This window comes from Streptomyces sp. NPDC032940, assembly GCF_040636935.1.
Lineage (GTDB): Bacteria > Actinomycetota > Actinomycetes > Streptomycetales > Streptomycetaceae > Streptomyces.
Genome location: NZ_JBEZVJ010000003.1, coordinates 253,899 through 311,114, shown reverse-complemented (window position 1 = coordinate 311,114; position 57,216 = coordinate 253,899). Strand labels below are relative to the sequence as shown.

46 protein-coding genes, 1 tRNA gene and 4 pseudogenes (2 of these 51 running past the window's edge) are annotated in these 57,216 nt (G+C 72.9%); 22 read left to right on the top strand and 29 right to left on the bottom strand.

What is annotated here, in order from left to right:
• Nucleotides 1–124, top strand: partial view of a DUF6227 family protein gene (locus AB0E77_RS06400; RefSeq protein WP_361566343.1) — the final stretch only. 623 nt of this gene lie to the left of the window's left edge; only the last 124 of its 747 coding nucleotides appear in the window; its start codon lies beyond the left edge, outside the window; its stop codon occupies nt 122–124.
• Between the two features lie 77 nt (nt 125–201).
• Here the strand turns inward: AB0E77_RS06400 and AB0E77_RS06395 are convergent, their stop codons facing one another.
• From AB0E77_RS06395 to AB0E77_RS06380, 4 genes are all read right to left on the bottom strand, one after another.
• On the bottom strand, nt 202–2,274 hold the full coding sequence (locus tag AB0E77_RS06395) for a fructose-specific PTS transporter subunit EIIC (protein WP_361566340.1): 2,073 nt from the start codon (nt 2,272–2,274) through the stop codon (nt 202–204).
• A gap of 109 nt (nt 2,275–2,383) precedes the next feature.
• Nucleotides 2,384–3,331: a 1-phosphofructokinase gene (gene pfkB, locus AB0E77_RS06390; protein WP_361566337.1), complete on the bottom strand. Its 948-nt coding sequence runs from the start codon at nt 3,329–3,331 to the stop codon at nt 2,384–2,386.
• Nucleotides 3,328–4,089 (bottom strand): DeoR/GlpR family DNA-binding transcription regulator, encoded by a 762-nt coding sequence (locus AB0E77_RS06385; protein ID WP_361566334.1) that lies wholly within the window; start codon nt 4,087–4,089, stop codon nt 3,328–3,330. Before AB0E77_RS06385 ends, pfkB begins: the two co-directional genes overlap by 4 nt.
• Before the next feature lie 198 nt (nt 4,090–4,287).
• Nucleotides 4,288–5,820, bottom strand: a complete 1,533-nt coding sequence (locus AB0E77_RS06380) for an MFS transporter (RefSeq protein WP_361566332.1) — start codon at nt 5,818–5,820, stop codon at nt 4,288–4,290.
• 61 nt (nt 5,821–5,881) lie between these two features.
• On the opposite strand from AB0E77_RS06380, the gene AB0E77_RS06375 reads away from it, so the two are divergent.
• Nucleotides 5,882–6,853 carry a YafY family protein gene (locus AB0E77_RS06375; protein WP_361566329.1) on the top strand — a complete coding sequence of 324 codons (972 nt, stop codon included), beginning with the start codon at nt 5,882–5,884 and terminating at the stop codon, nt 6,851–6,853.
• A gap of 236 nt (nt 6,854–7,089) precedes the next feature.
• Here AB0E77_RS06375 and AB0E77_RS06370 read toward each other — a convergent pair whose 3' ends face one another.
• Entirely contained in the window at nt 7,090–7,704 is a 615-nt protein-coding gene (locus AB0E77_RS06370) for a helix-turn-helix domain-containing protein (RefSeq protein ID WP_361566681.1), read from the bottom strand.
• Nucleotides 7,705–8,174: 470 nt separating this feature from the next.
• Complete coding sequence (locus tag AB0E77_RS06365; protein WP_359395871.1) at nt 8,175–9,173, bottom strand: sigma-70 family RNA polymerase sigma factor; 999 nt, start codon at nt 9,171–9,173, stop codon at nt 8,175–8,177.
• 236 nt (nt 9,174–9,409) lie between these two features.
• On the opposite strand from AB0E77_RS06365, the gene AB0E77_RS06360 reads away from it, so the two are divergent.
• Entirely contained in the window at nt 9,410–9,940 is a 531-nt protein-coding gene (locus AB0E77_RS06360; protein WP_361566326.1) for an N-acetyltransferase family protein, read from the top strand.
• A 6-nt stretch (nt 9,941–9,946) separates the two neighbouring features.
• On the opposite strand, the gene AB0E77_RS06355 is transcribed toward AB0E77_RS06360, so the two are convergent.
• The gene (locus AB0E77_RS06355) at nt 9,947–10,732 is read right to left on the bottom strand and encodes a class III extradiol ring-cleavage dioxygenase (RefSeq protein WP_361566323.1); all 786 of its coding nucleotides are present in this window, start codon (nt 10,730–10,732) and stop codon (nt 9,947–9,949) included.
• 123 nt (nt 10,733–10,855) lie between these two features.
• On the opposite strand from AB0E77_RS06355, the gene AB0E77_RS06350 reads away from it, so the two are divergent.
• Complete coding sequence (locus tag AB0E77_RS06350; protein WP_361566320.1) at nt 10,856–11,371, top strand: MarR family transcriptional regulator; 516 nt, start codon at nt 10,856–10,858, stop codon at nt 11,369–11,371.
• 59 nt (nt 11,372–11,430) lie between these two features.
• Here the strand turns inward: AB0E77_RS06350 and AB0E77_RS06345 are convergent, their stop codons facing one another.
• Together AB0E77_RS06345 and AB0E77_RS06340 are read right to left on the bottom strand one after the other, a co-directional pair.
• Nucleotides 11,431–12,972, bottom strand: a complete 1,542-nt coding sequence (locus tag AB0E77_RS06345) for an MFS transporter (RefSeq protein WP_361566317.1) — start codon at nt 12,970–12,972, stop codon at nt 11,431–11,433.
• A 136-nt stretch (nt 12,973–13,108) separates the two neighbouring features.
• Nucleotides 13,109–13,762, bottom strand: coding sequence for a TetR/AcrR family transcriptional regulator (locus tag AB0E77_RS06340; protein WP_361566315.1), 654 nt, complete (start codon nt 13,760–13,762; stop codon nt 13,109–13,111).
• A 407-nt stretch (nt 13,763–14,169) separates the two neighbouring features.
• Between AB0E77_RS06340 and AB0E77_RS06335 the strand changes: the two genes are divergently transcribed.
• Together AB0E77_RS06335 and AB0E77_RS06330 are read left to right on the top strand one after the other, a co-directional pair.
• A complete protein-coding gene (locus AB0E77_RS06335; RefSeq protein WP_361566312.1) occupies nt 14,170–15,468 on the top strand; it encodes a M6 family metalloprotease domain-containing protein in 1,299 nt (432 codons plus the stop codon).
• Between the two features lie 93 nt (nt 15,469–15,561).
• Nucleotides 15,562–17,226: an IclR family transcriptional regulator C-terminal domain-containing protein gene (locus AB0E77_RS06330; RefSeq protein WP_361566310.1), complete on the top strand. Its 1,665-nt coding sequence runs from the start codon at nt 15,562–15,564 to the stop codon at nt 17,224–17,226.
• 48 nt (nt 17,227–17,274) lie between these two features.
• On the opposite strand, the gene AB0E77_RS06325 is transcribed toward AB0E77_RS06330, so the two are convergent.
• The 3 genes from AB0E77_RS06325 to AB0E77_RS06315 form a co-directional block, all read right to left on the bottom strand.
• A complete protein-coding gene (locus AB0E77_RS06325; RefSeq protein ID WP_361566307.1) occupies nt 17,275–17,697 on the bottom strand; it encodes a hypothetical protein in 423 nt (140 codons plus the stop codon).
• 87 nt (nt 17,698–17,784) lie between these two features.
• A complete protein-coding gene (locus AB0E77_RS06320; protein ID WP_361566305.1) occupies nt 17,785–19,131 on the bottom strand; it encodes a cytochrome P450 in 1,347 nt (448 codons plus the stop codon).
• A 128-nt stretch (nt 19,132–19,259) separates the two neighbouring features.
• Nucleotides 19,260–20,534 (bottom strand): cytochrome P450, encoded by a 1,275-nt coding sequence (locus AB0E77_RS06315; protein ID WP_361566302.1) that lies wholly within the window; start codon nt 20,532–20,534, stop codon nt 19,260–19,262.
• Nucleotides 20,535–20,969: 435 nt separating this feature from the next.
• On the opposite strand from AB0E77_RS06315, the gene AB0E77_RS06310 reads away from it, so the two are divergent.
• Nucleotides 20,970–21,045: transfer RNA gene (locus AB0E77_RS06310), tRNA-Arg, on the top strand.
• Nucleotides 21,046–21,383: 338 nt separating this feature from the next.
• Here AB0E77_RS06310 and AB0E77_RS06305 read toward each other — a convergent pair.
• Nucleotides 21,384–21,818, bottom strand: coding sequence for a hypothetical protein (locus AB0E77_RS06305; RefSeq protein ID WP_361566300.1), 435 nt, complete (start codon nt 21,816–21,818; stop codon nt 21,384–21,386).
• Between the two features lie 126 nt (nt 21,819–21,944).
• Nucleotides 21,945–22,300, bottom strand: a pseudogene (locus AB0E77_RS06300) (hypothetical protein); the annotation flags it as partial.
• A gap of 1 nt (nt 22,301) precedes the next feature.
• On the opposite strand from AB0E77_RS06300, the pseudogene AB0E77_RS06295 reads away from it, so the two are divergent.
• Nucleotides 22,302–22,493, top strand: a pseudogene (locus AB0E77_RS06295) (LysR family transcriptional regulator); the annotation flags it as partial.
• On the opposite strand, the pseudogene AB0E77_RS06290 reads toward AB0E77_RS06295, so the two are convergent.
• The 8 genes and pseudogenes from AB0E77_RS06290 to AB0E77_RS06255 form a co-directional block, all read right to left on the bottom strand.
• Nucleotides 22,468–23,139: pseudogene (locus AB0E77_RS06290) on the bottom strand (potassium-transporting ATPase subunit C). The pseudogenes AB0E77_RS06295 and AB0E77_RS06290 sit on opposite strands and share 26 nt — an antisense overlap.
• 5 nt (nt 23,140–23,144) lie before the next feature.
• The gene (gene kdpB, locus AB0E77_RS06285; RefSeq protein ID WP_361566297.1) at nt 23,145–25,271 is read right to left on the bottom strand and encodes a potassium-transporting ATPase subunit KdpB; all 2,127 of its coding nucleotides are present in this window, start codon (nt 25,269–25,271) and stop codon (nt 23,145–23,147) included.
• Nucleotides 25,268–26,947, bottom strand: a complete 1,680-nt coding sequence (kdpA, locus tag AB0E77_RS06280; protein WP_361566294.1) for a potassium-transporting ATPase subunit KdpA — start codon at nt 26,945–26,947, stop codon at nt 25,268–25,270. Before kdpA ends, kdpB begins: the two co-directional genes overlap by 4 nt.
• Nucleotides 26,948–26,954: 7 nt before the next feature.
• On the bottom strand, nt 26,955–27,044 hold the full coding sequence (gene kdpF, locus AB0E77_RS06275) for a K(+)-transporting ATPase subunit F (protein WP_007451765.1): 90 nt from the start codon (nt 27,042–27,044) through the stop codon (nt 26,955–26,957).
• A 290-nt stretch (nt 27,045–27,334) separates the two neighbouring features.
• Complete coding sequence (locus AB0E77_RS06270; RefSeq protein WP_361566291.1) at nt 27,335–28,162, bottom strand: ABC transporter permease; 828 nt, start codon at nt 28,160–28,162, stop codon at nt 27,335–27,337.
• The gene (locus tag AB0E77_RS06265) at nt 28,159–29,136 is read right to left on the bottom strand and encodes an ATP-binding cassette domain-containing protein (RefSeq protein WP_361566679.1); all 978 of its coding nucleotides are present in this window, start codon (nt 29,134–29,136) and stop codon (nt 28,159–28,161) included. The genes AB0E77_RS06270 and AB0E77_RS06265 overlap by 4 nt, the downstream gene beginning before the upstream one ends.
• A gap of 109 nt (nt 29,137–29,245) precedes the next feature.
• On the bottom strand, nt 29,246–30,088 hold the full coding sequence (locus AB0E77_RS06260; RefSeq protein WP_361566289.1) for a DUF4097 family beta strand repeat-containing protein: 843 nt from the start codon (nt 30,086–30,088) through the stop codon (nt 29,246–29,248).
• A gap of 177 nt (nt 30,089–30,265) precedes the next feature.
• The gene (locus AB0E77_RS06255) at nt 30,266–30,787 is read right to left on the bottom strand and encodes a hypothetical protein (RefSeq protein ID WP_361566287.1); all 522 of its coding nucleotides are present in this window, start codon (nt 30,785–30,787) and stop codon (nt 30,266–30,268) included.
• A 255-nt stretch (nt 30,788–31,042) separates the two neighbouring features.
• Here AB0E77_RS06255 and AB0E77_RS06250 point away from each other — a divergent pair, with 255 nt between their 5' ends.
• The gene (locus AB0E77_RS06250) at nt 31,043–31,408 is read left to right on the top strand and encodes a hypothetical protein (protein ID WP_361566284.1); all 366 of its coding nucleotides are present in this window, start codon (nt 31,043–31,045) and stop codon (nt 31,406–31,408) included.
• 26 nt (nt 31,409–31,434) lie between these two features.
• Here the strand turns inward: AB0E77_RS06250 and AB0E77_RS06245 are convergent.
• Nucleotides 31,435–32,487 (bottom strand): annotated as a pseudogene (locus AB0E77_RS06245) (PP2C family protein-serine/threonine phosphatase); the annotation flags it as partial.
• Between the two features lie 158 nt (nt 32,488–32,645).
• Between AB0E77_RS06245 and AB0E77_RS06240 the strand changes: the two are divergent.
• Nucleotides 32,646–33,167 (top strand): glutathione peroxidase, encoded by a 522-nt coding sequence (locus AB0E77_RS06240; protein WP_361566282.1) that lies wholly within the window; start codon nt 32,646–32,648, stop codon nt 33,165–33,167.
• 86 nt (nt 33,168–33,253) lie between these two features.
• Nucleotides 33,254–34,114, top strand: coding sequence for a MerR family transcriptional regulator (locus tag AB0E77_RS06235; protein ID WP_361566279.1), 861 nt, complete (start codon nt 33,254–33,256; stop codon nt 34,112–34,114).
• 96 nt (nt 34,115–34,210) lie between these two features.
• Here AB0E77_RS06235 and AB0E77_RS06230 read toward each other — a convergent pair whose 3' ends face one another.
• The 3 genes from AB0E77_RS06230 to AB0E77_RS06220 all read right to left on the bottom strand — a co-directional run bounded on the left by AB0E77_RS06230 (nt 34,211) and on the right by AB0E77_RS06220 (nt 36,533).
• Nucleotides 34,211–34,402 carry a DUF397 domain-containing protein gene (locus AB0E77_RS06230; protein ID WP_361566277.1) on the bottom strand — a complete coding sequence of 64 codons (192 nt, stop codon included), beginning with the start codon at nt 34,400–34,402 and terminating at the stop codon, nt 34,211–34,213.
• Nucleotides 34,403–34,573: 171 nt separating this feature from the next.
• The gene (locus AB0E77_RS06225) at nt 34,574–35,431 is read right to left on the bottom strand and encodes a helix-turn-helix transcriptional regulator (RefSeq protein WP_361566274.1); all 858 of its coding nucleotides are present in this window, start codon (nt 35,429–35,431) and stop codon (nt 34,574–34,576) included.
• Between the two features lie 343 nt (nt 35,432–35,774).
• Nucleotides 35,775–36,533, bottom strand: a complete 759-nt coding sequence (locus AB0E77_RS06220; protein WP_189233184.1) for a GPP34 family phosphoprotein — start codon at nt 36,531–36,533, stop codon at nt 35,775–35,777.
• A gap of 177 nt (nt 36,534–36,710) precedes the next feature.
• Between AB0E77_RS06220 and AB0E77_RS06215 the strand changes: the two genes are divergently transcribed.
• From AB0E77_RS06215 to AB0E77_RS06205, 3 genes are all read left to right on the top strand, one after another.
• Entirely contained in the window at nt 36,711–39,191 is a 2,481-nt protein-coding gene (locus AB0E77_RS06215; RefSeq protein ID WP_361566271.1) for a D-alanyl-D-alanine carboxypeptidase, read from the top strand.
• Nucleotides 39,192–39,418: 227 nt separating this feature from the next.
• Nucleotides 39,419–41,398: an MFS transporter gene (locus AB0E77_RS06210; protein WP_361566268.1), complete on the top strand. Its 1,980-nt coding sequence runs from the start codon at nt 39,419–39,421 to the stop codon at nt 41,396–41,398.
• 264 nt (nt 41,399–41,662) lie between these two features.
• The gene (locus AB0E77_RS06205; protein ID WP_361566266.1) at nt 41,663–43,240 is read left to right on the top strand and encodes a sodium:solute symporter family protein; all 1,578 of its coding nucleotides are present in this window, start codon (nt 41,663–41,665) and stop codon (nt 43,238–43,240) included.
• Between the two features lie 25 nt (nt 43,241–43,265).
• Here AB0E77_RS06205 and AB0E77_RS06200 read toward each other — a convergent pair whose 3' ends face one another.
• The gene (locus AB0E77_RS06200; RefSeq protein ID WP_361566264.1) at nt 43,266–44,384 is read right to left on the bottom strand and encodes an ADP-ribosylglycohydrolase family protein; all 1,119 of its coding nucleotides are present in this window, start codon (nt 44,382–44,384) and stop codon (nt 43,266–43,268) included.
• Nucleotides 44,385–44,472: 88 nt separating this feature from the next.
• On the opposite strand from AB0E77_RS06200, the gene AB0E77_RS06195 reads away from it, so the two are divergent.
• On the top strand, nt 44,473–44,982 hold the full coding sequence (locus AB0E77_RS06195; protein WP_361566261.1) for a DUF2165 domain-containing protein: 510 nt from the start codon (nt 44,473–44,475) through the stop codon (nt 44,980–44,982).
• Here the strand turns inward: AB0E77_RS06195 and AB0E77_RS06190 are convergent.
• Complete coding sequence (locus AB0E77_RS06190) at nt 44,966–45,526, bottom strand: hypothetical protein (RefSeq protein WP_361566258.1); 561 nt, start codon at nt 45,524–45,526, stop codon at nt 44,966–44,968. The genes AB0E77_RS06195 and AB0E77_RS06190 overlap by 17 nt on opposite strands.
• Nucleotides 45,527–45,608: 82 nt before the next feature.
• Nucleotides 45,609–48,230, bottom strand: coding sequence for a bifunctional FO biosynthesis protein CofGH (locus AB0E77_RS06185; RefSeq protein ID WP_361566255.1), 2,622 nt, complete (start codon nt 48,228–48,230; stop codon nt 45,609–45,611).
• Nucleotides 48,231–48,416: 186 nt separating this feature from the next.
• On the opposite strand from AB0E77_RS06185, the gene AB0E77_RS06180 reads away from it, so the two are divergent.
• The 7 genes from AB0E77_RS06180 to AB0E77_RS06150 all read left to right on the top strand — a co-directional run.
• Nucleotides 48,417–49,949 (top strand): CehA/McbA family metallohydrolase, encoded by a 1,533-nt coding sequence (locus AB0E77_RS06180; RefSeq protein WP_361566252.1) that lies wholly within the window; start codon nt 48,417–48,419, stop codon nt 49,947–49,949.
• 83 nt (nt 49,950–50,032) lie between these two features.
• Nucleotides 50,033–50,443 carry a nitroreductase family deazaflavin-dependent oxidoreductase gene (locus tag AB0E77_RS06175; RefSeq protein WP_361566249.1) on the top strand — a complete coding sequence of 137 codons (411 nt, stop codon included), beginning with the start codon at nt 50,033–50,035 and terminating at the stop codon, nt 50,441–50,443.
• Between the two features lie 90 nt (nt 50,444–50,533).
• Nucleotides 50,534–53,500: a BTAD domain-containing putative transcriptional regulator gene (locus AB0E77_RS06170; RefSeq protein WP_361566247.1), complete on the top strand. Its 2,967-nt coding sequence runs from the start codon at nt 50,534–50,536 to the stop codon at nt 53,498–53,500.
• A gap of 190 nt (nt 53,501–53,690) precedes the next feature.
• Nucleotides 53,691–53,882: a hypothetical protein gene (locus tag AB0E77_RS06165; protein ID WP_361566244.1), complete on the top strand. Its 192-nt coding sequence runs from the start codon at nt 53,691–53,693 to the stop codon at nt 53,880–53,882.
• A gap of 200 nt (nt 53,883–54,082) precedes the next feature.
• Nucleotides 54,083–54,697: a toxin gene (locus AB0E77_RS06160; protein ID WP_361566242.1), complete on the top strand. Its 615-nt coding sequence runs from the start codon at nt 54,083–54,085 to the stop codon at nt 54,695–54,697.
• A complete protein-coding gene (locus AB0E77_RS06155; protein WP_361566239.1) occupies nt 54,697–55,890 on the top strand; it encodes an MAB_1171c family putative transporter in 1,194 nt (397 codons plus the stop codon). The genes AB0E77_RS06160 and AB0E77_RS06155 overlap by 1 nt, the downstream gene beginning before the upstream one ends.
• A protein-coding gene (locus AB0E77_RS06150) for an FAD-dependent monooxygenase (protein WP_361566236.1) crosses the window boundary here: on the top strand, nt 55,883–57,216 show its 5' portion. The gene runs 70 nt beyond the window's last position; only the first 1,334 of its 1,404 coding nucleotides appear in the window; the start codon lies at nt 55,883–55,885; its stop codon lies off the right edge, out of view. The genes AB0E77_RS06155 and AB0E77_RS06150 overlap by 8 nt, the downstream gene beginning before the upstream one ends.

The window sequence follows — 57,216 nt, the reverse complement described above, 5'->3', positions numbered from 1 at the left end:
CGAGGTCTCCCTGTGGGAGGTCGAGCACACGGCCACGCCCGACGGGCGGCACATGTGCGAGGTGTACGTCAGCGAGGACGCGGCCCGCCGGGCCATGGAGCGGCGCGCGGCGCAGCTGTCCTGAGCCGCCGTCACGGGCCGGACCTACGGCGCCGGGCCGGGCCCGCGTCGGAGCCGGCCCGGCCGACGGGCCGCGCCGCCTCAGGCCGCCACCGGCTGCTTCGTGCCGGTCGTCGAGGCCGACGGGTCCGTGTCGCCCGCTCCCGGTGCCGCCGCCGCGGGCGCCTGCTTGCGCAGGCCCTTGAGGACGATCACCAGGGCCGCGGTGACGCAGACACCGGCCGCGACGGCGACCAGGTAGAGCAGCGGGTTGCCGATCAGCGGGACCACGAAGATGCCGCCGTGCGGGGCGCGCAGCGTCGCACCGAAGGCCATCGACAGGGCTCCGGTGAGCGCGCCGCCCGCCATCGACGCGGGGATGACCCGCAGCGGGTCGGCCGCGGCGAACGGGATCGCGCCCTCGGAGATGAAGGAGGCGCCCAGCACCCAGGCGGCCTTGCCGTTCTCGCGCTCGGCGGCGTTGAACAGCCGGCCGCGCACGGCCGTGGCCAGGGCCATCGCCAGCGGCGGGACCATGCCGGCCGCCATGACCGCCGCCATGATCTTCATCGCCGAGTCGCTGGGGTCGCTGACCGCGATACCGGCGGTGGCGAAGGCGTAGGCGACCTTGTTGACCGGGCCGCCGAGGTCGAAGCACATCATCAGGCCGAGCAGCGCGCCCAGCAGGACGGCGTTGGCGCCGGACAGTCCGCTCAGCCAGTCGGTCATCGCCTTCTGCGCGGACGCGATGGGCTTGCCGATCACCACGAACATCAGGAAGCCGACCACCGCCGAGGAGATCAGCGGGATCACCACCACCGGCATGATGCCGCGCAGCGCCGCCGGGATCCGCACCCGCTGGATCGCCAGCACCACGGCGCCGGAGATCAGACCGGCCGCCAGACCGCCGAGGAAGCCCGCGTTGACGGTCAGGGCGATCGAGCCGCCGACGAAGCCGGGGACGAGGCCGGGCCGGTCGGCCATGCCGTAGGCGATGTAGCCGGCCAGGACCGGGACGAGGAAGGCGAAGGCCACGCCGCCGATCTGGAACAGCAGCGCCGCCCAGCTGTCGGCCTGCGTCCACACGAAGTGGTCCGTCACCGACGGCGCCTTGTTGATCTCGTAGCCGCCGATCGCGAAGCCGAGGGCGATCAGCAGACCGCCCGCCGCGACGAACGGGACCATGTAACTGACGCCGGACATGAGCCACTTGCGCAGCTTGGTGCCGTAGCCCTCGCCGGGTTCGCCGCCGCGCTCGACGGGCGTCGCGCCCGTGGCCGCGGCGGTGACCTCGCCGCGGGCCGCCTTCCCGCGGACCTCGGCGATCAGCTCGCCGGGGCGGTTGACGGCCGCCTTGACGCCGGTGTCGACGGTGGCCTTCCCGGCGAAGCGGTCCTTGTCGCGCACGGGCACGTCATGGGCGAAGATCACGCCGTCCGCCGCCTCGATCACCGCCGGGTCGAGCCGGGTGAATCCCGCCGAGCCCTGGGTCTCGACGGCGATCTCGACGCCCGCCTCGCGGCCCGCGTTCTCCAGCGACTCGGCCGCCATGTAGGTGTGTGCGATACCGGTGGGGCAGGAGGTGACGGCGACGATCCGGAAGGGCCGCGCGGGTCCGCCGGACTCCCCGCCGGATCCCTCGGCGGGCTCCTCGCCGGTGCTGCCCGTGGCGGGCTCGGCGGAGGCCGCCGCCGAGTCCGCCACGGAGTCCTCGTGGCCGTCGGCCGCGGCCGGTTCCTCCCCGCGGATCAGCGCCGCGGCGCCCGCAGCGTCGCCCACCGCGCGCAGCGCGGCCGTGAACTCGGCGTTCATCAGCTGCCGGGCCAGGGCGGAGAGGATCGTCAGGTGGGCGTCGTCGGCGCCCGCCGGAGCGGCGATCAGGAAGATCAGGTCGGCCGGGCCGTCCGCCGCGCCGAAGTCGACACCGAGCGCGCTGCGGCCGAAGGCGAGGGTCGGCTCGGTGACGTGCTCGCTGCGGCAGTGCGGGATGCCGATGCCGCCGTCGAGGCCGGTCGGCATCTGTGCCTCGCGGGCGGCCACGTCGGCGAGGAAGCGCTCCAGGTCGGTCACCCGGCCCTGGGCCGCCATGCGCTCGGCGAGGGCGCGCGCCGCCGCTTCCTTGGTGTCGGCGGACAGGTCGAGGTCGACCAGGTCCGCGGTGATCATGTCGCTCATCGCGGGCTCCTTCGCTCGCGTATCGCCCGGAACACGGTGTGGTGGGCGTGGGTGGGGACGGGGGTACTGCGGGGAGGCCCGGGGAGAGGCCGTGGGTGGGGCCGGCCGGTCATGACACCGGCTCCGTCAGCGCGCGGTCCGCCGGCACCCGGTCGGAGACGGACACCGCGGCCGGGTCCAGGTCGGCCGGGGTCGGCATGACGCTGCCGGGGAGCCGGACGGCCGCGGCGCCGTGGGCGACGGCGGAGGCGAGGGCCTGCGGTCCGGCGCCGCCGGCGATGAGGAATCCGGCGAGTGAGGAGTCACCGGCGCCGACGTTGCTGCGTACGGCGTCCACGCGGGCGCTGCCGAACCAGGCGCCCGCGTCGTCCACGAGGAGCTGCCCGTCGGCGCCCAGGCTGGCGAGCACGGCACGCGCGCCCAGCTCCCGTAGCTCCTCGGCGGCCTTCAGGGCGTCGCCGACGGTGGCCAGGGGGCGCCCGACGACCTCGGCGAGCTCCTCGGCGTTGGGCTTGACCACGTCGGGCCGCTCGCGCAGCGCCTCGCGCAGGGCGGGCCCGGAGGTGTCGAGGGCGATGCGGACGCCGGCGGCGTGCGCGCGGGCGACCAGGGCGGCGTACCAGGACGGCGCGAGCCCGCGGGGCAGGCTGCCGCAGCAGGCGATCCAGTCGGCGTCGCGGGACTGGCGCCTTACGGTCTCCAGGAGCAGTTCCCGTTCGGCCGCCGACAGTTCGGGGCCCGGTGCGTTGATCTTCGTCAGGACGCCGTCGGCCTCGGCGAGCGCGATGTTGGAGCGGGTGGCCCCGGCGACGGGCACCGGTGCGACCTCGATGCCCTGGGCGTCGAGCAGGTCGGCGACGAGCGCGCCGGGCGCGCCGCCGAGGGGCAGTACGGCGACGGTGCGCCGCCCGGCCGCCGTGACCGCACGCGAGACGTTCACGCCCTTGCCGCCGGGGTCGACCCGCTCGCCGGTGGCGCGGACGACCTCTCCGCGGTCCAGGGAGGGCACCTCGTAGGTGCGGTCGAGCGACGGGTTGGGAGTGACGGTGAGGATCATGCGCGTACTACTTCCGTGCCGTCGCGCTCGATGGCGGCGGCGTCGTCGGGGCTCAGCCCGCTGTCGGTGATCAGCAGGTCCACGTCGCTCAGGGCGCCGAAGCGGGCGAAGTGCTCCTGACCGTGCTTGGAGGAGTCGGCGAGCAGCACCACGCGCCGCGCCGCGGCGACGGCGGCCCGCTTGACCGCGGCCTCGGCGAGGTCGGGGGTGGTCAGACCGTGCTCGGCGGAGAAGCCGTTGGCCGCCACCACGGCCACGTCGGCGCGGATCTCGCCGTACGCGCGCAGCGCCCAGGCGTCCACGGCGGCACGCGTACGGTGCCGCACCCGCCCGCCGACCAGGTGGAGCTGGATGCCGGGGTGGTCGGCGAGGCGGGCGGCGATGGGCAGGCTGTGGGTGACGACGGTGAGCCGGGCCTCGGGCGGGAAGGCGGCGGCCAGGCCGGCCACCGTCGAACCGGCGTCGAGGACGACCGTGCCCTCGGCGGGCAGTTCCGCGAGGGCCGCCTTGGCGATGCGCTCCTTCTCGCCGGCCGCCGTGGACTCGCGCTCGGCGAGATCGGGCTCGAAGTCGAGGCGCCCGGCGGGGATGGCGCCGCCGTGCACCCGGCGGAGCAGCCCGGCGCGGTCGAGGGCCTTCAGGTCGCGGCGGATCGTCTCCGCCGTCACCTGGAACTCGTCGGCCAACGACACGACGTCCACCCGGCCGCCGTCCCGGGCGAGCCGGAGGATCTCCTGCTGCCGCTCCGGTGCGTACATGCCTGTTCACCTCCACCTTGTGCCCGAACGTGTGGTTTCACCGGAGGCTACGCCCGGTTTTCCGGAATGTAAACGGGCTACCGGAAACGATCAGACACAACCGGGCACGTACGGGCATAGTCGGGGGTGTGGAGGACGAGACGCGGGCGGGCCCGGCACGCCACCGTGCCGGGCCCGCCCGCGTGTCCGTCCCCGCCGTCAGACCAGCGCGGCCTTCTGCGCCGTCTCCCCCTCCGCGGCGTCCTTCGGCCCCTCGGCGCCCTCCACGTGCTGGGCCGGGCGCTTGGGCAGGGCGAACATCAGCAGGAAGATGACGCCCATCACCGCGGCCACCCAGATCAGCGCGTTCTGGAAGGCGTCCGCATAGGCGGGGCCGAGGGCGGCCCTGGTCAGGTGGTCGTCCATCGTGCCGAAGAAGGCCACCGACACCAGGCCGAGGCCGAGCGCGTTGCCCATCTGCTGCACGGTGTTGATCAGCCCGGACGCGGCGCCGGCGTGCTCGCGCGGCACCTGGGACAGCACCGCGTCGGTGAGCGGGGCGACGATCAGGCCCATGCCGAGCCCCATGACGACGAGCGGCAACGCCATCTGCCAGGACGTGATGCCGGAGCCGTACCGACCGGCCTCCCAGATGTAGACGAGCACTCCGGCCGCCATCACCAGCGCGCCCGCCTGGAGCACCTTGCGCCCGAAGCGCGGCACCAGCTTCTGCACCGACAGGCCCGCGGCCGTCGAGACCGCGATCGAGAACGGCACGCCCGTCAGACCCGACCGCAACGCCGACCAGCCCAGGCCCACCTGCATGTAGAGGGTCCACACCAGGAAGAAGATGCCGAGTCCGACCCCGAAGACGGTCTGCACGGCGATGCCCGCCGCGAAGCTCTTCACCTTGAACAGCGACAGCTCGACCAGCGGGGACCCGTCCCGCGCGCTCTTGCGCCGCTCGTACGCCACCAGCACCGCGAGGACGACGAACGCGCCGCCCATCGACACGTACCCCCACAGCGGCCAGCCCAGGTCCTCGCCCCGGGTCAGCGGGTAGATCAGCATCAGCAGGCCGAGGGTGACCAGGGCGACGCCGACCAGGTCCAGCTTGAGGGCGCGCGGTGCCTTGGACTCGGTGATGAAGCGGCTGCCGAGGATCAGGCCGGCGATGCCGACCGGCAGGTTGATGAGGAAGATGGGCCGCCACTCCAGCCCGAAGAGGTTCCACTCGGTGAGCAGCGCGCCGAGCAGCGGCCCGGAGACGGCCCCGAGGCCGACGATCGCGCCGAACAGGCCGAACACCTTGCCGCGTTCGTGCGCCGGGAAGGTCGCGTGCACGATCGACAGCACCTGCGGCACCATCAGCGCGGCCATGGCGCCCTGGAGGATGCGGGAGGCGACCAGCATCTCGGGGTTGGCCGCGAAGCCGCACAGCGCGGACGCCAGCGTGAAGCCGGCGATGCCCACGAGGAACAGCCGCTTGCGGCCGTGGATGTCGCCGAGCCGCCCGCCGGTGATCAGGCCGGCGGCGAAGGCCAGGGCGTATCCGGCGGTGATCCACTGGATCTGGCTGAAGGTGGCGCCCTCGTTCCGCTGGATCGACGGGATCGCGATGTTGACGATCGTGACGTCGACGAGGTCCATGAACGCCGCCGTCATCACGATCGCGAGGGCGAACCAGCGCCGGCGGTCGCCGCCCGCGGCGGGCTGCTCCTGAGGGGTGTCCGGGGTGTGCGAGAAGGTCATGGGAGCAAGCTATGGCCCCAGTAGGTCAGAGCGCGTCCTATATTTCCGGCATCCTCGGGCCATGACGACGGACACTCCGGCACGGCTCCTGACGCTCCTCTCCCTCCTCCAGACACCCCGTGAGTGGCCCGGCGGCGAGCTCGCCGACCGACTCGGGGTCTCCCGCCGCACGGTCCGGCGCGACATCGACCGGCTGCGCGAACTGGGCTATCCGGTGCAGGCCACCATGGGCTCCGACGGCGGGTACCGGCTGGTCGCCGGCAAGGCGATGCCGCCGCTCGTGCTGGACGACGAGGAGGCGGTGGCGATCGCGGTCGGGCTGCGCGCCGGGGCGGGGCACGCCGTCGAGGGCGTCGACGAGGCGTCGGTGCGGGCGCTGGCCAAGCTGGAGCAGGTGCTGCCGGCCCGGCTGCGGCACCGCGTCGCCACCCTCCAGGCCGCGACGACGCCGCTGACCAGCGGGGACGGGCCGAGCATCGCGCCCGAGACGCTGACCGTCATGGCCTCCACGGTCGCCGGGCGGGAGCGGCTGCGGTTCGCCTACCGCGCCGCCGACGGCACCGAGTCGCGGCGCGTGACGGAGCCGTACCGGCTGGTCTCGACGGGGCGGCGCTGGTACCTGGTCGCCTACGACCTCGACCGCGACGACTGGCGGACCTTCCGGGTCGACCGGGTGAGCGAGCCGTTCGCCACGGGCGCGCGGTTCGCCCCGCGGGAGCTGCCGACGGGGGACGCGGCGGAGTACCTGCGCCGGTCCATGCAGCGCCGCGGCGACTCGTACGAGATCGTCGTCGTCTTCGCCGCGCCGGCGGAGGAGGTCGCCGCACGGCTGCCGGGCTGGCTGGGCGCGCCGGAGCCGCTGGGCGGCGGGACGTCGTGCGTCCTGCGGGCCACGGTCTCGGGCCCGGCGGAGTGGACGGCACTGCGCCTGGCGACGCTCGGCGTGGACTTCCGGGTGGAGGAACCCGCGGAGCTGGTGACGACCGTACAGACCCTGGCCGCCCGCCTGACCCGAGCAACCCCGAACCCCTGACACGCCACCGCGTGATCCGCGCACCTCGAACCCCTGACACGCCACCGCGTGATCCGCGCACCCCGAACCCCTGACACGCCACCGCGTGATCCGCGGGCAATCGTGCCTCCCCCAGTGCCTGAAGCGGGCCTGAACGGGCGTGGGAGGTACCCCCAGGGCGGCACGGGCGGGCGCGGCGGCACCTCGTCAGCGCCGAGCCGCGCAACCCACCCCCGCGCCCGCTCAGCCCAGCCCGGCTACCCGACCGACCCCCGCGCCTCGTCCCACTCAAGCCCTCTCAGCACCTCGAGGTTCCCCAGCGCCAGGTCCAGCGCCCGCACCGGCTCCTCCGCGGAAGCAGCCCAGTACTCCACCGCCACCCGCACAGCCGCCCCCGCCGCCGCAGCCGCAAAACGCGTCCTGGGCCCGACGACCGCCTCCGCCGGCTCCTCGGCAACGTTGTCGTCCCGCCCGTGCACCCGCTCCGCCAGCGCCTCCCCCAGCGCCCGCTCGGTCACATGGCACACCTCCGCCCACACCTTCCGCAGCGCGGGACTCCCCTCGGCCAGGCGGATCAGCGTCCGCGCCCCCTCCCACGAAGCGGCGGACACCCCGGCCCCCGGCGTCAGCACGTGCCGCGTCGCGTGTTCCAGCGCCTGCGGCGGGGACAGTTCGGCCGGCGCTTCGCGCACCGCTTCGACCCAGCGTTCGGCGCCGAGGGCGTAGAGGGGCGCGACGGCCTCCTCCTTGGTGGCGAAATAGCGGTAGAAGGTGCGCGGCGCGATACCGGCGGCGCGCGCGATGTCCTCGGCCCTGGTGGCCCTCAGGCCCTGTTGCGCGAAGAGGCGGGCCGCCGCGCGGGCGATGTCCATGCGGGTCTCGGCCTTGCGCCGCTCGGTCAGCGAGACCGCAGGCCGGCCGGGTGCGGGAGTACGGGTGGTGCTGCTCACTTCGGCAGGCTATGCCGCTGTGGCAGAATCTGCCATCCGGCGGGTCACCCCGGGGTTCAGGTTCGGGGTGGCCCGCCTTTCCACGTCTGCCCACACGGAGAGAGCCGGGCTTCGGCACCCGGGGGGAGGGGCGCCGAGCCCGGCTCGGGAAGTCCCGGCGCCGGGGGGAGTGCGTCGGGACGTGGTCCAAGTGTGCGTCGGATCCGGTGCGGATCGGGGCGCGAACCGCCGGGCCCGGAGTTCTTGTTCCCGGGCCCCCGCCGATTGAAGCAGCGTTACACGCCATGTTTGCGCGGGCTTCGGCCACCGGCGTACGCCCCACGCGTCACCCCACGCCCCCCGCCTCACGAGGGACCGGGGCCGGGGCCGCCCGCGACGACGGCCCCGCGGTCCTAGGCCGCCGCCTCGAAGCCGGTGTCGCGCGCCAGCTTCTTCAGCTCCAGCAGCGCGTGCTTCTCGATCTGCCGGATCCGCTCACGGGTGAGTCCGTGCTCCTTGCCGACCTCGGTCAGCGTGCGCTCGCGGCCGTCGTCGATGCCGTAGCGCATCTTGATGATCGAGGCCGTGCGCGGGTCGAGGCGGCCGATCAGGTCGTCCAGCTCCTCGCTGCGCAGCAGCGTCATCACGGACTGCTCGGGCGACACGGCGGAGGTGTCCTCCAGCAGGTCGCCGAACTGGGTCTCGCCCTCGTCGTCCACCGACATGTTCAGCGAGACCGGGTCGCGGGCCCAGTCGAGCACGTCGGTGACGCGCTCCGGCGTGGAGCCCAGCTCGGCCGCGATCTCCGCGGGCTCCGGCTCGCGGCCGTGCTCGCGGTTGAACTCGCGCTGCACGCGGCGGATCCGGCCCAGCTCCTCCACGAGGTGGACGGGCAGACGGATGGTGCGCGACTGGTCGGCGATCGACCGGGTGATGGCCTGGCGGATCCACCAGGTCGCGTACGTCGAGAACTTGAAGCCCTTGCGGTAGTCGAACTTCTCGACCGCGCGGACCAGGCCGGCGTTGCCCTCCTGGATGAGGTCGAGGAGCGGCAGACCGCTGCGCGGGTAGCGGCGGGCGACCGCGACGACCAGGCGGAGGTTGGAGCGGATGAAGACGTCCTTCGCCCGCTCGCCCTCGGCGATCAGCGCCTCGAGCTCCTCCCGGGTGGCATCCGCCCCGGTCTCCTCGTAGCCTTCGAGGACCTGCCGCGCGAACACACCCGCCTCGATGGTCTGGGACAGCTCGACCTCCTTGGCGGCGTCGAGCAGCGGGGTCCGCGCGATCTCGTCGAGGTACATGCCGACCAGATCGCGGTCGGCGAGCTCGCCGCCGTTGGCGCGGACGCTGGTTGCCGCGTCGGCCGTCTCGCCGGTGGCGGACTTACGACGGGCGACGGCACGGGTTGCCATGCGTGCTCCCTTGCGATGAGTGGTTCAGCGGGCGGTCCTGTGGACGTTCGGCCACCGTGTGGGTCGTCTCCGGTCTCTGCTTGCAGTTACGGAATCCGTCTCCGGACTCCCTCCGGACTCTCCTCGGGTGCCCTGCATCCGATGGAAACAACGACTGGAATCCGGACAGAATTCCCAACCCGCCCCCCGATTTTTCTGATCATGCAGTACCCTGTGCCGCCGCACGAGGAGGACCGATGTCGTCGCAGCGCACGGATGTCCAGGTCAGGCCGGGGGTCGACGGCGACCTCAAGGCGCTCACCGAGCTCTACAACCACTACGTACGTGAGACGCCCATCACGTTCGACACCGCCCCGTTCACCCCGGAAGAGCGCCGCCCTTGGCTGCTCTCCCACCCTGAAGACGGCCCCCACCGGCTGAGGGTTGCCACGGACGCGGACTCACGGGAGATTCTGGGCTACGCCACATCCAGTCCTTATCGCGCCAAGCCCGCCTACGCGACGTCGGTGGAGACCACCGTCTACGTCGCCCCGGGGGCCGGCGGCCGGGGCATCGGCACCCTGCTCTACACCTCGCTCTTCGAGGCGCTGGCCGGCGAGGACCTGCACCGCGCCTACGCGGGCGTCGCGCTGCCCAACGCGGCCTCCGCCCGCCTGCACGAGCGCCTCGGCTTCCGGCACGTGGGCACGTTCCGCGAGGTGGGCCGCAAGTTCGGCCGCTACTGGGACGTGGCCTGGTACGAGAAGCCGCTCCGGAACCGCTCCTGAGCGGACTCAGCCGAACTGCACCGACCGCTTCGCCAGCCCCATCCAGAACCCGTCGATCACCGACTCTCCGAGGTCCAGCTCGCCGGCCGCGTCGGCCGCGCCCATCGTGACGAACAGCGGGGCGAAGTGTTCGGTGCGCGGGTGGGCGAGCCGGCCCGCCGGGGACTTGCGGGTGAAGTCGAGCAGCGCGTCCACGTCACCGGCGTCGAGCGCGCGCCGGCCCCAGTCGTCGAACTCCGCGGACCAGGCGGGCACGCCGCCCTGGCGCAGGGCGGCCAGATTGTGGGTGAAGAACCCGGAGCCGATGATCAGCACGCCCTCGTCGCGCAGGGGCGCGAGCCTGCGGCCGGTCTCCATCAGCCGGACCGGGTCGAGGGTCGGCATGGAGACCTGGAGGACCGGGACGGCGGCGTCGGGATACATCTCCACCAGCGGAACGTACGCGCCGTGGTCGAGGCCGCGGTCGGGCACGTCCTGCACGGGCGTGCCGGGGGCGCGCAGCAGCTTGCGGACGGAGTCGGCGAGTTCGGGGGCACCGGGGGCCGCGTAGCGCACCTGGTAGTAGCGCTCGGGGAAGCCCCAGAAGTCGTGGACGAGCGGCACGGTGCGGGTGGCGCCGAGGGCGAGCGGGGCCTCCTCCCAGTGGGCGGAGACGACGAGGATCGCCTTCGGGCGGGGCAGACCGGCGGCCCAGGCGGCCAGCTGCCCGGGCCAGAGGGGGTCGTCGGCGAGGGGCGGGGCGCCGTGACTCAGGTAGAGGGCGGGCTTGCGCTCCCGCACGTCGGTCGGCATGGCGGCGGCTCCCCATCACATGGCTTGGCTGGAACGGACGAACTACTTGAAGTCTCAACCTCTCTCTCGAAGCTACCTCCATTTTGTTTAATCTTCAAGAAGTGGTCTCGTAGAGTGGGATGCATGAACACGGCACCCATCCCGGCCCCCGCCGACGAGCCCCGCTGGCTCACCGACGAGGAACAGCTCGTGTGGCGCTCCTACATCGAGGCCGCCACCCTCCTGGAGGACCACCTCGACCGCCAGCTCCAGCGCGACGCGGGCATGCCCCACGTCTACTACGGCCTGCTGGTCAAGCTCGCCGAGTCGCCGAGGCGGCGCCTGCGGATGACGGAACTGGCCAAGTACGCGAAGATCACCCGTTCCCGCCTCTCGCACGCGATCGCCCGCCTGGAGAAGAGCGGCTGGGTGCGCCGCGAGGACTGCCCGTCCGACAAACGCGGCCAGTTCGCGGTGCTCACGGACGAGGGGCACGCCGTCCTGCGGCAGACCGCGCCGGGTCACGTCGCCGCCGTACGCCAGGCCCTGTTCGACCGGCTCACCCCGGAACAGCAGAAGTCCCTCGGCGAGATCATGCGGATCGTCGCCGAGGGACTCCAGCCCGCGGAGGCGGGCGCGGACCTGCCCTGGCTGCGCTGAACGCCTCGCTCAGGGAGGGCCGGTGGTGCTCAGGGCCCGAGGGGTGTCACCGGCCGGCGTCAGTGGGCGACGACCGGCACCGGCAGCTCGTCCTCCACACCGTCGCCGGAACCGGCCCCCGTGACGGAGGCGCCGCCCGGACGGCCGGCGTTGACGAAGGTCAGCGCGATCACACCGGCGGCGACCAGGATGCCGACGGCGAACCAGATCGCGCTGGTGTAGCCGTGCACCATGCCCTCCAGCTGGACCAGCTGCTGCTGGGACCGGCCGGCCGCGCCGCCGATGTGGTCGGCGATGTAGGACGTGGTGGCCGAGGCGGCGATCGTGTTCAGCAGCGCCGTACCGATGGCGCCGCCCACCTGCTGGGAGGTGTTGACCATCGCGGAGGCCACACCGGCGTCCCGCGGCTCCACGCCCTGGGTGGCCAGGGACATGGCCGGCATGAACGCCGTACCCATCCCGAGACCGAGCAGCAGCATCGCGGGCAGCAGCAGGGCGGCGTAGGAGGTGTCGACCTCCAGCTGCGTCAGCAGCAGCATGCCGAGCGCGGCGACCAGGAAGCCGGGGCCCATCAGGAGCCGGGCCCGGACGCGGGTCATCAGGCGGGCGCCGATCTGGGTGGAGCCCGTGATCATGCCCGCGACCATGGGCAGGAAGGCGAAGCCGGTCTTCACCGGCGAGTAGCCCTTCACGACCTGCAGGTAGTAGGTCAGGAAGAGGAACAGGCCGAACATGCCGATGATGGCCAGGCCCAGCGAGAGGTAGATACCGCCGCGGCTGCGGTCGGTGACCACGCGCAGCGGCAGCAGCGGCGCCTTGACCCGCTTCTCGACGAGCACGAAGGCGGTCAGCAGCACGGCGGAGCCGACGAACATGCCGATCGTCAGACCGTCGCTCCAGCCGGCCGACTCGGCGCGGGTGAAGCCGTACACGAGCGCGACCAGACCGAGGGTGGAAAGGATCACGCCGGGGATGTCGAGCGAGGAGCGGTTGCGGCTGTCCTCCGGTTCGCGGATGACCAGGTACGCGCCGGCCGCGGCGACGACCGCGAACGGGATGTTGACGAAGAAGGTCCAGCGCCAGTCCAGGTACTCGGTGAGGAAGCCGCCGAGGATCAGACCGACGGCGGCACCGCCACCGGCGATCGCACCGTAGATGCCGAACGCCTTGGCACGCTCCTTGGCGTCCGTGAACATCACGGCGAGCAGGGAGAGCGCGGCGGGCGCGAGCAGCGCGCCGAAGGCACCCTGCAGAGCGCGGGAGCCGAACATCATCGCCTCGTTGGTGGCCGCACCGCCGAGCGCGGAGGCCACGGCGAAGCCGGCCAGACCCGTGACGAAGGTCCGCTTGCGGCCCCACAGGTCGGCGATCCGGCCGCCGAACAGCAGCAGACCGCCGAAGGCGAGGGCGTAGGCCGTGACGACCCACTGCCGGTTGCCGTCGGAGATGCCGAGGTCCTGCTGGGCGGAGGGAAGGGCGATGTTCACGATGGTCGAGTCGAGGACGACCATCAGCTGGGCGAGCGCGATGAAGACGAGCGCCTTCCAGCGTCCGGCGTCGGGGACGCCGGGGGCGGGAGCCTTGACGGCTGCTTGAGACATGGGGATACCCACTTCGGGACTTCGTGACGGAAAAAGGTCGGTAAGAGGGACGGCCGCACCCGGGGCGGCGGCCGCGGGGCCGCCGCCCTCCGGTCGGACGGTCAGCTGTGTGGTGAGGTGACTGCCGGGGGTGGAACTACTGGTCGCAGGGCCGGCGCAGATCCTCCAGAGTCACGGCCGTACCCGGCAGGGCGGAGCGGGCGGGGGCCCGCAGCCCGTCCAGGAACAGCTGAAGATGGCGGTGGACGAACCGGTCGGCGCTCACGCACCCCGTACCGGCCGGGGGCCGGCTGAGCTGGGCCGCGGCGATCATCACGTCGCCCACGCCGACGTCGTCGCGGAGCTGCCCGGCCGCGACGGCCCGTGCCATGACCTCCGCGACGAGCCGCTCGACCCGGTCGCGCGCCGCCTCCAGGTCGGGGTGGTGCTTGTCGAAGGAGCTGGACGCCATCGGGCACAGCGCGCTGATCCGCTCGTCGGCGGCGGCGTGCACGAAGCGCTCCAGCGCCTCGAACGCGTCGCCGGTCTCCGCGAGGGCCAGCTCGGCCGCCCGTGCCGTCCGGTCCATGACCGAGCAGACGACCTCACGGACGAGGGCGTCACGGTCGGGGAAGTTGCGGTACACCGTGGCGTTGCCGACACCGGCCCGGCGGGCGACCTCGTCGAGCGGCACGTCGGCGCCGTGCTCGACGAACATCTCCCGGGCGGCGGTGACGATCCGCTCCCGGTTGCGCAGGGCGTCGGCGCGCGGCCGGGGCGCCTTGCGCTGCACGGGGGTGGCGGTCTGCACGGCGTACTCCTTGGGCTGGGTGACGTGTCGAGTGACGTACGGGGTGGTGCGGTGAAGCCTTGGTCTGTCGTCCTGACCGCGATCCGGGGATCGTTTCCCCGTTTCGCTCGGACACAGGGCTAAACGGGGAAGCGGTCCCCGGTTATTTCCCACCCCGGGAAGCTTTCGCGGTGACCTGTGTCACACACGCCCGGTGCCGCCCGCACGGGCCCGGCGCAGGCCGTCGACGGGGGCCGCGACCAGGGTCTTCGACCGGCGCGGACGCACCGCTCCCGGACCCCGCCGACGGCTACCCGCGAGAAACCCACGATCGGTCCGCTCCAGCGCGCGCCCGCACACCCCTCGGCACAGGGTGAGCGCAAGGGTGCAGTCGGTGACCGGCGGCTGCCGGGGTCCGGGAGGTCTGCATGCAGCCGCAGCCGCAGGTGCGGCCACCGAGCCGACGCATACGCCTGCGCCGTCCGGCCGCGATCGCGACCGTCGCCGTCCTGACGCTCGCCGTCAGCACCTCGGCGGGCACCGGCCGGCTCGCCCCCGGCACCTCCACGTCGGGCCCCGGCCCCGCCACCCTCTCCCGCTCCTCCCCGCACGGCCCCTGCATGATCAGCGGCGGCTCCGAGATCCAGATGTCGGAAGGCGTTCCGACCTCGTCCGGGTACGCCCGCTCCACCGGCACCGTCCGGGCCCTCAACCTGATGATCGACTTCTCGGACGCGCCCGGCGAGGGCAAGGCCATGGACCGGTACGACGAGTTCTTCCCGCAGACCCAGGAGTGGTTCCGCACCAGCTCCTACGGCCGCCTCGACTACCGCCCCGAGAGCCCCGTCCGCGGCTGGCTGCGCATGCCCAAGCCGTTCGCCGAGTACGGCATAGAGCGCGGCGCGCCCTTCGAACCGGGCTACCGCAAGCTGGTGCAGGACCTGGTGTCGGTGGCCGACGCGAAGGTGGACTTCCGCGCGTACGACCTCCTGAACGTGCTGGTGACGCCGAACGCGGGCCCCTCCGCCCTGGACACGGTCCTGTCCGTCACCTTCGCCGGAAACGCCGAGGCCCCGGTCGCCGACGGCGTCCCCGTGGCGAACGCGTCCTTCGTCTACTCCCGCCAGGACGACGGCTCCGGCTCCTACGACAAGACCGGCTACCGCGTGCTCCCCCACGAGAACGGCCACGTCTTCGGCCTGCCCGACCTCTACACCCAGGAGGGCGGGGGCGCGGTCGGCCACTGGGACATCATGAGCGAGGACTGGGGGGCCGACAACGACCTGCTCGGCTGGCACAAGTGGAAGCTGGGCTGGCTGGACCCGTCCCAGGTGCACTGCGCGTCGCAGCCGGGCACGACGGAGTACACGCTGACGCCGCTGGCCCGCAAGGGCGGCGACAAGCTGGTCGTCATACCGCTCGACGGCACGTCCGGATACGCGGTCGAGCTGCGCACCCGCGAGGGCAACGACGAGGCCGTGTGCCGCGAGGGCGTGCTGATCTACAAGGTCGACGCGGACGTGGACACGGGGATGGGCCCGGTGACGGTGTACGACTCCCGCAAGGACAGCGGCGGCTGCACCCGCAGCCCCAACGTCCACGCCGAGCTCTCGGACGCCGCCTTCGCCCCCGGCGAGACCTTCAAGGACCCGCGCCGGGGGATCACCATCGCGGTGTCGGGGGCGGACCTGAAGGGGGACCACCAGGTGCGGGTCACGCGGAGCTGAGGAGGCCGGCCGCCGGTGCCGCACCGGTGCCGCACCGGTGCCACGGTCCCGGCATTACGGTAGGCCTGCCGCGACCGCCGTACCGGAGAGCCGATGCCCGCCCACACCACGAACGACACCGCCGACGCCGCGCCGGAAAACACGGTCGCCGCACCGGCGGAGGCGGTCGCACCGCTCCTGCGCGGCATCGCCGTACTGCGCCGGCTGACCGAGGCGGACGGCGGCGCCCTCAGCCTCAGCGCCCTGGAGAAGGCCACGGGCCTCGCCCGTTCCACGGTCGACCGCGTCACCGTCACCCTGGCCCGCATGGGATACGTCCGCCTGGACGGCCGCGACGTGACCCTCGCCCCCCGCCTGATGGAACTGGGCAACGCCTATCTCTCGGCCCTGCGCCTGCCCGCCCTGCTCTCCCACCGGGCCGACGCCCTCGCCGACGAGCTGGACGAGTCGGTGTCGCTGGCGGTCGGCGACCGGGACGGCATCCGCTTCATCCACCAGGCCACGCGCCGCCGCGCGATGTCCCTGAGCTTCCGCATCGGCGACCTGCTCCCCGCCGAACGCACCGCGCCGGGCCCGCTGTTCGCCACGGAGTGGACACAGGCCGACTGGGACCACTGGCACGCCCGCCGCTCCACCGACCCGGAGGACCGCACGTTCCCCTCCGTACCGCCACGCGGCTCCGTGCCGCCACGCGGCCACGCGGCCCCTCCCGACGCGGACTTCGCGCACCGTACGGCGAGGGCGGCGGCCGACGGCTGGGCCCTGGACGACCAGTTGATCGAACCGGGCCTGGTCGCGGTCTCGGTGCCGGTACGGGATCCGGGCAGCGGCCGGGTGGCGTGCGTGGCGAGCGTGGTGAGCCACACCAGCCGCCACACGGCGCAGGACCTGCGCACCACCCTGCTCCCCCGCCTGCGCGCGGCGGTGGCGCAGATGGAGGACGACCTGCGCCACGCCCCGCCCCCGCCACCTGGCCCGCCGCCCGCGGGACTGGCGGTCTGGACCGGCGCGTCGAAACAGGAACTGGGCCGCGAGTTCGTGGAGTCCCTGGCCCGCGGCCTGACCGTCCTGACGGCCTTCGGCGAGGACCGGCCCGCCCTCTCCCTCACGGAGATCGCGAAGGTGACGGGCCTGGCGCGGGCGACGGTCCGCCGGGCGCTGATCACGCACGAGCACGCGGGCCTGGTGGCACACTCCCCCGGCCGGCGCACCTTCTCCCTCACCCCCCGCGTCCTGTCCCTGGGCTTCCCGCCCCTCTCCCGTCTCTCCCTCCCCGGGATCGCCCAGCCCCACCTGACGGCACTCGCGGCCCGCGTCCAGGAGTCGGCGTCGCTGGCCGTCCTCACGGACCCGGGCGCGGGCGCGGGGGCGGGCTCTTCCGGCCCTGGCTCGGAGGTCCAGTACACGGCGTCGGCCTCCCCGAGCCGCGTGATGAGCGCCCGTCTCACCGTCGGCACCCGCCTCCCGGCCCCCGCGACCGCCCCGGGCCGCGTCCTGCTCGCCGACCTCGACGAGGTCCGGGCGCAGGGCTACGCACTGGTCGACGAGGAGCTGGAGGCCGGCCTGCGCTCGATCGCGGTCCCGGTCCGCGACCGCACGGGCAAGGCGGTGGCGGCCCTGAACGTGGCCATGCACGCCGCCCGCCGCACGGCGGAGGCGTGTGTGACGGACGTCCTTCCGGAGCTGCTCCGCACCGCCGGACACATCGAGACGGACCTCCACACGGCGGCCCGCTTCACCCCGGTCCCCCTGACCTGACGGCCCGCCGCACGGTCCGCCTCCAGCCGTCCGCCTCCAGCGTTTCGCCTACAACTGGGCCGAGGCGAACCCGGTCAGCAGGACGGCCGTACCGCCGATCTCACAGATGACGAGTGCTTCGCGCACCCCGCGCAGGCTGGGTCTCAGGTCGCGCATCTGGTTGTCGGTGCGGGCCTGGATACCGAGCCGCACGTAGTTCGAGATCGTGACGGTGAACATGCCCACGATCGCCGCGGCGGCGGTGACGTTCACCGCCGTCGGCCAGCCGGAGAACTGGACGAGCGGCGCCACGACGGCCGACGTCGCGAAGGAGTACAACAGTCCGGCGTTGTGCGCGACGTTGACGTAGCGGTGTGCCGTTCCGTCCGGGGACGCCATCGACTGCTGCCATTTCCACACCCCGAGCACCAGTGACGCGATGAAGATCAGGCCGGCGACGAAGAGGACCCAGGCGGTTTCCTGGCGGATCACGATTACCTCCGAACGATGCGGGTCGCTGCCCGCCTCCGAGGGCGGGCGGCTACGAGGACAGCGGGTGACGGCGACTCGGTGCGCGCGTCAGCCGGTGAGCCACTTCAGGAACTGGCTCCAGCGCCCGGTGCCCCCGCCCTTGCGCGCGGTGCCGGGCTGTTCGGAGCGCTCGACCGAGGATGCCCGGCCCGGGGCGTCGGCCCGGCCCGGGGCCGCGACCGGGGTGAAGCGGGCCGGGAGCGCGGTGAGGCCGCGGGTGAAGGGCCCGGGGCGCCAGGTCAGGCTGTCCTCGGGAACGGCGGCCTCGATGTCGGGGATCCGGTTGAGGAGGTTCTCGACGGCGGCCATGGTGATCTGCCGGGCGGAGTCCTTCGAGGGGCAGGCGTGCGGGCCCGCGCTCCATGCCAGGTGCGACCGGTTGCTGCCGGACTGCCGGGCGGCGGTCAGTGCCGGGCTGTTGTTCGCGGCGGCGAAACTCACCAGGACCAGTTCGCCCTCCTGGAACTTCTGCCCGGCGAACTCCACGTCCGTGGCGGGATAGTGGGGCGCGAAGTTGGGCACCGGAGGGTTCTCCCAGAGCGTGTCCTCCAGCGCCTCGTCGATCAGTCCGCCCTGGCGGGCGTACTCGTCGTGGACGAGGACGCGGTGCAGGGTGTTGCCGACCAGATTGCGCAGCGGGTCGACGCCTGCGCCGAGGATCAGGGAGAGCTGGTAGACCATCTCCTCGTCGGTCAGACCGGCCTCGTGCGCCATCAGCCAGGAGGTCACGTCGTCACCGCGCCGGGCACGCTTGAGGGCCACCAGCTCACCGACGGCGCCGAAGAGCACCTCTGCGGCCCGTTCGGCGTTGATGCCGTCGAACATGCCGGAGATGCCGAACAGGATGCGGTCGCCGATGTCGGCGGGGCAGCCGAAGAGTTCGTTGAAGACGAACAGCGGCAGCTGTTTGGCGTAGTCGGCCATGAGGTCGGCGGAGCCGCGGGAGGCGAACTGGGAGATGAGGTAGTCCGAGATCTGCTCGGTGCTGCGCGCCAGCCGGGCGGTGTCCACGCGCCCCATGGCATCGGTGATCGCCTGGCGCAGCCGCAGGTGCTCGGCGCCGTCGCTGAACATCGCGTTGGGCCGGTACGCGAGCAGCGGGACGACGGGACTGTCCGGCGGGACCAGCCCTTCGTCGAAGGCCCGCCAGCGCCGGGCGTCCTTGCGGAAGACGGCGTTGTCGTGGAGCAGGCGCAGGGCCGTCGCGTAGTCGGTGACGAGGTGGGCGTCGACGCCGGGGGCGAGTTCGACGGGTGCGGTGGGACCGTACCGCCGGGCGTAGTCGTAGTACGCGTGCGGGTCGGCCGCGAAATCGGGCCCGTACAGGGGTATCCGCCCGGTGGCGTGGGCGGGGCATCCCGGCGGGGGCACCGCGTCGGGGGTGTTGGCGTCCATGGCGGCTTGCTCACTCCTGGTGGCACGGCCCCGGAGGACCGGGGGCTGGGGTGTTCGGGTCAACGCCCGTACGTCGATCGCAGGTTACGACGTACGGGTGGACCGTGACGGCCGCAGGGACCGGGAGATCACTTCCTCAGCCAGGACAGGAACTGGCTCCACTTCCCGGAGCTGACCGTCCGGCGCGCCCCGTCGACGTGCTCGGCCTTCGGGCTCGCCGTGCGCTGGGACGGGATCGGCGTGGGCGGCTGCCCCACGACCCTGGTCGCACGGAAGCGCACGGGAAGCGCGTCGAGAGCCCGATGGAACGGCCCGGGCCGCCAGGTCAGACGATCGGCCGCCACCGCGAGTTCGATGTCCGGCAGCTGGCCGAGCAGGTTGTCGACGGCGGTGACGGTGATGTGCATCGCCGGCCGCTGCGAGGGGCAGGCGTGCGGGCCGGCGCTCCACGCCAGGGAGGCCCGGTTGCCGGTCTGCCCCTCCGCCCGCTCGATGCCGGTGTTGGCGGCCGCGAAACTGACCATCACCAGCTCGCCCGCCTCCACCCGCCGGCCGGCGTACGTCCGGTCGTCCGCCGGATAGTGCGCGGCGAGGTTCGCGACGGGCGGGTTCTGCCACAGCGTGTCGTCGACGGCGTGCCGGACGTCCTGGTAGGCGCCCGGGGCGTGGGTGAGGATGCGGTGCAGGGTGTTGCCGATCAGATTGCGCAACGGATCGGCGCCGGCGCCCAGGAGCAGGGAGAGCTGGTGCAGCATCTCCTCGTCGGACAGGCCGGCCTCGTGCGCCATCAGCCAGGAGGCCACGTCGTCGCCGGGCCGCTCCCGCTTGAGCGCCACCAGCTCACCGACCGCCCCGTGCAGCACGCGGGCCGACTCGGCGGCGTCGATGCCGTCGAACATGCCGGAGATGCCGGACAGCACGCGGTCCCCGATCTCGGCAGGGCACCCGAACAGTTCGTTGAAGACGAACAACGGAAGCTGCCGGGCATAGTCGGCCATCAGATCGGCGGAGCCGCGGGCACTGAACTGGGCTATGAGATACGCCGAGGCCTGCCCGGTGATCTGCGTCAGCCGCCGCGAGTCGATACGCGCCATGCTGTCGGTCACCGCCTGCCGCAGCCGCTGGTGCTCGGTGCCGTCGGCGAACATGCAGTTCGGCCGGTACGCGAGCAGCGGCACGACCGGGCTGTCCTCGGGCACCTCGCCGCTCCGCAGCCCCCGCCACAGCCGCGCGTCCTTGCGGAACCCGGGGTCGCGCAGCAGCTGCAGCGCGGCCGTGTAGTCCGTGACGAGGGTGGCCTCCACGCCCGGCGCGAGCTCCACGGGTGCGGTCGGCCCGTGGTGGCGCAGGTAGTCGTAGTAGGCCTGCGGATCGGCCGCGAAATCCGGACCGTACAGCGGCACCCTGCCTCCGGAGCCGTGAGCGGGGCACCCCGGCGGCGGCACAGGTACGGAATGGGCATCCATGTCGTTGCTCCTTGCTCCCTCTGGCACGGCTTCCAGTACGGCACCTTGCGCCACAGGCGGAACGGGAGTGGCGCCGGCCGTCCCACGTCTCACACAGCTCCCCACCGCTCGGGCACCCGCCCGCAGCATGCAGCGGGACCACGTCGACGGGGCCACCGCAGGCACAACTGTCCCAGATTTCACGCCAGTTACAGCCCTGAAAGGCTCCGAGAAGTTGGCCGCGCGCAACGCTCCGCCACCGGCGAACCCCTGCCACGGCGCCCGCCCGACGCACTCGGCAGCACCGCGCCACCCCCCGACCGACGCCCCCGCCGGCCACCCGCCCGAGCCACGATCCGGTACCCTGTGGACCGGGCGCCCCGGCGGGCGCTTGCCTCCGTAGCTCAGGGGATAGAGCACCGCTCTCCTAAAGCGGGTGTCGCAGGTTCGAATCCTGCCGGGGGCACCACGCATGACGTCGCCGACTTGGGGTTTCTCCCCCGGGGAGGCGCTCTGTTCGGCCTCGGACTCCCGTCCGGGGCCGTTTGCGTGAGCGGGCAGATCGCCAGGCATCACGAGCACCGCAAGGTCCTTGGTCAGGACGCCATGGCCAGACTGCGCGAGCCGGCTGAACGCCTCGAAGGAGAGCACGGCGCCGTGACGGACGACGAGCAGCACTCGCATTCAGGCGAGGCCGCGTGTGCCGCACCACCCGAGCGGAACCGCACCGGCGGTTACGTGCGGTCGATCCGGACCGGCGCCCACCCCGATTGCCAGATGCGGTACACGGCCCCGCCGACGAGGGGGTCAGGTCGCCAGGGGCAGGGCCGCCGCCACCGCGTTGCGGTCCTTGCGGCCGATCAGCGGGAAGATGATCTTCAGGCCCTGCTCGGCGGCCGGTGACGAGACGATGAAGGACGAGTTGAGCACGCGTTCCTTGATGTCCGTGCGCACCAGGCCCGCCCGCGGGATCGTCATCACGTGCTCCTTCGGGCGGGCGAAGGTCGGGTCGGCCCGGAAGATGAGGATGCGGCGGTCGGTCATGGCCAGGTACATGGGCGTGGGTGCCGGGACGACGGCCATCGCGCCCGCGCTCAGGATCGCCGAGGCGGCCGCGAACACCGCGGTGCGGCGTACCGACACCGAGCTCAGGTTCACGATGGTCGCCACCTCGACCCGCTCTCCGGGCTCGAGCATGGGGTGGACCGTCGCCAGCAGCGCTCGGCGGCGCCTTCCGTTCACGTGCGTAACTCCTGCGGGATTCTCGTACGAGCAGGCGGCGGGCCGGTCCCACGTGAGGCGGGGTCGGCGTGAGCCGTCGGCCTACCTTGCCACACGCGGTTCCGCGCGGAAGCCCCGCCGGGTCGTTCACGCCGCCGACAGTCCGCCTTCGCCGCGGTGGGCCACCGTGATGTGGTGGTCGGGGCCCGGCGTCTCCAGTTCGTCGAGCGCCGCGACGGCCAGGTCCTCGGCGCTGATCCACGAGCGCCCGTCGGTGTCCACGGGGAGTGTGTCGGTGCCGCGGCGGTAGTGGCCCGTCCGGGCGCCGGGCTCCAGCAGGGCCGGTGGGCTCAGGTAGGTCCAGTTCGTGCGGTGCGGGACCGGCAGGTGCGTAGTCGGGCGAGTCCGGCCGCCGCTACCGCCTTGTGGGCCGCCGGTACGTCCTGCGGGTCGTCGGCGACCAGCAGACCGTCGGCACCCGGGCTGCGCAGCGCGCCGGCGCCGCTCGGTGTCGCGCTGCTGTCGTCGGCGTTCATCGGGCCCCGGGTCGCCGGCGACGCCGGGCTGAGGCTGATTCCCGTGGCCGACGGGCCCCGCCGGGTCGAGTATCTGGTGTGGAACCGCTTCAACCCCAGCCCGGCCACCCGCGCGATGCTCGACGTCCTCGCCGTCAGCTCTTCTCCACCAGTTCCCTGAGCCCGATGTTCAACTGCAGTACGTTCACCCTCGGTTCGCCGATGAAGCCGAGTGTGCGGGTCTCCGTGTGGGCGGTGACGAGCTTGTCGACCTCCTTCACCGGCAGGCCGTTCCGGGCCGCCACCCGGGGGGCCTGGAGGTGCGCGTACTCCGGGGAGATGTCCGGGTCCAGGCCCGAGCCGGAGGAGGTGACCGCGTCGGCGGGCACGTCCGCGGGGTCGACCGGGTGGCCGGGTACCTAGTTGTCCCGGACCACGGCGGCCTTGGCCTCAGCGATCCACCGGACCAGCTCCGCGTCGTCGGCGGCGCGGTTGGTCGCTCCGGACAGGAGGAGGTCGTAGCGGGTGTTGACGGTGTTGGTGCCCAGGCCCCGTGCCGGGCGGCCCTGGAACCACCTCAGGTCCGGTGCGGGGGTCCGGCCGGCCTTGTCGGACGCCGGCAGCGGGTACGGCCGGCCTATCAGGGACGAGCCGGCCGTTCTGCCGTCCGACGTGATCTCGGAGCCGTTCGCCTGGTGGGGGAAGAGGCTCTGGGCGATGCCGGTGATCAGCAGCGGGTAGGCGATGCCGGTGACCACGGTGAGGACGAGCAGGGCGCGCAGGGCCGCGCCGAGGAGGCGGGCCGTGCGGGTTACGGAGGTGTTCATGTCCTTCAGCCGATCCCGGGGAGGAGCGAGACGATCAGGTCGATGAGCTTGATGCCGATGAACGGGGCGATCAGCCCGCCCAGGCCGTAGACGGCGAGGTTGCGCCGGAGCATCCGGTCCGCGCTCGTCGGCCGGTAGCGCACGCCCCGCAGGGCGAGCGGGACCAGCACGACGATGATCAGCGCGTTGAAGACGACGGCCGACAGGATCGCGGAGTCCGGCGAGGACAGGCGCATGATGTTGAGCCTGTCCAGGCCCGGGTAGACCGTGGCGAACAGGGCCGGGATGATCGCGAAGTACTTGGCGACGTCGTTGGCGAGGGAGAACGTGGTCAGCGCGCCGCGGGTGATGAGGAGCTGTTTGCCGATCCCGACGATCTCGATGAGCTTGGTCGGGTCGGAGTCGAGGTCGACCATGTTGCCGGCCTCCTTGGCGGCCGACGTGCCCGTGTTCATCGCCACGCCGACGTCGGCCTGGGCGAGCGCGGGGGCGTCGTTGGTGCCGTCGCCGGTCATCGCGACCAGCTTGCCGCCCGCCTGCTCCCGTTTGATCAGGGCCATCTTGTCCTCCGGGGTGGCCTCCGCGAGGAAGTCGTCGACGCCCGCCTCGTCCGCGATCGCCTTCGCGGTCAGGGGGTTGTCGCCCGTGATCATGACGGTCCTGATGCCCATGCGGCGCAGCTCCGCGAAGCGTTCGCGCATGCCGTCCTTGACCACGTCCTTGAGGTGGACGGCGCCCAGGACGCGGGCCCCGTGCTCGTCCTCGACCGCGACGAGCAGCGGCGTGCCCCCGGCGGCGGAGATCCGGTCGGCGGTCGTCTGCGCGTCGTCGGCCACCGTGCCGCCCCTCTCCTTCACCCAGGCGATCACCGAGCCCGCCGCGCCCTTGCGCACCGTGCGGCCCTCGACGTCGACGCCGGACATGCGGGTCTGCGCGGTGAAGCCGGTCCAGCGGGCGCCCACGAGTTCCCCTCGGTGGCGTTCGCGCAGCCCGTACCTCTCCTTTGCGAGGACGACGACGGAGCGGCCCTCGGGTGTCTCGTCGGCCAGGGAGGAGAGCTGGGCGGCGTCGGCCAGTTCGGCCTCGGTGGTGCGGCCCGCCGGCACGAACTCGGCGGCCTGCCGGTTGCCGAGCGTGATCGTGCCGGTCTTGTCCAGCAGCAGCGTGGAGACGTCGCCGGCGGCCTCGACCGCGCGGCCCGACTTGGCCAGTACGTTGCGCTGGACCAGGCGGTCCATGCCCGCGATGCCGATCGCGGAGAGCAGGGCGCCGATCGTGGTCGGGATCAGGCAGACCAGCAGCGCCACCAGCACGACCGGGGTGAGGTCGGTGCCGGCGTAGTCGGCGAACGGCGTCAGCGTGGCGCAGGCCAGCAGGAAGACGACGGTCAGCGAGGCGAGGAGGATGGTGAGCGCGGTCTCGTTGGGGGTCTTCTGCCGGGCCGCGCCCTCGACCAGGTTGATCATCCGGTCGATGAAGGTCTCGCCGGACCTGGTCGTGATCCGGACGACGATGCGGTCGGAGAGGACCTTGGTGCCGCCGGTGACGGCGGAGCGGTCACCGCCGGACTCGCGGATGACGGGCGCCGATTCGCCGGTGATGGCCGACTCGTCGACGGACGCGACCCCCTCGACGACGTCGCCGTCGCCGGGGATGACGTCCCCGGCCTCGCAGACGACCAGGTCACCGACGTTCAGCTCGGTGCCGGGCACCACGGTGCCGTCGGTGCGGCGGGCGACGGTGCCGGACTTGGCCCGGCGCAGGGTGTCGGCCTGGGCCTTGCCGCGGCCCTCGGCGACCGCCTCCGCCAGGTTGGCGAAGAGCACGGTGAGCCAGAGCCAGGCGCTGACGGCCCAGCCGAAGCCGTCGCCGGGATCCGTGAAGCAGGAGGCCGTGGTCAGGACGGAACCGACGAGGACGACGAACATGACGGGCGACTTCACCATCACCCGCGGGTCGAGCTTGCGGAACGCGTCGGGCAGCGCGGCGGCCAGTTGCCGGGGGTCGAAGAGGCCCGCGCCGGGGCGTCCGCGGCCGGGCGGGTGGCCCGTGGACGCGTCGTCGTGCGGGGGCCGGGGCTGGGTGGCTGTGGACATCGGGTCCTCGTGCGTGGTGTGCGTGCCGGTGGTCATGCGGTCAGCCCCTCGGCGAGCGGCCCCAGGGCGAGTGCCGGGAAGTAGGTCAGACCGGTCACGATCAGGATCGCGCCGACCAACAGGCCGGTGAACAGCGGTTTTCCGGTGCGCAGGGTGCCCGCGGTGGCCGGGACGGGCTGCTGTCCGGCGAGGGAGCCGGCGAGCGCCAGGACGAACACCATCGGCAGGAAACGGCCGAGCAGCATGGCCAGGCCCAGGGTGGTGTTGAACCACTGCGTGTCGGCGTTCAGACCGGCGAAGGCCGAGCCGTTGTTGTTCGACGCGGAGGTGTACGCGTACAGGATCTCGGAGAAGCCGTGCGCGCCGGAGTTGGTCATCGAGTGGACCGGGGTGGGCAGGGCCAGTGCCGCGGCGGTGAAGGTCAGCACCAGGGCCGGGGTGACGAGGATGTAGCAGGCGGCGAGCTTGATCTCGCGGGTGCCGATCTTCCTGCCCAGGTACTCGGGGGTGCGGCCGACCATCAGACCGGCGATGAAGACCGCGATGACCGCCATGACCAGCATGCCGTAGAGGCCGGATCCGACACCGCCCGGCGCGATCTCGCCCAGCATCATCCCGAGCAGGGTGATGCCGCCGCCGAGGCCCGTGTAGGACGAGTGGAAGGAGTTCACCGCGCCGGTGGAGGTCAGCGTGGTCGACACCGCGAAGAGCGACGAGCCGCCGATGCCGAACCGGACCTCCTTGCCCTCCATCGACGCGCCCGCGAGCTCCGGGGCCGGGCCGTGGTGGGCGAACTCGGTCCACATCATCAGGGCGACGAAGCCGACCCAGAGGGTGGCCATGGCCGCGAGGATCGCGTAGCCCTGGCGCACCGAGCCGGCCATGAGCCCGAAGGTCCGGGTCAGCGCGACCGGGATCAGCAGGATCAGGAAGATCTGGAAGAGGTTGGAGAAGGGGGTCGGGTTCTCGAAGGGGTGGGCGGAGTTGGCGTTGAAGTAGCCGCCGCCGTTGGTGCCCAGCTCCTTGATGGCCTCCTGCGAGGCGACCGCGCCGCCGCCCCACTGCTGTGTGCCGCCCGTGCCGTGCCCGTTCGGGAACTGGCCCACCTCGTGGATGCCGGCGAAGTTCTGGAGGGCGCCGCAGGCCACCAGGACGATCGCGGCGATCACCGAGAGGGGCAGGAGGACGCGGATCACTCCGCGCACCAGGTCGGCCCAGAAGTTGCCCAGTTCACCGGTGCGGGCCCGGGTGAAGCCGCGCACCAGGGCGACGGCGACGGCCATGCCGACCGCGGCGGAGACGAAGTTCTGCACGGCCAGCCCGGCGGTCTGCACGACGTGTCCCATGGCCTGCTCGCCGTAGTACGACTGCCAGTTGGTGTTGGTCACGAAGGACGCGGCGGTGTTGAACGCCTGGTCCGGGTCGATCGAGGCGAAGGCCGGCGAGCCGGGCAGTACGCCCTGGAGCCGCTGGAGGAGGTAGAGGAAGAGGACTCCGGCGAGGGAGAAGGCGAGCACGCCGCGCAGATACGCGGGCCAGCGCATCTGCACGTCGGGGTCGGCGCCGATGCCCCGGTAGATCCACCTCTCCGTCCGCAGGTGCCGGGAGGAGGAGTAGACCCTGGCCAGGTGGGTGCCGAGGGGGAGGTGGGCGAGCGCCAGCGCGGCCATCAGCGCGAGCATCTGGAGCACACCGGCGAGGACGGGACTCATGTGCCGCTCAGAACCTCTCCGGGTGGATCAGGGCGAGGACGAGGTATCCCAGCAGGGCGACGGCCACGATCAGGCCGACGACGTTCTCGGCGGTCACAGCTTCGTCACCCCCTTGGCGGCGAGGGCCACGAGGGCGAACACCGTGAGTGTGGTGACGACGAAGGCCACGTCGGCCATCGCGAGCTCCTAGTGAGGTGCGGAAAGCGTCTGACAGGGCAAGGAAAGCTCGCCCCTGACCGGCTTCGACCGCCGTTGACGGCCTCCTTACGGCGGCCCGGACACCCTTGACGCCTCCCTGACGGCGCACCCACGACGACAGGGGCGGCGCACGCCGACGTGGTGTCGGAGTACGCCGCCCCGGACGGGACGGCCGGCGGCCCGCGCCGGTTACTTCGGGTCGCGGTCGAAGACCGACTTCGACCAGAAGTAGCCGAGCCCCGTGAGGACCAGGCACCAGGCGAGGGCGAGCCAGCCGTTGTGGCCGATCTCGGTGCCGAGGAGGAGGCCGCGCAGGGTCTCGACCGCCGGGGTGAAGGGCTGGTACTCGGCGATCGGCTGGAACCAGCCCGGCATCGCGTCCACCGGCACGAAGGTGCTGGAGATGAGCGGGAGGAAGATCAGCGGCAGCGCGTTGTTGCTGGCCGCCTCGGCGTTCGGGCTGACCAGGCCCATGCCGACCGCGATCCAGGTGAGCGCCACGGTGAAGAGCACCAGCAGCCCGAACGCCGCCAGCCACTCCGGGGCCGTGGCGTCCGTGGACCGGAAGCCGATGGCCACGCCGACCGCGCCCACGAGGAGCACGCTCATCACCGACTGGATCACGCTGCCGACGACGTGCCCGACGAGGACGGAGCCGCGGTGGATGGCCATGGTGCGGAAGCGGGCGATGATGCCCTCGCTCATGTCCATGGAGACGGACACCGCGGTGCCGATCGTGGTGCTGCCGATGGTCATCAGCAGCAGGCCCGGCACGAGGTAGGCGATGTACGCGGAGCGGTCGGCCCCGCCGTCCCCGATCCCGGCGCTCATCACGTCGCCGAAGATGTAGACGAAGAGCAGCAGGAGCATGACCGGCGTGAGCAGCAGGTTCAGGGTGAGCGACGGGTAGCGCCGGGCGTGCAGGAGGTTGCGGCGCAGCATCGTGGACGAGTCGCGCACGGCGAGGGGGAGGCGGGACGGGCGGGCAGGGGCCGGGGCGGTCACGGGGGTGCTCATCGAACGGTCTCCTTGGGCTGGTCGGTGCCGCCGGTCAGGGCGAAGAACACGTCGTCGAGGTCGGGGGTGTGCACGGTCAGCTCGTCCGCCTCGATGCCGGCCGAGTCCAGCCGGTCGAGGACGGCGCGCAGTTCGCGCTGGCTGCCGCCCGAGGGGAGCTGCAGCGTGAGCGCCTCGTCGTCCGCGGTGACCTCCCGCAGTCCGGCGGCGGCGGACCGGTAGGCGGCGGGGTCGGAGAAGCGCAGTCGCACGTGGCCGCCGGGGACCATCCGCTTCAGCTCCTCGGCGCTGCCCTCGGCGGCGATCCTGCCGTCGTGGAGCACCGCGATGCGGTCGGCGAGCTGGTCGGCCTCCTCCAGGTACTGGGTGGTGAGGAAGACGGTCACCCCGCCGGTGACCAGCTCGCGGATGATGCCCCACATGGTGTGCCGGGAGCGGGGGTCGAGGCCGGTGGTCGGCTCGTCGAGGAAGATGATCCGCGGGCTGCCGACCAGGGTCATCGCGATGTCCAGGCGGCGCTTCATGCCGCCGGAGTAGGTGGAGGCGGGCTTCTTCGCCGCGTCCGCCAGGTCGAACCGCTCGAGCAGCTCGGCGGCCACCCGCCGGCCCTCGGCACGGGAGAGGTGGTGCAGGTCCGCCATCAGGAGCATGTTCTCCTCGCCGGTGATCAGACCGTCGACGGCGGAGAACTGGCCGGTGACACCGATCGCCGCCCGCACCCCGTCCGGGGAGGCGGCGAGGTCGTGCCCGGCGACCTGGGCCTGCCCGCCGTCGGCGGAGACGAGCGTGGAGAGGATCTGCACGGTGGTGGTCTTGCCGGCGCCGTTCGGGCCGAGCAGCGCGAAGACGGAGCCGGCCGGGATGTGCAGGTCGATGCCGTCGAGAACGGTCTTCTCGCCGTACGACTTGCGCAGGCCGACGGCGGAGACCGCGGCCGGGGACGGCCGGCCGCCCGAGTTCCTGGGCGTGGGCATGACAGACGAAGGCATGGAGCCCTCCCGTTCGAGGGTGGGGTGACTGAGGAGTGGGGTGACTGGGCGGGGCGGCGTGCGGTTTGCGGTGCTCGGGATGCGGTGCCGGCCGTCAGACCTTGGCGCGGCGGACGTCGATGTTGCCGTAGCGGGTACGGGCACGGATCTTGACGGTGTCCTCGACGTCCCCGGGAGTGTCGGACGCGGTGAGCGCGTTGCGCACCTGCCCGGCGCCCGAGTGGGCGTCGAGCCAGGCGGCCGTGCCCTGGCGGATGCCGACCTCGATGGCGCCGTAGGACGTCTCGAGCTGCACCTCGCCGCGGGCCACCTCGCCCACCCGCAGCGCGCCGTGGGCGGTGGTGGCGGTGAGCGAGCCCTCGACGCGGGTGACGTCGATGTCGCCGTTGGCGTGGCTCACCCGCAGGTCGCCGACGGCGGTGCCGACGGTGGTGTGGCCGTGCGAGTTCTTCAGGACGGCGGAGCCCTCGACCAGGCCGACGCGGACGCTGCCGGAGCTGGTGGTGATCTCCGCCGCGCCCTCGATGCGGTCCACGGTGACCGAACCGTGGGAGGCGGTCAGCTGGAGCGGGCCGGTCGTGTCGAGGCGGACGTCACCGCCGGAGGTCTTCACCCGGACCTCGCCGAGCCGGCCCTCCCCGAGCACCTGGGTCCAGGAGCCGGTCGTCTCGATGCGCGAGCCCGTGGGCAGCTCCACCGTCACGTCGACGGCGCCGGTGGGGCCGATGAAGCGGCGCTCCTTGGTGCCGATCCTCAGGACGCCGCCCGTGAAGGCGACCTCGGTCTGCTCGGCGGCCCGTACGTCCTTGTCCCGCTCGGGGTCGCCGGGCCGCACCTCGACGACGGTGTCGGTCCGGTCTCCCGCGGTGAACCGGATGGAACCGGCGCCCACGTGGGCGTTCACCGCGATCGGTCCGGGGGTGTCGAAAGAAGGCATGGCTGTACCGTCCTCATGAGTCCGTGGAGCGTCCCCGCTGGTGGGACGTGGTGGGTGGGAGTGGGTGGGGCGCTGTGCTTCTTCGGCGTGCAGGGCTGCTTGGGCGTGCAGGGCTTCTTCGGCGTGCAGTTCTGCTCGGACGTGCGGTGCTTCTGCCGCGTGCGGGCGTGGGCCCGGTCAGCGCACCCAGCCGGTGAAGCTCTGTCCGACGTTGCGGGACCGCTCCGGCGCGCGCGGGGCGCCGCCGCCCTCGACCGCGGCCGACACGGCCCGCACGAGCCACGCGTTGACCGACAGGCCCTCGCGGCTCGCGGCCTCCTCGGCGCGCGCCTTCAGGTGAGCCGGCAGCCGCAGATTGACGCGGGCGGTGCCGCCCTCGTCACCGTCGGCCGGCGCCGGGGTGGGAAGCGGTCCCGCGGTCAGGGGCGCCGGCTCGGCGGAGACGCCGCCCTCGCCGGGCGGCGGCGTCACGACGAAGTCGGGGTCCAGCCCGCGCAGCCGTACGTCGACCGAGCCGGGGGCGAGTTCACGGGTGATCTCGTCCATCGCGGCGGAGAGCACGTTGAGCATGGTCAGGCGGGACGCCGACTCCAGGGGAGCCGTGAGCCGCTCGGCCAGCTCCCGGGCTTCGTCGCCGCCGGCATCGGCGGCCACCACGAGTTCGCGGCGGAGGGTCTCGACATACGGGGTGAGGTCCATGACGCCATCATGGCACCACAATGGCGTCACACGCAAGCCTGCATGGCACTCATTCCGAGCGAGCGCGGCGATGGCCCTCCTGACCTGCGGAAACTTCGAGACGCTTCGATGGGCACCACGTGGCACCACGTGGCGCCACACACGGCACCACGTCCGCCGGCGTGGCCGCCGGGACCCTTCGGCCGGGGCGTGTTGCTCCCTGCGTCTTCTGGTAACCCGTCCGGAGAACACCCTCTACACGACGAGGTGATAACCATGGTGCTGCTGGGTCTTCTGCTCATGGCGGGCGCCGCGGCCTTCACGGGCCTGCTGATCGCGTACAACCTGTCAGGCGGACCGGACTACACGGTGACGCTGCTGGGGAGCCAGCCCTTCACGATCAGCACCCTGGGCGCGTTTCTCGGGGGTGTCGCCCTGACGCTGATCTTCGGCCTGGGCATGTGGATGGTGCTGGGCGGCACGATGATGGCGCGGCGCCGCGGCAGGAGGCGCCGGCTCGACGGGGAGAGCAGCACCACCGGCGCCGTGGGCGGAGCGACGGAACCCCCTGCGGAGCCCGGCCGCCCGGCCTCCCACCGGCCCCACCGGCTCCACTGGCCCCGGCACAGCCACGGCCACTGAGCGCCGCTCTCCGTAGCTCACGCGTCCTGGTAGCGCAGGAGCAGCATCGCCGCGTCGTCGTGGTGGGGGCCGGCCGCGTGCCGGATCAGATCCTCGCGGAGGGCGTCGAGGGCCCGGTGGGTGTCGGGGTCGGCCAGGAGGTGGGCACGCTCGGCGAGCGGGTAGAAGGCGCCGTTCTCGTCGCGGGCCTCGGTGACACCGTCGGTGTAGAGGAGCAGCTGGTCGCCGGGGGCGAAGGGCACCCGGTACGGCCGTGGGCCGGGGGCGCCGTGGGCGGCGAGGCCCAGCGGGAGGGCGTACGCGGGCGGGTCGGGGAAGTCGGCCGTGCCGTCGCGGTGGACGATCATCGGGGCGGGGTGGCCGTAGGCGAGGAGGGTCACGTGGTGGTCGGAACCGATCTCGGCGAGGATCGCGGTCACGAACTTCTCGTCGTCCGGCTCACGGGCCACGCTGCGTTCCAGCCGCTCGCCGAGCCCGGTCAGGTCCGCCTCGTCGTACGCCGCCTCGCGGAAGGCGCCGAGGACCACCGCGGCCGTCTCCACCGCCGCCAGTCCCTTGCCCTGGACGTCGCCGACGATCACCCGCACGCCGTGCGGCGAGGCCACCACCTCGTAGAGATCACCGCCGATGCGGGCCTCCGTGACCGCGGAGGTGTACGACACGGCGGCCTGCAACGGGCCCGCGGTCAGCGGTACGGGGCGCAGCAGGACCCGCTGCGCCACCTCGGCGATCGAGCGGACGCTGGCGAGTTCGGCCTCCCGGCGTGAGCGCATCACGGCCGCCGCGATCCCGGCGCCGGTCACGCCCGCCACCGACGCCATGGCGGTGTAGCCGCGGGGCCGGTCGAAGAGGCCGTTGTACAGCCCGAGGGCGACGCAGAGCAGCAGGGCGACCAGGCCGATCAGCGCGGTGCGCCGCCAGCCGCCGACGAGACCGGCGAAGGCGGGGCCGAGCGACACCAGCGGCAGAAGTCCGACGCCGGGTCCCGCGGAGAGGTCCAGCGCGGCGACCACGGCCATCGCCGCGATCGGCAGCCAGGCCAGCACCGTGACTCCGGGCGGCGGCTTCTTCACGGTCATGACTACTCCGGTGTCGCGGCGCTCGGGAGCCGCTCTCCGTGTCCCCGGCGCCCCTCCCCTTTCTCTTACCCTATGCAACGGTTCGCCCGGGGCGGGAGGCCTGCGCCGGTCCTTGATCCAATCGAGGCCCTGGGGCGGGGCGGGGCTAGCATCCGACCATGACGACCGCAGAGAACGCGCGCAACAACGACAGCCTTCCCCTCGACGTCGAGATCGGTGCCCTCCAGGGCGGGGCCGCCGACCTGTCCCGGTACGCGGGCCGGGTGGTGCTGGTGGTGAACGTGGCCTCCAAGTGCGGGCTCACCCCGCAGTACGCCGGCCTGGAGCGGCTGCACGAGCGGTACGCGGAGCGGGGCTTCACCGTGCTCGGCGTGCCGTGCAACCAGTTCATGGGTCAGGAGCCCGGAACCGCCGACGAGATCGCCGAGTTCTGCTCGGCGACGTACGGGGTCACCTTCCCGCTGACCGAGAAGGTGGACGTCAACGGGAAGGACCGGCACCCGCTGTACGACCGCCTGACCGGCTTCGCCGACGCCGAGGGGCACAGCGGGGACATCCGCTGGAACTTCGAGAAGTTCCTGATCGGGCGGGACGGCAAGGTCGCGGCCCGTTTCTCGCCGCAGACGGAGCCGGAGTCGGCCGAGGTCGTCGCGGCCGTCGAGGCGCACCTCGCCGGCTGACGGGGCGGTTGACCTTGACCCTGGGGCAGGGCCGAGCCTCGGCGTCGCCGGGCGGAACAGGCCGCCCGGCGACGGAGGACGACGAGGTGGGCACCGCGCGCGACGACGAGTCGCTGACCATCGGGGCGTTCGCCGCGCGGGCCCGGCTGTCGGCCAAGGCCCTGCGGCTGTACGACCGTCTGGGCCTGCTGACGCCGGACCGCGTGGACGAGACCACTGGCTACCGCTACTACCGCACCGGCCAGGTCGAGCGCGCCCGGCTCGTGGCGCTGCTGCGGCAGCTGGACATGCCGCTGGCCCGGGTCGGTGAGGTGGTCCGGGCCGACGGCCCCGAGGCGGCCGGGCTGCTCGGCGCCTACTGGGCCGAAGTGGAGGCCCGGGTCGCCGGGCAGCGCACGCTCGCCGCCTACCTCCGTGCACGGCTTTCGGGAAGGGACTCCGAGGTGTACGAGACGTTCGCGGTGGAGACGGTGGATGTGCCCGCGCAGGTGCTGATCACCGAGACCCGGCACACGCTGGCGGACGAGCTGCCGGCGTGGATCGGTGCCTCGCTGGGGCGGCTGGAGGAGGCGGCCCGCGACTGCGGGGGCGTGACCGCGGCGCCGTTCGTCGCCTACCACTGCGAGGTGTCGATGGAGAGCGACGGCCCGGCCGAGTCGTGCGTGCCGGTCGCCGACGAGGCGGCGGCGCGGGCGTGGGCCGGGCGGCACGGGCGCACCTGGGAGGCGGGGGTGCGGGTGGAGCCGGCCCGGCGGCTGGCCTTCACCCGGATCACCAAGGCCCAGGTGGCCCATCCGCAGATCCTGGCGGCCTTCGAGGCGGTGGAGGCGTGGATCGCCGAACAGGGTCTGACCGTGGACGGGCCGTGCCGTGAGGTGTACTTCGCCGACTGGGACGCGGCCGGACCGGAGGATCCGGTGTGCGACGTGGCGTTCCCCGTGCGGTGACCGTGCCGGCGGAGTGGTCAGGGCCCTCTCGGCAAGGTCGGCGAACTGGTCGAGAGGGCTCTGCCGGCGGTGCCGGTCGGGCTGTGCGGGGAGCCGTCAGCCCTTGACCGAGGTCACGAAGGCGTTCCACGCGTCGGCGGGGAACGCCAGGACCGGGCCCTCGGGGGTCTTGGAGTCACGGACGGCGAGCGCCGACACGACGGGGGACTTGACCTCGACGCACGCGCCGTTCCCTCCGGAGTAGGAGGACTTGGTCCAAGATTCCGTGGCGCCCTGAAGAATTGCCATGTCTGCTCCGATGGCGAGTGAGTGCGGTTTACGCCAATGACGCTTGATCTTTGGCGTGATCGACGCTACTCGCTGCCCTCGCCGATCGGAGCAGTCATTCACCCGACCGGATGGCATATTCCAGGTGAGTCTTCCAGAACGGCCCGGCCGGGGTGTAAGATCCCGCCGCTTTCAGCGCGCGTACTCCTTGGCCACGTCCTCGATGCGCTGACGGGACTGCTCCACGTTCAGCGCCTGGGCCCGCAGATGCTCGTACATCACCGTGTACTTCTGCACGTCCTGCGCCTTCTCCAGGTACAGGTCGCTGGTGACGCCCTCGATGTACACGACGCTGGAGTCGGCCGCGTCGGCGAACTCCAGGATGGAGTACTGGCCGTTGATGCCGGGGTGCGCCCCGACGTCGAACGGCAGCACCTGCACGGTGATGTGCGGCAGCTGCGACATCTCGGCGACGTGCTCCAGCTGTTCGCGCATCACCTGCCTGCTGCCGACCTCGCGGCGCAGCGCCGCCTCGTCGAGGACCACCCACAGGCGCAGCGGGTTGGCCTCGGCGGAGACGCGTTCCTGACGCCTTATCCGGACCTGGACCCGCTTCTCGATGTCGGCGACCGACGTCTCGGGCAACGCGCCCTGGATGAGCGCCTCCGCGTACGCCCGGGTCTGCAACAGGCCGGTGATGATCTGGGGTTCGTACGTCCGCAGCGACTCCGCGTCGATCTCCAGGCCGATGTAGACGCTGTACGGGATGTCACCGAAGGCGTGCCACCAGCCCTGCTGGCGCGAGTCCTTGGCCATCTGCATCAGCGAGTCGACGATCCGCTGGTCCTCGACCTCGTACACCCCGCACAGGTCGCGGACGTCGCGCTGGCTGATGCTGCGCCGGCCGTTCTCCAGGCGGCTGATCTTCGACTGGGAGACCAGCAGCCGCTCCGCCACCTCCTCGGCCGTCATGCCCTTGAGCTCACGGAGCCGGCGCAGCTCCTGGCCCAGCCGGCGCCGCCTGACGGTGGGATTGACATTGGACGCCACGGGACGTGCACCTCCGGCTGCGTGACTCATACCTGCCACTTTGCGTATCTGCTGCTGAGCAGACTGCCACCAAGGTGCTTTCTACCGCTGGGAAACGGTCGATATGCGCCGCGTACACGCCAGTTCGGGTCCGTACCCCGCACACGCGGCCGCGCGGGGCGGCGGGGCCGGCGTCGTCCGGGTGTGCGGACGTACGGCCGGTCCCACCGCCCCGCGCGGAACTGCGGCTCCCGTCAGCGGGTCTGTGGGGACTTTCCGTGGGGACTGGTGGTGCGGCGGTGCGTGGTCGTGCGTGGTGCGGCGGTGCGTGGTGCGGTCGTGCGGGTGGTTCCCGTGATACGGCTCAGTGGACCACGGCTCGCGCCATGGATCCGTGGCGTGGCTGCGCCGGAACACCGCGGGCGGGTTCCGGGGCGGGCCTCGCCCCCGGTCCGGCGGCCTGCCGGCCGGCCGGTGCCGGGCTGCGGCGCGGCTGTGCCGCCGCACCGTTCTGGACGTCCATCACCGCGTGCGCCACCAGGCCGCCCATGGGGTCGTGCCGGATGAGGTCCCGCAGCCGGGACCGCGACGAGCGTCCTTCGTTGCCCGGGTAGAGGTGCTTGCCGAGACCGACCGCGTGGGCCAGCGCGGCGAGCGCCGCGGTCCGCGGGTCCGGCGGTACGCCGGTGCGGATCGCCGAGTCCAGCCGGGCCTTGATCTCCCGGCTGATCGCCGTGTCCGTCGCCTGGTAGCGAGTCGTCGGCAGCACCCCGCACATCTGGCCCTCCACGGCATGCACCATGCCGCAGCGTTCCAGATGCGAGAGATAGGTCTGGCGCAGCCCGAGTCGGGGTCCGCCAATCCAGTTGACCGCCCGTACGGGAGCGCCACGCCTTCGCAGCAGCTCCAACGCGCAGTCGAGTGTTGGATCTCCAGTCGGCCGTGGGGCCACCACGGCGATACGATCCCCGTCTGGGGCTATCCGTCCGGCCAGCGCCAGCTCCACCAGCTGTGCTCCGGCCAGACCGAGGTCGAGCGACTGCGGCTGTGCGGTGGTACCCGTGGTCGGGTCCAGCGCCAGCAGCAGAAGCTCCTCCGGAAGTGTTCTGCGGCTCCTGCCCATCCATGCCTCCCCGCGTGGATGAAAGACAGGGTGACCCCTCTCACATTGGTCTGTCGAGGGTGCGTGACCGGTTCGTAGTGGAACCAGTAGGTATGTCGTTCTCGTCTACCGCGTGGGTTCTACCCGTACACAGGACACTGGTACATGGTTCGGTAGCGCACACAGGACGTGCGGCGCATGGAGGAGGCATCGGTGGCGGGCGAGTTCCCCGACAGGTCGAAGCAGCGCGAGTCGTCGGAAGAACCGACGCCGGGGAGCACGGGTCCGGTTCCCGAAGCCAGGACCGAGGCGAGCGGGACGCGTGACCCGCGGCTGGCGGTGGCGCGGGACTCCGCGACGCCCCGCGGTGGCGTGGACACGGCGACCCGGGTGCTGTCGGTCCGCGAGACGGAGACGGGGACGGAGGCTTCGAAGGCGGAGACCTCGGCAGTGGATACGCCGGACACGGAGACGCCGGAGGCGGAGGCCGACGGCGAGGCCGGGGCGGAGACCGCGCCCGGGACCACCGCCGACACGGACGCGGACACCGACGCGGACTCCGGCGCCGGGACCGGGGCGGAGGCCGAGGCCGACGAGGAGCCGGCCCGGGGCGCCGACGGCTCCGCGGCGGAGCCGGAGGCCGAGCCCGAGGACGGCGGTGGCGCCGACGAGGACGGCCCCGAGGACCCCGGTGAGGACAGCCCCGAGGACGCGGGCGCGTCGGACACCTCCGGGGACGGCCGGCTGCGGGACGCCGTGGCGGCGTGGGTCGCGACCGCCGACGAGCGTGCCGCCGCGAACGCCCGGCGCGAGGCCGCGGAGGAGCCGGCGGACGCCGCGTCGCCCGACGAGCCCGTCCAGGACGCCGGCGCGGCCCCCGACGGGGTCGCGGACGCCCCCGCGGAGCCCGCGGACGACCGCGCCGCCGCCGAGGACGCCGACGCGGACGAGAAGGCCGACGCCGAAGGCGCCGAAGACGCCGACGCGCCGGACACCGACGTGGACGGGAAGGCCGGGGCCGACAAGAGCCCCGTCGACCAGCCCACCGCGGTCTTCAAGGCCGTGCGGCCGCCCGCCGGGCCCTCCGTCGACCAGCCGACGACCATGCTGAAGCTGGGCGACGCCGGGAAGAAGGCCGACAGGGCCGACAGGGCCGGGAAGACCGAGAAGGAAGACAGGGAAGACAAGGCGGGCGGGCCCGACAAGGGCGGCAAGGCCGAGGCCGACGCCGAGCGCACCAGCAAGTTCGTCGCCCTGCGCCACCCGGACGACCCCGCGACCCGCAAGCCCCCGCGGCCCGCGCAGGCCGGTCCCGAGGCGCCCCGTGCGGCGTCCTCCGGGGTCACCGCGGCGGTGCCGCAGGTCGGGCCCGAGCGGACCACGCAGCAGCCGTTGCCGCCGAAGCCGCCGCTGGACCTGCTGGCGGAGCTGACGAACACCCCGCCGCCCCCGGAGACGCCGCTGCGCACGACCGTGCGCCGGGTCAAGATCTGGACCCCGCTGGTCCTCCTGCTGGTGATCGTCTTCGGCGTCATGCAGTCCATGCGCCCGCTGCCCGAGCCGACGCTCGACCTCACCGCGCAGGAGAGCTTCACCTTCGAGGGCGCCAAGCCCGAGATCCCGTGGCCGTCCAGCGGACAGGCCGCGCTCGACGTGCAGGGCATCGGCTCGTTCGGGTCGTCCGGCGAGCAGAAGCCCGTGCCGATCGCCAGTGTCGCCAAGGTCATGACCGCGTACGTCATCCTGCGTGACCACCCGCTCAAGAGCGGCGCCGAGGGCCCGAAGATCAAGATCGACCAGGCGGCGGAGGACCAGTCGGACGCGGGCGACGAATCCACGGTCCACGTCTACGCCGGTGACTCGATCTCCGAGCGCGAGGCCCTCAAGGCCATCCTCATCGCGTCCGCGAACAACGTGGCGCGGCTGCTGGCCCGCTGGGACGCGGGGTCGGAGGAGGCGTTCGTGGAGAAGATGAACGCCGCCGCCGAGGACCTCGGCATGACCAACACCACGTACACCGACCCGTCGGGGCTGAACAACACCACGGTGAGCACCGCCGTGGACCAGGTGAAGCTGGCCCGGGAGGCGATGAAGCAGCCCGCCTTCCGCGAGGTCGCGGCGATGATGTCGTACGACGACTACAAGGGCGAGAACCACTCCAACTGGAACCAGCTGGTCGGTCACAACGGCGTCGTCGGCATCAAGACCGGCACCACCACCTCCGCGCTCGGCAACCTGGTCTTCGCGGCGAAGAAGGAGATCGGCGGGGAGACCCGGACCATCGTCGGGGCGGTGGTGCGCCAGCCGGCCACCGCCGACAAGGGCATCCTCGCCGCCGCGCTGGACGCCAGCGACCAGCTGATCCGGGCCGCCCAGGACACCCTGCGGTCGTCGACGCTCCTGAAGAAGGGCTCCGTCGTCGGATACGTGGACGACGGACTCGGCAACCGCACGCCGGTCGTCGCCACACAGGACGTCAAGGCCGTCGGCTGGCCGGGGCTGACCGTGAAGCTGACCTTCGAGGCGGACCAGGTGCCGCACACGGCGAAGGCCGGCACCAAGGTGGGCACGCTCACCGTGGGCGACGGCGGGGTGAGCGGCGCCGTGAGCGTCCCCGTCGCGCTCCAGCGGGACCTCGTCGAACCGGGCTTCTCGGACAAGCTCACCCGGATCGGCTGACCCCCGGCCCGGCCCGGCCGGACCACACCGCGAATGCCCCGTGCCCCTGCGGGCAGGCGAGAGCCGCAGGGGCGCGGGGCACTGCCGTGGGCGAGGGAGCCAGGTCCCGCGGGTGCGTGCTAGCGTCACGAAACGGGGCAGGTCGCCGGGTCGCGGGAACGCGGCCGTGAAGAGTACGGAACCGACGCGGCCGAAAGCGGAAGACGGGACACGGGGAGTGCCTTCAGGTGGCCACTGCGGAGCCGACACGCGCCGACGACGCCGATCCGGGCCCGGGTGCGGGCCCTCGACCACGCGTACCCGCGCCCCGCAAGGACGGCGGGGACGGCGCCGACGGCGGGGCGAGCGGGAACACCGGCCGTGAGGCACGCCGCGCCGGTCCGGAGAGCGCGGGCGGCCCCGAAGGGCCGTCCGCGGTGAAGCGCGCCTTCCTCGCCGTGCGCGAGCGCATGCTGCGTCACCCGGTCCTGTCGGTCACCGCCCTCGCCGGGGTCCTCCACATCGCCTGGTTCTTCACCTTCGCGAACAGTGGCGGCGACCTCGCGGCGCAGGACGCGTGGGCGGAGTTCGTCGGCCGGCACCCGGCCTCGGCGTACAACCTCGCCTGGTACGGCGGCATGCATCCGGTGTCCTACAGCGTGGTGTCGCCGTATCTGATGTCGGTGCTCGGCGTCCGGACCACGCTGATGATCGCGGGAACCCTGTCGGCGGGACTGCTGACCATGCTGCTGATCCGCAGCCGGGTGGTCCGCAACCCGCTGTGGGCGACGCTCGCGGGCCTGTTCGGGCTGCTGGGCAACGCGGTGTCGGGGCGGGTGACCTTCGCGCTGGGCACGATGTTCGCGCTGGGCGCGGTGGCCACGGTGTTCTGCTGGCCGTACCGCTGGCGCCACGAGCGCTGGGCGAAGGCCCTGTGCGCGGCACCGCTGGCCGCGCTGTCCACGATGTCCTCGCCGGTCTCGGGCCTGTTCGTGGGCCTGGTGGCGGTGGCCCTGTTCCTCCAGAAGCGCCGCCCGGGCGCCTGGGCGCTGGGCCTCGCGCCGGCCGCCGTGGTCGCGCTGTCGGCCTGGCTGTTCCCGTTCTCCGGCACCCAGCCCATGGGCTTCGGCTCGACGGTGCTGCCGCTGCTGTACGCCGGCTTCGTGTTCTGGCTGGTGCCGCGCACCTGGACGACCGTGCGGATCACGTCGGCGGTCTACGGGCTGGCGGTGCTGCTCGTCTGGGTGATCAGCTCCCAGATCGGCTCCAACATCACGCGCCTGCCGATGCTCTTCGCCGGGGTGGCGCTGGTGGCCGCCATGCCGTTCACGGTGCGGCGCACGCGCAGGTGGTACGCGCTCGTGGTCGCGCTCGCCGGGTTCGCCGGCTGGATCGGCTTCAAGTCGGCCGACGACGCCGTCCACACCCAGCCGGCCGCCTCCTGGGCGCGCGAGCTGGCACCGCTGCTGAACGAGCTCCAGGAGGTCGGCGCCGAGAAGGGCCGCGTGGAGGCCGTACCCGCCCGCTCCCATCGCGAGGCCTCGGCGCTCGCCCCGTACGTGAACCTGGCCCGCGGCTGGACCCGCCAGGCCGACATGGAGCGCAACCCGCTCTTCTACGACGACACCCTCAACTCGGCGAACTACCACGAGTGGCTCCAGCGCTGGGCCGTGCACTACGTGGTGCTGCCCAAGGACGAGCCGGACGGCGACGGCGGCAAGCGCGAGCGGGAGCTGCTCCAGCGCGGGCTGCCGTATCTGAAGCAGGTCTGGGGGGACGCGAACTGGCAGCTGTTCCGGGTGACCGACCCCACGCCGCTGGCGGAGCCGAACGCGGTCGTCCAGCGGGCCGAGCAGGACGAGTGGGTCATCGACGTGCAGCGGCCCGGCCCCGTCCTGGTGCGGATGCCGTACTCGCCGTGGCTGAGCCTGGTCGACGCCGACGGCAAGAAGCTCAAGCCGCCGCGGGAGACGGAGGCCTCCGAGGACCGTCCCGAGGGTTCGCCCAGGACGTTCGAGAACGTCAACGGCTGCCTGACGGAGACGGAGGAGACCGTCGAGGGCGACACGTGGACGGTGCTCGTCGCCCCGAAGGCCGGCACCTACCGGCTGTCGGCGCCGTACGGGTTCCAGCGCGGCACCCCCTGCCCGGACGAGATGAAGGACGAGCTCGAGGAGCAGCTCGCGGACCGGCTCTCCGACGAGCTGAAGTTCGCGCCCAAGGAGTAGCCCCGCGGCGGGAGGTCGGCCGGGACCCGGTCCACGGGTCCCGGCCGACGTGTTTCCGGACCAACCTCGGGCGTTCATGTCCGTGAACCTAGGTCAACAAGCAGAACTTTTTTACTTGCTCTTGACCCGTCACTTTCTTGTCGTGCCCGCGCCGACGCACCCACGATGAGCGGGCACTTCGCCGCGCGCCTCGCCCTCACCCCGCTCATGCGAAGTGCCGGCCGACTGAGCGGAGTTCACAAGGCGGACCCCGGAAGGGGGCACATGAACGGTCTCGACTGGTCCGTGCTGATCGGCTACTTCGCCGTGATGGTGGCGATCGGTGTCTGGTCGCACAAACGCGTGGACAACGTCAGCGACTTCTTCACGGCCGGCGGCAAGATGCCCTGGTGGCTGTCCGGCATCTCCCACCACATGTCGGGCTACAGCGCGGTGATGTTCACCGGGTACGCGGGCATCGCCTACACCTACGGCGTCACGTCCTTCGTCACCTGGTCGTTCCCCATCGCGCTCGGCATCGCCATCGGGTCCCGGCTGTTCGCGCCGCGCATCAACCGGCTGCGCTCACGGCTCCACGTGGCCTCCCCGCTGGAGTACCTGAAGAACCGCTACAACCTGCCCACCCAGCAGGCCCTGGCCTGGTCCGGCATGCTGCTGAAGATCGTGGACGTGGCCGCGAAGTGGGCGGCCATCGCCACGCTGCTCTCGGTCTTCACCGGCATCTCCCTCAACCAGGGCATTCTGATCACCGGCGTCATCACGGGCATCTACTGCACGATCGGCGGCCTGTGGGCGGACGCGCTGACCGAGCTCGGCCAGTTCGTCATCCAGCTGCTGGCCGGCGTCGCGATGTTCGTGGCCGTCGTCCTGAAGCTCGACGACCACGGCGGCTTCTTCGGTGTCTGGGACGAGCCCGCCCTCCAGGGCCACGGCAAGCCGCTCGTCGGCCCGTACGGGACGGTGTTCCTGCTCGCCTTCCTCTTCATCAAGCTCTTCGAGTACAACGGCGGCATGCTCAACCAGGCCCAGCGCTACATGGCCACGAGCAACGCCCGTGAGGCGACGCGGTCGGCGCGGCTGTCGGCGGTGCTGTGGCTGGTCTGGCCGGTGGTGCTGTTCTTCCCGATGTGGATGTCGCCGCTGCTCGTGGAGTCCCAGAAGCCCGACGGCTCCGACTCCTACGGCCTGATGACCGAGCAGCTCCTGCCGCACGGCCTCCTCGGCCTGGTCATCGTCGGCTTCTTCTCGCACACCATGGCCATGTGCTCGTCGGACGCCAACGCCATCGCGGCCGTCTTCACCCGCGACGTGGCACCGGTCGTGTCGGCGCGGGCGCGGGCCTGGGGCGAGCGGTCCGGGCTGGTGGCGGCGCGGGTGACGACGGTGGTCTTCCTCGCCCTGTCCATGGCGGTGGCCACGCAGGTCAACTCGCCCACGTTCAAGGACATCATCACCGTCGTCATCAAGTGGGTGGCCGGTCTGATGGGCCCGATCGCGATCCCGATGATGCTGGGCCTGCTGCGGCCCTTCCGCCGCTCGGGACCGACGGCCGCGCTCACCAGCTGGGCGGCCGGTCTGCTCGCCTTCTGGCTGGTCAACTACCCGGTCAACTGGAACGTCGAGGGCGGGGTGCCCCTGGAGTACCAGGTGTCCGTCCCGCTGGCGGTCTCGCTGGTCCTCTACGTCCTGATCGGCTACCTGAAGCCGGAGGACACCCCGGAACGGCTCGCGATCATCGAGCGGGTCAACACGGACGACGACGCCTCCGGAGCGGCGTCGGCCGTCCCGGCGCCCGCGGGAGAGCGGGCCGGCGCGGCGGGGCGGGCCCCGGTGAAGGACTGACCCCGGTGAAGGGCCGAGGCCGCGCTCAGGCCCTGGGGTAGCGCGCCAGCCAGCCCGGGGACGAGCCCGCCGGTCCGTGCAGCGCGGGACCCTGGGTCATCTCCATGGCGAAGTCGTCGGCCAGTTCCAGGATCGTCGGACGGCCCTCCAGCTCGGCCAGCCAGGCCGGCGGGAGGGCCGTCTCGCCGTGCAGGGCACCGAGCAGCCCGCCCGTCAGCGCGCCGGTCGCGGCGGAGGGCCCGCCGTGGTTGACGGCCAGCCGCAGTCCGTGCCGTACGTCCTCGGCGACGAGGGCGCAGTACACGGCGGCGGCGACCAGCCCCTCCGCGGTGCCCTCGCCGGCCAGCCCGGTCACCCGCGCGGGCGTCGGCAGCCCCTGCCGTACCGCGCCCAGCGCGTGCTGCAAGGCCTCCGACACCGGCTCGTGCCCGGGCCGGGCGGCGAGCAGCGAGAGCGCCCGTTGCACCGCCGGGTCCAGGCTCTCCCCCCGCGCCAGCCCGTGCACGACCACGGCGTACGCGCCCGCCGCGAGGTTCCCGGTGGGGTGGCCGTGGGTCTGCGCCGCGCACTCCACGGCGAGCTGGGCGACCAGTTGCGGCTCCCAGCCGACCAGCAGCCCGAAGGGCGCCGACCGGGCGGCGGCCTCGGGCCCGCGCTCACCGGGGTTCTTGGGCGCCTCGGGCGTGCCCATCGTGTCGTCGCCGAGCCCGAGCAGCAGGGCGCGCGTGGGATCCCGCCGGGCGTACAGCCACTCCTCGCGGGCCAGCCAGCCGTCGTCCTTGCGCCGCTCGTCGGGGCCCCAGTCCCGCTGGGTCGCGGACCAGCGCCGGTACGCCCGGTGCAGATCGGTCGGCGGATGCCAGGCCCCGGTGTCGCGCCGTACCTGGGCGCGGATCAGCCCGTCGACGGAGAACAGGGTGAGCTGCGTGAGGTGGGTGACGGCACCGCGCCGCCCGTAGGCGGGGGCGAGGTCGGCGGGCCCCTCGGGTCCGTGCGCCTCCCGGAGGGCGTCGAGGTCCAGCGCGTCGACGGGCGCCCCGAAGGCGTCCCCGACGGCCACGCCCAGCAGCGTCCCGCGCACCCGGCTGCGGAAGTCCTGCTGCTCGGCACGGCCCCACACGGCGGCACCGCCCGTCGCGCCCACCTGACCTCCCGCGGCATCGTCCAGACGTACGACGCGAGCACTGTAATCGAACGGGATGAGTGCCGGGCCGCACGGGCATGAGGTGAGCATGACCACCACCTCTTCGCGGGCCCTGCCCCTGGCCGCGGCCCTCCTCACCGGCACCGTCGCCCTCTACATGGCCCTGGTCGCCTTCGGGAACATCACCGACTTCGGGACGAACCAGGCGTTCGTCCAGCACGTGCTCGCCATGGACACCACGTTCAAGGACGAGGACCTGATGTGGCGTGCCGTCACGAACGAGGGACTGCAGAACGCCGCGTACGTGGCGATCATCGCCTGGGAGACGCTGGCCGCGCTCGTACTCGTCGCCGGCACCTGGTTCTGGTACCGGCGGGACGCGGCGCGGGCGCGCAGGGTCTCCACCCTGGGCCTGCTGATGGTGATGCTGCTCTTCGGCGCCGGCTTCATCGGCATCGGCGGGGAGTGGTTCGCGATGTGGCAGTCGGACACCTGGAACGGGCTGGACGCGGCGACGCGGATCTTCCTGCTCAGCGGCGTCGTGCTGATCGTCACCCACCTGCCGGCGGACCGGGCCGGCGCTAGCGGACGACCGTGACCTTGGTGCCGGCCGTCGCGAACGTCCAGACGGCCTCTCCGTCCGCCTTGTGCAGCCGGACGCCGCCGGTCTTCGTCCCGGGGGCTGGCGGCGGGGGCGAGGAGCCGTCGACCGCGTTGGAGAAGGCGACCGAGACGCCGTCCTCCAGGGCGAAGTACACGATGTGCTCGATCGGCACCCCGTCGGAGCCGGTCGTGGAGTCCCGGCGGGTGCCGACCGTGTAGTCGCCGGGGTCGGGGCTGACCGTGCCGGGCCACACGGTGAACGTGCGCCGGGAGGCGTCGCTGGCGTCGACCAGCCAGGCCCGCTTCTGGCCGAGGGAGTAGACGATGCGCCGCCCGGTGCCGGAGCCGTCCGGGACCGCGGCCGGCGCCGTCTCCTTCGGTGCGGGGGGCGCCGCCGCCGAGGCCGACGGGGCGGGCCGGGTCACGGCGGCGGTGGGGTGCGGGCCCCGGTCCGCCTGCACGGTCAGCACGCCGACTGCCGCTACGGCCGCCACGGTCAGCCCGGAGACCCAGGCCCACGAGGGAAGTCGGGCAGGCACGGGCACGCATCTCCTCAGCTACGAGAACCCCGACACACCGGGGGCCCGATCATCGTACTGCGAGCGGCCCGTGCCCCCGCGCTCAGTCCAGCACCGGCAGCAGCTCCGGCAGGTGCCCGTCCGAGGCCGTCGCCGCCCGTTGCCGTTCCTCGGGGACCTCGCCGTACAGCGTGGTGCGGGGCCTGGCGGGGCGGCCGGCGGCTTCGGCGACGGCGATCAGGTCCTTGACCGACTTGTAGGAGCCGTAGGAGGAGCCCGCCATGCGGGAGATCGTCTCCTCCATGAGCGTGCCGCCGAGGTCGTTGGCGCCGGAGCGGAGCATGTCGGCGGCACCCTCGGTGCCCAGTTTGACCCAGCTCGTCTGGATGTTGGGGATGTGCGGGTGCAGGAGGAGCCGGGCCATCGCGGTGACCGCCCGGTTGTCCCGCATCGTCGGCCCGGGCCGGGCGATGCCCGCCAGGTACACCGGCGCGTTGGTGTGGATGAAGGGCAGCGTCACGAACTCGGTGAAGCCGCCCGTGCGCTGCTGGATGCCGGCGAGGGTGCGCAGGTGACCGAGCCAGTGCCGGGGCTGGTCGACGTGGCCGTACATCATCGTGGAGCTCGACCGGATGCCCAGCTCGTGGGCCGTCTCGATCACCTCGATCCAGGTGGCCGCCGGCAGCTTGCCCTTGGTCAGGATCCAGCGGACCTCGTCGTCGAGGATCTCCGCCGCCGTGCCCGGGACGGAGTCGAGGCCCGCCTCCTTGGCCGCGCTCAGCCACTCGCGGATCGACATCCCGGTGCGGGTCGCGCCGTTGACGACCTCCATCGGCGAGAAGGCGTGCACGTGCATGCCGGGGACTCGGGCCTTCACCGCCCGCGCGATGTCGAAGTACGCGGTGCCCGGCAGGTCCGGGTGGATGCCGCCCTGCATGCAGACCTCGACCGCGCCCACCTCCCAGGCCTGCTGGGCGCGGTCGGCGACCTGGTCGAGGGAGAGGGTGTAGGCGTCGGCGTCGGTGCGGCGCTGGGCGAAGGCGCAGAAACGGCAGCCGGTGTAGCAGACGTTGGTGAAGTTGATGTTCCGGGTGACGATGTACGTCACGTCGTCGCCGACCACCGACTTGCGGACGTCGTCGGCCACTCGGCACAGGGCGTCCAGCGCCGGGCCGTCGGCGTGCAGGAGGGCGAGAGCCTCGTCGTCCGTCAGCCTGGTGGGGTCGTCGGCGGCCGTGGCCAGCGCGGCGCGTACGTCGGTGTCGATGCGCTCCGGAGCCATGCCGGGCGCCGCGGCCTCGCGCAGGGCGCCCCAGTCGCCGTACACCTCGTCGAAGTCGTCGCGGCGGTCCGAGGTGCGGCCCTCGGTGTCGATGGTGCGGTGCAGGTCGGTGCGGCCGGACGCCTCGAAGACCTCGTCGGGCTCCTGCCACGGGTGCCCCTGGACCGTGGCGTCCTCGCGGGCGAGTCCGGTGTCCGGATCGGCGAGCGCGGCCACGTGCGGGCGCAGCCGCGGGTCGAGCCAGGGCTCGCCGCGTGTGACGAACTCCGGGTAGACGCAGAGCCGTTCCCGCAGGTCGAAGCCGGCGGTGCGGGACCGGGCGGCCAGTTCCTCGATCTGCGGCCAGGGGCGCTCGGGGTTGACGTGGTCGATGGTGAGCGGGGAGACGCCGCCCCAGTCGTCGATCCCGGCGCCGATCAGCCGCTCGTACTCGGCGTCCACCAGGTTGGGCGGGGCCTGGAGGCAGGCGGAGGGGCCCATGATGTGCCGGGCGACGGCGACCGTGGCGACCAGCTCGTCCAGCTCCGCGTCCGGCATGCCGCGCATCGCGGTGCCGGGCTTGGCGCGGAAGTTCTGGATGATCAGCTCCTGGACGCCGTGGTAGGCCCGGGAGACCTTGCGGAGCGCGAACAGGGACTCGGCGCGCTCCTCGTACGTCTCCCCGATGCCGATGAGGATGCCGGACGTGAAGGGCACCGAGGAACGGCCGGCGTCCTCCAGGACCCGCAGCCGTACGGCGGGCTCCTTGTCCGGGGAGCCGTGGTGCGGCCCGCCCGGCTCGGACCACAGACGGGTCGCGGTGGTCTCCAGCATCATGCCCATGGAGGGCGCGACGGGCTTGAGGCGCTGGAAGTCCGTCCAGGTCAGGACGCCCGGGTTGAGGTGGGGCAGCAGGCCCGTCTCCTCCAGGATCCGGATCGAGATCGCGCGGACGTACGCGATCGTGTCGTCGTACCCGTGCGCGTCCAGCCACTCCCTGGCCTCGGGCCAGCGGTCCTCGGGCTTGTCGCCGAGGGTGATGAGGGCTTCCTTGCAGCCGAGGGCGGCACCCTTGCGGGCGATGTCCAGCACCTCGTCCGGCGACATGAACATCCCGTGTCCCTCGCGGCGCAGCTTGCCGGGCACGGTGACGAAGGTGCAGTAGTGGCACTTGTCCCGGCACAGCCGGGTCAGGGGGATGAAGACGCTCTTCGAGTACGTGATGACGCCGGGGCGGCCGGCGGCCTCCAGGCCCGCGTCACGCACCCGGGCGGCGGACGCGGTGAGGGCGTCGAGGTGCTCCCCGCGGGCCTGGAGCAGCACCGCGGCCTCGGAGACGTCGAGGGCGACGCCGTCCCGGGCACGTTTGAGGGCGCGACGCATCGAGTTCTCGGTGGGACCGGCGGCACCGGCCGGGTCGGCGGGATCGGCGGGTCCGGTTCCGGAGGTCGCGGAAGTCGTCATCCTTCGAGGATACGAGCGGCGTGATCGTGACACGGAGGACGTCCGGCCGCCCACCGGCCGGTTTCCGGCCCTCCACCCACCACACCCCTTTCCTTGCACGGCAGTTCACGGCTCAATACGAGGGTTGCACGCGCCACCACTGCACCACCCGTGCCCTGTCATCGACGACACCCTGGGAGCAGCAGCATGTGCGAGGACGACCACGCCGGGATCGGCAGACGCGCGGTGTTCGTGACGGGAGCCGCCGCCGCGCTTACGTTGGGGACCGTGAGCTTCGCCTCGGCGGCGGGCGGCCCGGGCCCGCGCACCAGAACCGTACGCGGCACCCTTCCCCCCGGCTCCCCCGACTTCGTGTACGTCCCCGTCGAAGTCCCCTCCGGGGTACGGGAGCTGAGGGTCTCCTACACCTACGACCGCCCCACCCTCCCCGCCGGGACGCCGGGCAACGCCCTCGACATCGGTGTCTTCGACGAGCGCGGCACCGAGCTGGGCGGCCGGGGTTTCCGGGGCTGGTCGGGCGGGGCGCGCACGGAGTTCTTCGTCCGCGCGGACGACGCCACGCCGGGCTATCTGCCGGGCCCGGTCCGCCCGGGCACCTGGCACATCGCGCTCGGCCCGTACACGGTCGCCCCACAGGGCCTGTCGTACGAGCTGACGATCACGCTGACGTACGGGGAGCCCGGCGAGACGCCCCGGCCGGTGTATCCGCCGTCCCGGGCGAAGGGGCGGGGCCGCGCCTGGTACCGGGGCGACTGCCACCTGCACTCCGTGCACTCCGACGGCCGCCGCACCCCCGCCGAGATCGCGGCCCTCGCGCGGGCCGCGGGGCTCGACTTCATCAACTCCTCCGAGCACAACACGCACTCCGCGCACGCGCACTGGGCGGACCTGGCCGGCGACGACCTGCTGGTCATGCTGGGCGAGGAGGTGACGACCCGCAACGGACACGTCGTCGCCCTCGGCACCGACCCCGGCACCTTCGTGGACTGGCGCTACCGGGCCCGCGACAACCGCTTCGGCCGGTTCGCCCGGCAGATCCGCCGCGCCGGCGGCCTGGTGGTCCCGGCCCACCCGCACGCCACCTGCATCGGCTGCAACTGGAAGTTCGGCTTCGGCGAGGCCGACGCGATCGAGGTGTGGAACGGCCCCTACACGCCCGACGACGAGGTGGCGCTGGCCGACTGGGACGGCATGCTGGTCGCCTCGGTGCGGGAGGGCCGGGACGGACAGGGTCCCGGGGCCGGGTGGATCCCGGCGATGGGCAGCAGCGACGCCCACCGCGACCCGGACACCGTCGGACACCCGCAGACCGTCGTCCTCGCCGACGACCTGACCCGGGAGGCGGTCCAGGAGGGCATCCGGGCGGGACGGTCGTACGTCGCCGAGTCGTCGAAGCTGTCCCTGACCTTCACCGCGTCGGGCGGCCGCGGCGAACACGCGGGCATCGGCGAACGGCTCCCCGTCGCCCCGGACACCCCGGTCACCGTCCGCCTGGAGGTGACGGGCGCCCCTCGCTGCACGGTCCGGTTCGTCACTGACCAGGGCGTGCTGTTCACCAGCGCGCCGCTGCCGGCGTCGGGCGCGGGCACCGTGGAGTGGCGCACGACGGCGTCGTACGCGGCGTACGTACGGGCGGAACTGCGTCACGAGGCGGCCGCCGGCCCGCTGCCGGGGGTGCTGGCCGCGTTCACCAATCCGGTGTTCCTGGGACGGCGTTAGGGCCCCGGCGCGCCCGGCCCCGCACCCGTCTCGCCCGTTTCTCCGCGACCATGGAGGCACACGAGACGGGAGCTGAACGAACGATGTCGTCCTACGCCGAGACCAAGTACCGGGCCGTGACGGCCCTCCAGCGCCGGCTCAACAAGGTCATGCGCCGGCTGCCCGCCCAGACCCTCCTGGAGACCACCGGCCGCGTCTCCGGCGTCCCCCGCCGCACGCCCGTCGGGGGACGCCGGGTCGGGGACGCCTTCTGGCTGGTGTCGGAGTTCGGTGAGCGGGCGCAGTACATCCGCAACATCCGGGCCGACCCCCGGGTCCGGGTGCGGATCCGGGGCCGCTGGCACCCGGGGACCGCCCACCTCCTCCCCGACGACGACCCGCTCGCCCGCCTGCGCCGCCTGCCCCGCTGCAACAGCCTGGCCGTACGGGCGATGGGCGTCGGGGCCGGGCTGCTGACCGTGCGGGTGGACCTGGATGAGGCAGGGAGCAGGTGAGGAACCTGTGATCGGCGTCTCCCACGGCTGACGAGGTCGGCATGAACAAGGCAAACTGACGTGATTGCTCAGGACGTCTAGGGGGACGGCATGGACGGTGGACCGCGGGTCCCGGAGCAGCGGGTGCCCGGATCCCCGGCGCAGCCGGAGCGGTCGGCCGCGCTGCGCTTCGGTGTGCTCGGGCCGGTGCGCGCCTGGCGCGGTGACGAATCGCTGGCCACCGGGTCCCCACAGCAGCGCGCGCTGCTGGCCGCCCTGCTGCTGCGCGAGGGCCGTACGGCCACGGCGGCCGAGCTGATCGACGCGCTGTGGGGCGAGGAACCGCCGTCTCAGGCGCTGGCGGCGCTGCGGACGTACGCGTCCCGGCTGCGGAAGATCCTCGCCCCCGGTGTGCTGGTGAGCGAGTCGGGCGGCTATGCCGTGCGCGGCCTGGAGAACGGCGCGCTGGACCTGTCGCTCGCCCAGGATCTGGCCGCCGACGCGGAGAAGGCGCGGGCCGCCGGCGATCTGAGCGGCGCCCGTGAGGTGCTGGGGCGGGCGCTGGCCCTGTGGGACGGGGAGGCGCTGGCCGCGGTGCCGGGGCCGTACGCGCAGGCGCAGCGGGTCCGGCTGGAGGAGTGGCGGCTCCAGCTCCTCGAGACGCGGCTGGACCTGGACCTGGAGCAGGGCTGCCACGCGGAGGCCGTCTCGGAACTGACCGCGCTGACCGCCGCGCACCCGCTGCGCGAACGGCTGCGGGAGCTGTTGATGCTCGCCCTGTACCGCAGCGGACGCCAGGCCGAGGCGCTGGCGGTGTACGCGGACACCCGGCGCCTGCTCGCCGACGAACTGGGCGTCGACCCGCGGCCCGGTCTGCGGGAGCTGCAACAGCGCATCCTCCGGGCGGACCCCGCCCTGGCGGAACCGTCGGCCCCGGCCGCGGAGTCGGCCACGGCACCGGTGCGCCCGGCGCAACTTCCCGCCTCGGTCCCGGACTTCACCGGCCGCTCCGCCTTCGTGCGGGAGCTGAGCGAGGTGCTGGGTTCGGCGTCGGGCGCCGAGGGCCGGGTGATGGCCGTCTCCGCGCTGGCGGGCATCGGCGGCGTCGGCAAGACGACCCTCGCGGTGCACGTCGCCCACCGGGCGCGGGCCGCCTTCCCGGACGGGCAGCTGTACGTCGACCTCCAGGGCGCGGGGGCGCGGGCGGCGGAGCCGGAGACGGTGCTGGGTTCCTTCCTGCGCGCCCTGGGCACGGCCGACTCGGCCATCCCCGACTCGCTGGAGGAGCGGGCCGCGCTCTACCGCTCCGTCCTGGACGGCCGCCGCGTCCTCGTCCTGCTGGACAACGCCCGGGACGCCGCGCAGGTGCGTCCGCTGCTGCCCGGCACCGACGGGTGCGCGGCGCTGGTGACGTCGCGGGTGCGGATGGTGGACCTCGCCGGGGCGCACCTGGTCGACCTGGACGTGATGTCCCCGGACGAGGCGCTGGCGCTCTTCACCCGGATCGTCGGCGAGGAGCGGGTCGCCTCGGAGCGGAAGGCGGCGCTGGACGTCGTCGGCGCCTGCGGGTTCCTCCCCCTCGCCATCCGCATCGCCGCGTCCCGCCTCGCGGCCCGCCGCACCTGGACGGTGTCCGTCCTCGCCGCGAAGCTGGCGGACGAGCGACGCCGGCTGGACGAGCTGCAGGCGGGTGACCTGGCGGTCAAGGCCACGTTCGAGCTGGGCTACGGCCAACTGGAACCGGCCCAGGCCCGCGCCTTCCGCCTGCTGGGCCTGGCGGACGGCCCGGACATCTCCCTCGCGGCGGCGGCGGCCCTGCTGGACCTCCCGGCGGAGGACACGGAGGACCTGCTGGAGTGCCTGGTGGACACGTCCCTCGTGGAGTCGGCGGCGCCGGGCCGCTACCGCTTCCACGACCTGGTCCGCCTCTACGCCCGCGCCTGCGCGGAACGCGACGAACACCCTCCGGGCGAACGGGCCGCCGCTCTGTCCCGCCTGCTGGACTTCTACCTGGCGACGGCGGCCGGGGTGTACGCGATCGAACGCCCGGGGGACCGGCTCGTGGACGGCCTGGAGCCGACCGAGTACCCGGGCCTGACGTTCACCGAGGGCTCGGCGGCACTGGACTGGCTGTACAGCGAGGCGGCACCCCTGCTCGCATGCGTGCGCCAGGCTGCCGGAACGGACCGGCTACGGCGAGCGGTGGACCTGCTGTGGGCGGCCAAGGACCTGACGGAGTCCGGGGCGAACTCTCATCAGTACGAGACGACGGCCAGGGCGATGTGCGAAGCCACCGCGGCCGGCGGCGACCCACGTGCCGAGGGCAGGGCGCGCACTACGCTCACCAACGTGCTCCTCGTCTCCGGGCGCATCCAGCAGGCCGCCGAGCAGGCGGAACTGGCCATGACGCTCGCGGAGTCCGCGCGGGACACCACCGCCGTCAGCTGGGTCGCCAACGACCGCGGCCTGATCTCGCTGCATCAAGGCCGGTACGCGGACGGGCAGGTCTTCCTCGAGCAGGCCATCGCGGGGTACCGGGCGGCCGACAACCGGGCCGGCGAGGCGCTCAGCCTCTGCAACCTCTCCCGCGCACACCTGGGTATGGGCAACACCGCCAAGGCGGTGGCCATCGCGCACCGAGGGCTCACCGCCCAGCTCGACATCGGCCGGACCATGAGGCTCGCCAACGGGCATTTCACCCTGGGCATCGCGCTGACCGGAGCCGGCCGCCACACGGACGCTCTCGGCCAGTTCTCCGACGCGCTGCGCATCTTCGAGGACCACCGGCAACGTCTGTGGCAAGGCACCACCAACTTCCGTATGGCTCAGGTCCATTTGTCCGCACAGTGCCCGGCTCAGGCAGCACAGCACGCCGAACAGGCGCTGGCCCTGGGCTGCATCGGCGGGGACCGGATGCGCGGGGTCGTCCTGACGCTTCTCGGGCGCGCTCTTGCCGGACTCGGGCAGGCGGACAGGGCCCGAGCCTGCTGGCAGGACGCGCTCAGCCTCTTCCAGCAGTGCGGCGCGCCGGAAGCGGACGAGGCTCGGGCCCTGCTCTCCCCGGCCACAGCCGCCTGAGAGCGTTCAGCGTTCGTTTATCTCCACCGTGCACTCTTCTTCCTGTCACACCGTCGCGTCGGGGGGCAGACGGTCTGACCAGGAGCCCGGACAGTATCGTGCGGCTCCGAACGCCCGTCCGGCGGCCCGCGGGGGAGCTACCGGACGGGCTTTCCTCACCCGTCGTCACCGCTACGGAGGAACACAGCACATGAGCGACATCACGAAGGACGCGGAAGCCACCACGCAGGACAACGCGATGCCGACGCCGCCGGCGAAGGACGAGGCCATCACCACGATGGACAACGCGATGCCCACGCCGCCCGCGAAGGACGACGTCACCACGATGGACAACGCGATGCCGGCCCCGCCCGCCCTGGACCTGGACCGGGACGGCAAGTAGACCTTCTTCCCGCACGGGGATCGGCCGCGGCGGCGCGGAGGGGGAGCCGTCGCGGCCGAGGCGTGTCCGGAATCGGCCAGTTCCGGCCAAGCCGTGGCCTGAGTCGTTCGAAAGGGTCGAACGACGCCCCGTTCGTCACTAAGGTCTCCCCGTCATGTCGGTGTACGTCGGTGATGTCCCCGGGAGGGAGGCCCCGGCCGGTGAGTTCGCGGGCGATGAAGGCGCTGCTGCGTGCGCTCGGCGAGGAGGCCGCGCAGGACGTCGAGAGGCCGGCCGCGCCCGAGGCCGTGATGCGGGCGTTCTGCCGGGCCATGAGCGTGCGCGCGGGGCGGCCGGTGGAGCTGGTGTTCCGGGCGTTCCCGGCGGACATCCCGGTGTCGGGGCTGCGGCTGGACCTCGGGGACCGGTCTCTCGTCGTGGTCGAGGAACACACCGTGCCCGAGGCCCAGTTGGTGATCCTCGGACATGAGCTGTGGCACGAGGAGCAGGGCGATTGCGGGCACCACGTCGCCGGGCTCGCGGACGCGTCCGCGCGGGCCGTCGCGCCGCCGCAGCAGGCGTCGGACGCGGTCAGGCGCGCCGCGGAGCAGATCCTCGCCGAGGCCGAGGTGCCCCGTGACGCGCTGCTGGCCGTCGCGGCCCGGGCCGGGGCGCCGGACGGGCACGAGGTGGCCGCCGAGACCTTCGGGCTGCTCTTCGGCCGCGAGGTGCGCACCTGGATGCACGGCCGGTACGCCGAGGGCCCCGTCTCCCCGGCGACCGTGGAGGGCCGGATGAACCTGTCGCTGACCAACCGCGGCGGGCGCCTGCTCTGATGGGCACGCACTTCCACATCCCCTACGCGCTGCCCACCGTCCTGCTCGCCCTGGCCGTCCTGCTCAAGCTGCCCACGTTCGTCCGGGCCTGGCGCAATCCCGAGGTGCGGGCGACGACCGTGCTGCTGGTGTGCGCGACGTGCGTGCTCGTCGTCGTCACGCCCGTCAACATCGAGCGGCTCAACGCGTGGACGGGCATCCCCAACTTCGCCTCGCCCTGGGCGTACTCGTTCCTCACCGCGTCCGGCGCGACCGGCCTGACCATGATCACGCGCTGGCGGGAGGCGCCGTCGGAGCGGCGCCGGCGCGGCATCCGCCGGATCCACTGGGCGTACGGCGGGGTCGTGGCCGGGCTGTGGGTGACGTTCTTCCTGGCCAGCGTGCCGGAGCCACGCGTGTACGACCTCGACACGTACTACGCCGGCACCCCGTGGATGCGCGAGCACATCCTGCTCTACCTGGGCGCGCACGCGGTGACCGGCATCGTCGCCACGCGGATGCTGCGGCAGTGGTCGCCGACCGTGACGGACCGCTGGGTGAAGTCGGGGGTCGTCTTCCTGCTGGCCGGCTTCGCCGCCGGGCTCCTCTTCGACCTGGCGAAGCTCCTCGCCGTGGGCGCCCGCTGGTGCGGCGCGGACTGGGACGTCCTCAGCACCCGGGTCGCGCCGCCCTTCGCGCTGCTCCAGGCCTCGATGGTCGCGGTCGGTTTCATCGTCCCGCAGGCCGGGCCCGCGCTGCGCAACGCGGTGCGCGACCAACGGGAGTACCTGCGGCTGCGGCCGCTGTGGCGGGCGCTGCGCGTGCTCGCGCCGGCGGCGGCACCGGCGCGCTTCGGCTTCTGGGTGCCGCTGGACCTGCGGGTCATGCAGCGCCAGCAGCGCATCCACGACGCGCTGCGGCTGCTGGCCCCGCACTTCCGTCACGACGTCCACGAGCGGGCGCTCGCCGCGGCGCGGGCCGCGTACGGTGAGGCGAGGGCCCGTGACCTCGCCGGTGCGGTCGCGCTGCGCGACGCCATCGACGCCTACGCGGCCGGTGTCCCGGCGCCCGCGACCGACCGGCCGCCGGGCATCGGCACCGACATCAGCGACCACATCGGCACCATCTCCCTCGCCCTGTACCGACGGCGTGCGCTCGCCGCTCTCGGCCGCCGGGCGACCTGCACAGAAAGCGGCCTCAACGCCCATGCCTAGCACCCCCGCCGCCCACCGGCCGCGCGCCGTCGTCCTCGGCGCCAGCGCGGCGGGCCTGTTCGCCGCCGCCGCGCTCACCGAGTTCGCGGACGTCACGGTCGTCGAGCGTGACGTCCTGCCCGAGGGGCCCGAGCCGCGCCGGGGCGTTCCGCAGTCCCGGCACGCGCACCTGGTGTGGAGCGGCGGGGTGCGGGCCCTGGGCGAGCTGCTGCCCGGACTCGTCGAGGACGTGGTCTGCCGGGGCGGGCGCCTGGTCCGCATCATGGGCGACATGGTGTCCCGGGCCCCCAACGAGGTCTGGTTCCGCCGGTTCCTGGCGACCCACCACCGGAACCTGGTCTGCTCGCGCGACCTGCTCGACTCCGTCGTCCGCGACCACGTCCTCAAGAGCGGGCGGATCACCCTGCTCCAGGACACCGCCGCCCTCTCCCTCGAGGGCGACGCCCGCCGGGTGACCGGGGTGCGCGTCCTGGCCGAGGACGCCGAGGAGCGGCTGCTGGCGGCCGACCTCGTGGTGGACGCGACCGGGCGCGGCTCCCGCGCCCCGCAGTGGCTCGTCGACCTGGGCCTGCCCCGGGTCACCGAGCGCGAGGTCGACGCCGGCCTCACCTACGCCACCCGGGTGTACCGCGCCCCCGGCACCACCGCCGACCGCGCCTTCCCGCTGATCAACGTGCAGGCCAACCCGGCCGATCCGCCGGGGCGCGGCGGCGTCATCCTGCCCGTGGAGGGCGACCGGTGGATCGTCACCCTGGGCGGCACGCGGGGCGGCGAGCCCGGCCCCGACCCGGACGCCTTCGTGCCGTTCGCGCTCGGCCTCGCCGACCCGGTCATCGGCGAGCTGCTGCGGGACGCAGAACCGCTCGGCGGCGTCACCGTCACCCGCAGCACCGCCAACCGGCGCCGCTACTACGAGAAGCTGAAGCGCGTGCCGGACGGCTTCGTCGTCCTCGGCGACGCCGTCGCCGGCTACAACCCGGTCTACGGGCACGGCCTGACCGTCGCCGCGCAGGGCGCCCTCGCCGTGCGCGACGTGCTGCGCCGCACCGAGCTCACGGCGCCCGGGACGGCCCGTGCCCTGCAGCGCGCGGCGGCCCGCCCGGTCGCCGGGGCCTGGGACCTGGCCGTGGGCCAGGACGCCTTCTATCCGGGCGCCGCCGACACCCCGCCGACGGTGGTGGAGCGGCTCCTGGCCCGCTACGTCGACCGGGCCGTGGCCACCGGCGCCCGCAGTCCGCGGGCCATGGGCGCGCTGCTCGACGTGATGAGCATGGAGCGTCCCCCTGCCCGGCTCTTCTCGCCGGACATGCTGGTGCCGATGCTGTT

Coding starts and splice junctions, on each gene's coding strand:
- AB0E77_RS06395 (WP_361566340.1), bottom strand. CDS start 2,274: ATGAGCGACATGATCACCGCGGACCTGGTCGACCTCGACCTGTCCGCC.
- pfkB (WP_361566337.1), bottom strand. CDS start 3,331: ATGATCCTCACCGTCACTCCCAACCCGTCGCTCGACCGCACCTACGAG.
- AB0E77_RS06385 (WP_361566334.1), bottom strand. CDS start 4,089: ATGTACGCACCGGAGCGGCAGCAGGAGATCCTCCGGCTCGCCCGGGAC.
- AB0E77_RS06380 (WP_361566332.1), bottom strand. CDS start 5,820: ATGACCTTCTCGCACACCCCGGACACCCCTCAGGAGCAGCCCGCCGCG.
- AB0E77_RS06375 (WP_361566329.1), top strand. CDS start 5,882: ATGACGACGGACACTCCGGCACGGCTCCTGACGCTCCTCTCCCTCCTC.
- AB0E77_RS06370 (WP_361566681.1), bottom strand. CDS start 7,704: ATGGACATCGCCCGCGCGGCGGCCCGCCTCTTCGCGCAACAGGGCCTG.
- AB0E77_RS06365 (WP_359395871.1), bottom strand. CDS start 9,173: ATGGCAACCCGTGCCGTCGCCCGTCGTAAGTCCGCCACCGGCGAGACG.
- AB0E77_RS06360 (WP_361566326.1), top strand. CDS start 9,410: ATGTCGTCGCAGCGCACGGATGTCCAGGTCAGGCCGGGGGTCGACGGC.
- AB0E77_RS06355 (WP_361566323.1), bottom strand. CDS start 10,732: ATGCCGACCGACGTGCGGGAGCGCAAGCCCGCCCTCTACCTGAGTCAC.
- AB0E77_RS06350 (WP_361566320.1), top strand. CDS start 10,856: ATGAACACGGCACCCATCCCGGCCCCCGCCGACGAGCCCCGCTGGCTC.
- AB0E77_RS06345 (WP_361566317.1), bottom strand. CDS start 12,972: ATGTCTCAAGCAGCCGTCAAGGCTCCCGCCCCCGGCGTCCCCGACGCC.
- AB0E77_RS06335 (WP_361566312.1), top strand. CDS start 14,170: ATGCAGCCGCAGCCGCAGGTGCGGCCACCGAGCCGACGCATACGCCTG.
- AB0E77_RS06330 (WP_361566310.1), top strand. CDS start 15,562: ATGCCCGCCCACACCACGAACGACACCGCCGACGCCGCGCCGGAAAAC.
- AB0E77_RS06320 (WP_361566305.1), bottom strand. CDS start 19,131: ATGGACGCCAACACCCCCGACGCGGTGCCCCCGCCGGGATGCCCCGCC.
- kdpB (WP_361566297.1), bottom strand. CDS start 25,271: ATGACCACCGGCACGCACACCACGCACGAGGACCCGATGTCCACAGCC.
- kdpA (WP_361566294.1), bottom strand. CDS start 26,947: ATGAGTCCCGTCCTCGCCGGTGTGCTCCAGATGCTCGCGCTGATGGCC.
- AB0E77_RS06270 (WP_361566291.1), bottom strand. CDS start 28,162: ATGAGCACCCCCGTGACCGCCCCGGCCCCTGCCCGCCCGTCCCGCCTC.
- AB0E77_RS06265 (WP_361566679.1), bottom strand. CDS start 29,136: ATGCCCACGCCCAGGAACTCGGGCGGCCGGCCGTCCCCGGCCGCGGTC.
- AB0E77_RS06260 (WP_361566289.1), bottom strand. CDS start 30,088: ATGCCTTCTTTCGACACCCCCGGACCGATCGCGGTGAACGCCCACGTG.
- AB0E77_RS06255 (WP_361566287.1), bottom strand. CDS start 30,787: ATGGACCTCACCCCGTATGTCGAGACCCTCCGCCGCGAACTCGTGGTG.
- AB0E77_RS06250 (WP_361566284.1), top strand. CDS start 31,043: ATGGTGCTGCTGGGTCTTCTGCTCATGGCGGGCGCCGCGGCCTTCACG.
- AB0E77_RS06240 (WP_361566282.1), top strand. CDS start 32,646: ATGACGACCGCAGAGAACGCGCGCAACAACGACAGCCTTCCCCTCGAC.
- AB0E77_RS06230 (WP_361566277.1), bottom strand. CDS start 34,402: ATGGCAATTCTTCAGGGCGCCACGGAATCTTGGACCAAGTCCTCCTAC.
- AB0E77_RS06220 (WP_189233184.1), bottom strand. CDS start 36,533: ATGGGCAGGAGCCGCAGAACACTTCCGGAGGAGCTTCTGCTGCTGGCG.
- AB0E77_RS06215 (WP_361566271.1), top strand. CDS start 36,711: ATGGAGGAGGCATCGGTGGCGGGCGAGTTCCCCGACAGGTCGAAGCAG.
- AB0E77_RS06205 (WP_361566266.1), top strand. CDS start 41,663: ATGAACGGTCTCGACTGGTCCGTGCTGATCGGCTACTTCGCCGTGATG.
- AB0E77_RS06195 (WP_361566261.1), top strand. CDS start 44,473: ATGACCACCACCTCTTCGCGGGCCCTGCCCCTGGCCGCGGCCCTCCTC.
- AB0E77_RS06185 (WP_361566255.1), bottom strand. CDS start 48,230: ATGACGACTTCCGCGACCTCCGGAACCGGACCCGCCGATCCCGCCGAC.
- AB0E77_RS06180 (WP_361566252.1), top strand. CDS start 48,417: ATGTGCGAGGACGACCACGCCGGGATCGGCAGACGCGCGGTGTTCGTG.
- AB0E77_RS06175 (WP_361566249.1), top strand. CDS start 50,033: ATGTCGTCCTACGCCGAGACCAAGTACCGGGCCGTGACGGCCCTCCAG.
- AB0E77_RS06170 (WP_361566247.1), top strand. CDS start 50,534: ATGGACGGTGGACCGCGGGTCCCGGAGCAGCGGGTGCCCGGATCCCCG.
- AB0E77_RS06165 (WP_361566244.1), top strand. CDS start 53,691: ATGAGCGACATCACGAAGGACGCGGAAGCCACCACGCAGGACAACGCG.
- AB0E77_RS06155 (WP_361566239.1), top strand. CDS start 54,697: ATGGGCACGCACTTCCACATCCCCTACGCGCTGCCCACCGTCCTGCTC.